The organism is Candidatus Poriferisodalis sp. (assembly GCF_965204125.1).
Taxonomy (GTDB): domain Bacteria; phylum Actinomycetota; class Acidimicrobiia; order Acidimicrobiales; family Poriferisodalaceae; genus Poriferisodalis.
This window is the reverse complement of sequence record NZ_OZ241968.1, coordinates 574024-631694: the sequence shown is the minus strand read 5'-3', so window position 1 is coordinate 631694 and position 57671 is coordinate 574024. Positions and strand designations below refer to the sequence as shown.

Annotated in this window: 54 protein-coding genes, 1 pseudogene and 1 riboswitch (1 of these 56 running past the window's edge); of the genes and pseudogenes, 22 read left to right on the top strand and 33 right to left on the bottom strand. The window is 68.2% G+C overall.

From position 1 onward, the window contains the following. Window positions 1-3004 carry the 5' portion of a pyruvate carboxylase gene (locus ACOGXD_RS03120; protein ID WP_419916468.1) on the bottom strand. Its footprint begins 419 nt before the window's first position, so only the first 3004 of its 3423 coding nucleotides appear in the window; its start codon is at window positions 3002-3004; the stop codon falls past the left edge of the window. A 103-nt stretch (window positions 3005-3107) separates the two neighbouring features. Between ACOGXD_RS03120 and ACOGXD_RS03115 the strand changes: the two genes are divergently transcribed. Both ACOGXD_RS03115 and ACOGXD_RS03110 read left to right on the top strand, forming a co-directional pair. Continuing rightward, window positions 3108-4280, top strand: a complete 1173-nt coding sequence (locus ACOGXD_RS03115; protein ID WP_419916467.1) for an aminotransferase class V-fold PLP-dependent enzyme — start codon at window positions 3108-3110, stop codon at window positions 4278-4280. 123 nt (window positions 4281-4403) lie between these two features. Next, window positions 4404-5138 (top strand): EthD domain-containing protein, encoded by a 735-nt coding sequence (locus ACOGXD_RS03110; protein ID WP_419916466.1) that lies wholly within the window; start codon window positions 4404-4406, stop codon window positions 5136-5138. 19 nt (window positions 5139-5157) lie between these two features. Here ACOGXD_RS03110 and ACOGXD_RS03105 read toward each other — a convergent pair whose 3' ends face one another. The 3 genes from ACOGXD_RS03105 to ACOGXD_RS03095 form a co-directional block, all read right to left on the bottom strand. Continuing rightward, entirely contained in the window at window positions 5158-5658 is a 501-nt protein-coding gene (locus tag ACOGXD_RS03105; RefSeq protein WP_419916465.1) for an SRPBCC family protein, read from the bottom strand. Window positions 5659-5752: 94 nt separating this feature from the next. Beyond that, window positions 5753-6604 (bottom strand): SCO6745 family protein, encoded by an 852-nt coding sequence (locus tag ACOGXD_RS03100; RefSeq protein WP_419916464.1) that lies wholly within the window; start codon window positions 6602-6604, stop codon window positions 5753-5755. Between the two features lie 18 nt (window positions 6605-6622). Beyond that, window positions 6623-7051 (bottom strand): globin, encoded by a 429-nt coding sequence (locus ACOGXD_RS03095; protein WP_419917346.1) that lies wholly within the window; start codon window positions 7049-7051, stop codon window positions 6623-6625. Window positions 7052-7288: 237 nt separating this feature from the next. Here ACOGXD_RS03095 and ACOGXD_RS03090 point away from each other — a divergent pair, with 237 nt between their 5' ends. The 4 genes from ACOGXD_RS03090 (at window position 7289) to ACOGXD_RS03075 (ending at window position 9558) form a co-directional block, all read left to right on the top strand. Beyond that, window positions 7289-7840: a glycine/sarcosine/betaine reductase selenoprotein B family protein gene (locus ACOGXD_RS03090; protein ID WP_419916463.1), complete on the top strand. Its 552-nt coding sequence runs from the start codon at window positions 7289-7291 to the stop codon at window positions 7838-7840. A gap of 3 nt (window positions 7841-7843) precedes the next feature. Then, complete coding sequence (locus ACOGXD_RS03085) at window positions 7844-8239, top strand: hypothetical protein (protein WP_419916462.1); 396 nt, start codon at window positions 7844-7846, stop codon at window positions 8237-8239. A 72-nt stretch (window positions 8240-8311) separates the two neighbouring features. Then, window positions 8312-9295: an alpha/beta fold hydrolase gene (locus ACOGXD_RS03080; protein ID WP_419916461.1), complete on the top strand. Its 984-nt coding sequence runs from the start codon at window positions 8312-8314 to the stop codon at window positions 9293-9295. A 65-nt stretch (window positions 9296-9360) separates the two neighbouring features. Next, window positions 9361-9558: a cold-shock protein gene (locus ACOGXD_RS03075; protein WP_323671260.1), complete on the top strand. Its 198-nt coding sequence runs from the start codon at window positions 9361-9363 to the stop codon at window positions 9556-9558. A gap of 6 nt (window positions 9559-9564) precedes the next feature. Here ACOGXD_RS03075 and ACOGXD_RS03070 read toward each other — a convergent pair whose 3' ends face one another. The 7 genes from ACOGXD_RS03070 to ACOGXD_RS03040 form a co-directional block, all read right to left on the bottom strand. Next, on the bottom strand, window positions 9565-9891 hold the full coding sequence (locus ACOGXD_RS03070; protein ID WP_419916460.1) for a DUF3467 domain-containing protein: 327 nt from the start codon (window positions 9889-9891) through the stop codon (window positions 9565-9567). Between the two features lie 69 nt (window positions 9892-9960). Further along, on the bottom strand, window positions 9961-10917 hold the full coding sequence (locus ACOGXD_RS03065) for an ABC transporter permease (protein WP_419916459.1): 957 nt from the start codon (window positions 10915-10917) through the stop codon (window positions 9961-9963). Then, on the bottom strand, window positions 10910-12148 hold the full coding sequence (locus ACOGXD_RS03060) for an ABC transporter permease (protein WP_419916458.1): 1239 nt from the start codon (window positions 12146-12148) through the stop codon (window positions 10910-10912). The genes ACOGXD_RS03065 and ACOGXD_RS03060 overlap by 8 nt, the downstream gene beginning before the upstream one ends. Further along, a complete protein-coding gene (locus tag ACOGXD_RS03055; RefSeq protein WP_419916457.1) occupies window positions 12145-13707 on the bottom strand; it encodes an ABC transporter ATP-binding protein in 1563 nt (520 codons plus the stop codon). The genes ACOGXD_RS03060 and ACOGXD_RS03055 overlap by 4 nt, the downstream gene beginning before the upstream one ends. 28 nt (window positions 13708-13735) lie before the next feature. After that, entirely contained in the window at window positions 13736-14830 is a 1095-nt protein-coding gene (locus ACOGXD_RS03050; RefSeq protein ID WP_419916456.1) for a BMP family ABC transporter substrate-binding protein, read from the bottom strand. Between the two features lie 109 nt (window positions 14831-14939). Beyond that, window positions 14940-16223 (bottom strand): acyl-CoA dehydrogenase family protein, encoded by a 1284-nt coding sequence (locus tag ACOGXD_RS03045; protein ID WP_419916455.1) that lies wholly within the window; start codon window positions 16221-16223, stop codon window positions 14940-14942. Between the two features lie 25 nt (window positions 16224-16248). After that, on the bottom strand, window positions 16249-18192 hold the full coding sequence (locus tag ACOGXD_RS03040; RefSeq protein WP_419916454.1) for a primary-amine oxidase: 1944 nt from the start codon (window positions 18190-18192) through the stop codon (window positions 16249-16251). A 123-nt stretch (window positions 18193-18315) separates the two neighbouring features. Here ACOGXD_RS03040 and ACOGXD_RS03035 point away from each other — a divergent pair, with 123 nt between their 5' ends. Continuing rightward, window positions 18316-20139, top strand: coding sequence for an alpha-amylase family glycosyl hydrolase (locus tag ACOGXD_RS03035; protein ID WP_419916453.1), 1824 nt, complete (start codon window positions 18316-18318; stop codon window positions 20137-20139). A 44-nt stretch (window positions 20140-20183) separates the two neighbouring features. On the opposite strand, the gene ACOGXD_RS03030 is transcribed toward ACOGXD_RS03035, so the two are convergent. Then, window positions 20184-21404: a glycosyl transferase gene (locus ACOGXD_RS03030; protein WP_419916452.1), complete on the bottom strand. Its 1221-nt coding sequence runs from the start codon at window positions 21402-21404 to the stop codon at window positions 20184-20186. An 85-nt stretch (window positions 21405-21489) separates the two neighbouring features. Between ACOGXD_RS03030 and guaB the strand changes: the two genes are divergently transcribed. Continuing rightward, window positions 21490-23001 carry an IMP dehydrogenase gene (gene guaB, locus ACOGXD_RS03025; protein ID WP_419916451.1) on the top strand — a complete coding sequence of 504 codons (1512 nt, stop codon included), beginning with the start codon at window positions 21490-21492 and terminating at the stop codon, window positions 22999-23001. A 17-nt stretch (window positions 23002-23018) separates the two neighbouring features. Here guaB and ACOGXD_RS03020 read toward each other — a convergent pair. Together ACOGXD_RS03020 and ACOGXD_RS03015 are read right to left on the bottom strand one after the other, a co-directional pair. Further along, window positions 23019-25148 (bottom strand): annotated as a pseudogene (locus ACOGXD_RS03020) (DEAD/DEAH box helicase); the annotation flags it as partial. Window positions 25149-25167: 19 nt separating this feature from the next. Beyond that, window positions 25168-26151, bottom strand: a complete 984-nt coding sequence (locus tag ACOGXD_RS03015; RefSeq protein WP_419916450.1) for an NAD(P)-dependent oxidoreductase — start codon at window positions 26149-26151, stop codon at window positions 25168-25170. 77 nt (window positions 26152-26228) lie between these two features. Here ACOGXD_RS03015 and ACOGXD_RS03010 point away from each other — a divergent pair, with 77 nt between their 5' ends. After that, the gene (locus ACOGXD_RS03010) at window positions 26229-27560 is read left to right on the top strand and encodes a cytochrome P450 (RefSeq protein ID WP_419916449.1); all 1332 of its coding nucleotides are present in this window, start codon (window positions 26229-26231) and stop codon (window positions 27558-27560) included. A 78-nt stretch (window positions 27561-27638) separates the two neighbouring features. Then, a complete protein-coding gene (locus ACOGXD_RS03005; RefSeq protein ID WP_419916448.1) occupies window positions 27639-28481 on the top strand; it encodes an SMP-30/gluconolactonase/LRE family protein in 843 nt (280 codons plus the stop codon). Here ACOGXD_RS03005 and ACOGXD_RS03000 read toward each other — a convergent pair. From ACOGXD_RS03000 to nthB, 6 genes are read right to left on the bottom strand one after another with little or no spacing between them, the layout of a single operon-like run. Next, window positions 28478-29503 (bottom strand): acyl-CoA dehydrogenase family protein, encoded by a 1026-nt coding sequence (locus ACOGXD_RS03000; protein ID WP_419916447.1) that lies wholly within the window; start codon window positions 29501-29503, stop codon window positions 28478-28480. The two genes, ACOGXD_RS03005 and ACOGXD_RS03000, sit on opposite strands and share 4 nt — an antisense overlap. Before the next feature lie 47 nt (window positions 29504-29550). Then, window positions 29551-30045 (bottom strand): MaoC family dehydratase, encoded by a 495-nt coding sequence (locus ACOGXD_RS02995; RefSeq protein WP_419916446.1) that lies wholly within the window; start codon window positions 30043-30045, stop codon window positions 29551-29553. Then, window positions 30045-31202, bottom strand: a complete 1158-nt coding sequence (locus tag ACOGXD_RS02990; RefSeq protein ID WP_419916445.1) for a hypothetical protein — start codon at window positions 31200-31202, stop codon at window positions 30045-30047. The genes ACOGXD_RS02995 and ACOGXD_RS02990 overlap by 1 nt, the downstream gene beginning before the upstream one ends. Before the next feature lie 7 nt (window positions 31203-31209). Then, entirely contained in the window at window positions 31210-31749 is a 540-nt protein-coding gene (locus ACOGXD_RS02985) for a UGSC family (seleno)protein (protein WP_419855567.1), read from the bottom strand. 52 nt (window positions 31750-31801) lie between these two features. Then, entirely contained in the window at window positions 31802-32446 is a 645-nt protein-coding gene (gene nthA / locus ACOGXD_RS02980) for a nitrile hydratase subunit alpha (protein WP_419916444.1), read from the bottom strand. A 33-nt stretch (window positions 32447-32479) separates the two neighbouring features. Beyond that, on the bottom strand, window positions 32480-33193 hold the full coding sequence (gene nthB / locus ACOGXD_RS02975) for a nitrile hydratase subunit beta (RefSeq protein ID WP_419916443.1): 714 nt from the start codon (window positions 33191-33193) through the stop codon (window positions 32480-32482). Between the two features lie 225 nt (window positions 33194-33418). Between nthB and ACOGXD_RS02970 the strand changes: the two genes are divergently transcribed. After that, entirely contained in the window at window positions 33419-34069 is a 651-nt protein-coding gene (locus ACOGXD_RS02970) for a 5' nucleotidase, NT5C type (RefSeq protein ID WP_419916442.1), read from the top strand. A 9-nt stretch (window positions 34070-34078) separates the two neighbouring features. Beyond that, on the top strand, window positions 34079-34897 hold the full coding sequence (locus ACOGXD_RS02965) for an NUDIX hydrolase (protein ID WP_419916441.1): 819 nt from the start codon (window positions 34079-34081) through the stop codon (window positions 34895-34897). 6 nt (window positions 34898-34903) lie between these two features. Here the strand turns inward: ACOGXD_RS02965 and ACOGXD_RS02960 are convergent, their stop codons facing one another. The 3 genes from ACOGXD_RS02960 to ACOGXD_RS02950 are packed head-to-tail and all read right to left on the bottom strand — an operon-like array spanning window position 34904 to window position 37823. Next, window positions 34904-35425 carry a hypothetical protein gene (locus ACOGXD_RS02960; RefSeq protein WP_419916440.1) on the bottom strand — a complete coding sequence of 174 codons (522 nt, stop codon included), beginning with the start codon at window positions 35423-35425 and terminating at the stop codon, window positions 34904-34906. 8 nt (window positions 35426-35433) lie between these two features. Then, complete coding sequence (locus ACOGXD_RS02955) at window positions 35434-36585, bottom strand: hypothetical protein (RefSeq protein WP_419916439.1); 1152 nt, start codon at window positions 36583-36585, stop codon at window positions 35434-35436. Between the two features lie 59 nt (window positions 36586-36644). Beyond that, window positions 36645-37823 (bottom strand): hypothetical protein, encoded by a 1179-nt coding sequence (locus ACOGXD_RS02950; protein WP_419916438.1) that lies wholly within the window; start codon window positions 37821-37823, stop codon window positions 36645-36647. Window positions 37824-37855: 32 nt separating this feature from the next. Between ACOGXD_RS02950 and cysS the strand changes: the two genes are divergently transcribed. The 10 genes from cysS (at window position 37856) to ACOGXD_RS02900 (ending at window position 47077) form a co-directional block, all read left to right on the top strand. Next, window positions 37856-39058: a cysteine--tRNA ligase gene (gene cysS, locus ACOGXD_RS02945; RefSeq protein ID WP_419917345.1), complete on the top strand. Its 1203-nt coding sequence runs from the start codon at window positions 37856-37858 to the stop codon at window positions 39056-39058. Between the two features lie 30 nt (window positions 39059-39088). Next, window positions 39089-39859 (top strand): ParA family protein, encoded by a 771-nt coding sequence (locus tag ACOGXD_RS02940; protein ID WP_419916437.1) that lies wholly within the window; start codon window positions 39089-39091, stop codon window positions 39857-39859. A 46-nt stretch (window positions 39860-39905) separates the two neighbouring features. Continuing rightward, complete coding sequence (locus tag ACOGXD_RS02935) at window positions 39906-40202, top strand: hypothetical protein (protein WP_419916436.1); 297 nt, start codon at window positions 39906-39908, stop codon at window positions 40200-40202. A gap of 45 nt (window positions 40203-40247) precedes the next feature. Then, complete coding sequence (locus ACOGXD_RS02930; RefSeq protein ID WP_419916435.1) at window positions 40248-41105, top strand: RecB family exonuclease; 858 nt, start codon at window positions 40248-40250, stop codon at window positions 41103-41105. Window positions 41106-41199: 94 nt separating this feature from the next. Further along, complete coding sequence (locus ACOGXD_RS02925; protein ID WP_419916434.1) at window positions 41200-42003, top strand: enoyl-CoA hydratase/isomerase family protein; 804 nt, start codon at window positions 41200-41202, stop codon at window positions 42001-42003. Window positions 42004-42075: 72 nt separating this feature from the next. Further along, window positions 42076-42960, top strand: coding sequence for a bifunctional DNA-formamidopyrimidine glycosylase/DNA-(apurinic or apyrimidinic site) lyase (gene mutM, locus ACOGXD_RS02920; RefSeq protein WP_419916433.1), 885 nt, complete (start codon window positions 42076-42078; stop codon window positions 42958-42960). 58 nt (window positions 42961-43018) lie between these two features. Then, window positions 43019-43612, top strand: a complete 594-nt coding sequence (locus tag ACOGXD_RS02915) for an NfeD family protein (protein ID WP_419916432.1) — start codon at window positions 43019-43021, stop codon at window positions 43610-43612. Further along, window positions 43612-44565, top strand: a complete 954-nt coding sequence (locus ACOGXD_RS02910; protein ID WP_419916431.1) for an SPFH domain-containing protein — start codon at window positions 43612-43614, stop codon at window positions 44563-44565. The genes ACOGXD_RS02915 and ACOGXD_RS02910 overlap by 1 nt, the downstream gene beginning before the upstream one ends. Before the next feature lie 81 nt (window positions 44566-44646). Continuing rightward, window positions 44647-45567, top strand: a complete 921-nt coding sequence (locus ACOGXD_RS02905) for a P1 family peptidase (RefSeq protein ID WP_419916430.1) — start codon at window positions 44647-44649, stop codon at window positions 45565-45567. A gap of 307 nt (window positions 45568-45874) precedes the next feature. Continuing rightward, entirely contained in the window at window positions 45875-47077 is a 1203-nt protein-coding gene (locus ACOGXD_RS02900; protein ID WP_419916429.1) for an acyl-CoA dehydrogenase family protein, read from the top strand. Between the two features lie 31 nt (window positions 47078-47108). On the opposite strand, the gene ACOGXD_RS02895 is transcribed toward ACOGXD_RS02900, so the two are convergent. The 10 genes from ACOGXD_RS02895 to ACOGXD_RS02850 all read right to left on the bottom strand — a co-directional run bounded on the left by ACOGXD_RS02895 (window position 47109) and on the right by ACOGXD_RS02850 (window position 57472). Next, on the bottom strand, window positions 47109-47903 hold the full coding sequence (locus ACOGXD_RS02895; protein WP_419912085.1) for an enoyl-CoA hydratase/isomerase family protein: 795 nt from the start codon (window positions 47901-47903) through the stop codon (window positions 47109-47111). A gap of 43 nt (window positions 47904-47946) precedes the next feature. Next, window positions 47947-49104, bottom strand: a complete 1158-nt coding sequence (locus ACOGXD_RS02890) for a pyridoxal phosphate-dependent aminotransferase (RefSeq protein WP_419916428.1) — start codon at window positions 49102-49104, stop codon at window positions 47947-47949. Window positions 49105-49227: 123 nt separating this feature from the next. Then, window positions 49228-50421, bottom strand: a complete 1194-nt coding sequence (locus ACOGXD_RS02885) for an ABC transporter permease (RefSeq protein WP_419916427.1) — start codon at window positions 50419-50421, stop codon at window positions 49228-49230. After that, on the bottom strand, window positions 50418-51119 hold the full coding sequence (locus ACOGXD_RS02880) for an ABC transporter ATP-binding protein (RefSeq protein WP_419916426.1): 702 nt from the start codon (window positions 51117-51119) through the stop codon (window positions 50418-50420). The genes ACOGXD_RS02885 and ACOGXD_RS02880 overlap by 4 nt, the downstream gene beginning before the upstream one ends. Before the next feature lie 14 nt (window positions 51120-51133). After that, entirely contained in the window at window positions 51134-53230 is a 2097-nt protein-coding gene (locus ACOGXD_RS02875; protein WP_419916425.1) for a peptidoglycan-binding protein, read from the bottom strand. Continuing rightward, window positions 53227-53973, bottom strand: coding sequence for a hypothetical protein (locus ACOGXD_RS02870; RefSeq protein WP_419916424.1), 747 nt, complete (start codon window positions 53971-53973; stop codon window positions 53227-53229). The genes ACOGXD_RS02875 and ACOGXD_RS02870 overlap by 4 nt, the downstream gene beginning before the upstream one ends. A 102-nt stretch (window positions 53974-54075) precedes the next feature. Next, window positions 54076-54660, bottom strand: a complete 585-nt coding sequence (gene cobO, locus ACOGXD_RS02865; RefSeq protein WP_419916423.1) for a cob(I)yrinic acid a,c-diamide adenosyltransferase — start codon at window positions 54658-54660, stop codon at window positions 54076-54078. Next, the gene (locus ACOGXD_RS02860) at window positions 54660-55478 is read right to left on the bottom strand and encodes an ABC transporter ATP-binding protein (RefSeq protein WP_419916422.1); all 819 of its coding nucleotides are present in this window, start codon (window positions 55476-55478) and stop codon (window positions 54660-54662) included. The genes cobO and ACOGXD_RS02860 overlap by 1 nt, the downstream gene beginning before the upstream one ends. Then, entirely contained in the window at window positions 55478-56563 is a 1086-nt protein-coding gene (locus tag ACOGXD_RS02855) for a FecCD family ABC transporter permease (RefSeq protein WP_419916421.1), read from the bottom strand. Before ACOGXD_RS02855 ends, ACOGXD_RS02860 begins: the two co-directional genes overlap by 1 nt. A gap of 12 nt (window positions 56564-56575) precedes the next feature. Then, entirely contained in the window at window positions 56576-57472 is an 897-nt protein-coding gene (locus ACOGXD_RS02850; RefSeq protein ID WP_419916420.1) for an ABC transporter substrate-binding protein, read from the bottom strand. A gap of 52 nt (window positions 57473-57524) precedes the next feature. Further along, window positions 57525-57669: riboswitch (adenosylcobalamin (AdoCbl) riboswitch) on the bottom strand. Between the last annotated feature and the right edge of the window lie 2 nt (window positions 57670-57671).

Below are 57671 nucleotides of genomic sequence, written 5' to 3'. Positions count from 1 at the left end.
CGAGCACCACGGCGGTGTCGTCGTCGTGAGGGTCCAGCCCGTACCAGAACAGCAGCGACGGCAGCACCGACAGGTCGCCGTAGCGGTGGGTGTTCTCGTCCTGGGCCGCCGAAGGAGTGGGGAAGAGCAGCCGATTCAGCGTGGAGGCGCGATCGGCCGCTAAGCCCGCCATGTCGTCGTCGGTGAGGTCCTTGGTCTTGGGCGCCCAGTCGCGGCCCTCGGTGGCGTGGGTCCGGAACGGTTCGGGAAAGCCGCCCGGCGGGGTGCCGAGTTCGCCGTGCAGGAAGCCGATGACGCTGTCGGGCAGGTCGGCCCCCGCGGGATCGCCGGCCAGCTCGGTGGGCGAGACGCCCGAGGCCACGAGGTGCAAGGCGAGGTCGCCGACGACTTTCGACGACGGCGTCACCTTGATGGGGCGGCCGAGCAGGTCGTTGCACGCCGCATACAAGCGCTCGACCTCCTCGAAACGGTGCCCGAGGCCCAGCGCCTTTGCCTGCGCCCGCAGGTTCGAGAGCTGTCCGCCGGGAATCTCGTGGCGGTAGACGGTGCCCGTGGGCGACGGCAGGCCGGCCTCGAATGGCGCGTACACGTGCCGTACTGCTTCCCAGTAAGGCTCCATGTCGCCGATCGCGTCGAGGCTGAGCCCGGTGGCCCGGTCGGTGTCGTCGGTCATCGCCACGATCGAGGCGATCGATGGCTGGGACGTCATACCCGACAGCGGCGGGGCAGCACCGTCGATGGCATCCACCCCCGCGCCGATCGCCGCGAGGTAGGTCGCAAGCTGCCCTCCGCCGGTGTCGTGGGTGTGCAGGTGCACTGGCTGGGCGAATCGATCCCGCAGTGCACTGACGAGCGCCTCCGCGGCCGGCGGGCGCAGCAGGCCCGCCATGTCCTTGATGCACAGGATGTGGACCCCGGCGGCGTCGAGCTGCTCGGCGACCCCGAGGTAGTAGTCGAGGGTGTAGAGATCTTCGTCGGGGCTGCTCAGGTTGCCCGAGTAGCAGATGGTTCCCTCTGCCACTGCGCCGGCCTCGATGACGGCTTCGATGGCGGGCCGCATCTGGTCGATGGAGTTGAACGCGTCGAACACCCGGAAGATGTCCATCCCGCACTCGGCCGCCTCGGCCACGAACTCGTGGGCGACCGTGTCGGGATAGGGCGAGTAGCCCACCGTGTTGCGCCCCCGCAGCAGCATCTGGGTGCAGATGTTGGGTGCTGCCGCACGAATGCGCCGCAGCCGTTCCCACGGGTCCTCGTGCAGGAACCGCAGCGCCACATCGAAGGTGGCGCCGCCCCAGCACTCCATGCTGAGCAGCTGCGGCATGAAGTGGGCCATCTGGCGGGCGCCGGCCACCAGATCGATGGTGCGCAGCCGGGTGGCCAGGATGGATTGGTGGGCATCGCGCAGCGCGGTGTCGGTGACGGCCACCGTGTCGGCCGCCCGCAGGTCGGCTGCGAAGCCCGCAGGCCCGAGCTCGTCGAGTCGCTGCTTGGAACCGTCCGGCGGCGTGCGCGGCGTCGGTGCGAGCTTGGTGGCGGGATCGACATGGGTCGGAGCCGGTCCGTGGGGCCGGTGGACAGTCACGTCGGCCAGGTAGCGCAGCAGCCGTGTGGCCCGGTCGGCGCCCACCGACGCCGCGGTGAGTTCAGGCCGATCGTCGATGAAGGTGGTGGTGACAGGTTCGGACTGGAACTGGGCGTCGGCCAGGATCGCTTGCAGGTACGGCTGGTTGGTCGACACGCCCCGCACCCGGTACTCGGCCAGGGTGCGCTGCATGCGCCGGACCACAGTGTCGAAGTCAGGCCCGCGGCAGGTGATCTTCTCGATCATCGAGTCGAAGTGCGGGGTGATCTCCACGCCCTGGTACACGCAGCCGTCCAGACGCACGCCGGCGCCGCTGGCGGGTCGGTAGGCCACGATGCGCCCGGTGTCGGGTCGGAAGTCGTTGGCCGGGTTCTCGGCGGTCACGCGGCACTGCATCGCGAAGCCGCGCACGCTGATGCGGTCCTGGGACAGCCCCAGATCGTTGAGCGTGGCACCCGCGGCGATGCGCAGCTGCGACTCGACGAGGTCGATGTCGGTGACTTCTTCGGTCACCGTGTGCTCCACCTGGATGCGGGGGTTCATCTCGATGAAGACATGCCGACCGCTGGGCTCCACCAAGAACTCCACCGTGCCCGCGTTGACATAGCCGATGGCCTTCGCGAAGCGGACGGCATCGGCGAGCAGTTGCTGCCGCACCGCTGGGTCGAGGTCGCGGGCGGGCGCCATCTCGACCACTTTCTGGAAGCGCCGCTGCACCGAGCAGTCCCGCTCGTAGAGGTGCACGACGTTGCCGCCGGCGTCGGCCAGCACCTGGGCCTCGATGTGGCGCACGTCGGTCATCGCCTCTTCGAGGAAGACCGTGCCGTCGCCGAAGGCGCTGTGGGCTTCCCGGCGAGCGGCCTCGACCGCCTCGGCCAAGTTCTCGGGGCGCGCCACGCGGCGCATGCCGCGCCCGCCGCCGCCTGACGCGGCCTTCACGAACAGCGGGAAGCCGATCGTTGTCGCCGCACCCGCGATGTCGGAATCAGCAGCGTCATCGTCGACGGGCGGCGACTGTCGCAGCACCGGCAAACCGGCTGCCTCGGCCGCCTCACGTGCCCGCATTTTGTTGCCGGTCAGGCGCAGCGCCCCGGCGCTGGGCCCCACGAAGGTGATGCCGGCCGCTGCGCACGCATCGGCGAGATCTGGGCTCTCGGACAGGAATCCGTAACCCGGGTAGATGGCGTCGGCGCCGACTTCCGCCGCTTTGGCCACGATGGCCTCGTGGTCGAGGTACGCCCGGACCGGCCGGCCCTCGGTGCCGATGACGTACGCCTCGTCGGCCTTGATCCGGTGCAACGCCCCGCTGCGTTCCTCCTCGACGGGAAGGATCGCCACAGTCCGGATGCCGAGCTGGGTTGCCGCCCGGAAGGCGCGAATGGCGATCTCACCCCGGTTCGCTACAAGCAGCTTCTTCATGACATCTCCCATGGACGTCTCCCGCGTCCGGTCAACATGTTCGCGCCTGATTCCGGTCCGACTTCACTTCGCTGCGGCGAGCCGCTGCCGTAGCGTGCTCTGCGTGACTGCATGGCTGTTGGACCCAGAAGTACTGCATCTCAATCACGGCTCGTTCGGCGCAACCCCTGCGGGAGTGCTTGACGCGCAGCAGGCCATCCGCACCCGCATCGAGGCCAACCCGACCCGGTTCTTCCTCGAGGGCGAGTACCAGGAGCGGCTGGACTACACGCGGCAGGCGGTGGCGGAGTTCGTCGGTGCCGACCCGGCAGGACTCGTGTTCGTCACGAACGCCACGGCGGGTGTGAACTCGGTGCTGCGCTCGCTGGAGCCGAGCCTGTCGGCGGGCGACGAGATTCTGGTGACCGATCACGAGTACAACGCGTGCGCCAACGCAGCGGCCGTGTCGGCGTCGCGTGTCGGCGCCGTGGTGACCACCGCAGCAGTGCCGTTCCCGCTCGACGACCGCAGCGAGGTAGTCGACGCCGTGCTCAGTGCGGTCACCGACCGCACGCGCATCCTGCTCATCGACGCCGTGACCTCGGCGACGGGCCTCGTGATGCCGGTGGACGAGCTCGTGGCGCGGCTGGAGCCCGATGTGCGGGTGCTCGTCGATGCGGCACACGCCCCCGGCATGATCGACTTCGATGTGACGGAGTTGGGCGCTTCGTACGTCACCGCGAACTGCCACAAGTGGATGTGCTCAGCCAAGGGCGCCGCATTCCTGTGGGTGCGGCCCGACCGGCGAGACGGCGTGCACCACGCGGTTGTCAGCCACGGGTACAACGGCGGCTGGCCGTCGGAAGGCGGGCATCTGCATGCCCAGTTCGACTGGACCGGCACCCATGATCCGACGGCTTGGATGACCATCGCCGATGCCTTGGCCGCTGTCGAGGCCATGCATCCCGACGGCTGGCCGGGTGTGAAGGGTGCAATCCGCGAACTGTGCCTAGCGGGCCGCGGCAAGCTCATCGAGGCCCTCGGCATGGACGCTCCCGCGCCCGACGACATGATCGGCGCCATTGCCAGCGTGCCGCTGCCGCCGGCCGGCAACTCGGGCTCGGCGATCTTCGACCCGCTCATGGCAGCGCTGCGCGACCGCCACCGCATCGAGGTGCCGGTGTTCACCTGGCCGGCGCCGCCCGACCGCGTCCTGCGCATCTCGGCGCACCTCTACAACCAGCCCGACGACTACGACCTGCTCGCCAAAGCGCTTACCACGGAACTGGCCGAATAGGGGCTGCCAGATCGGTCGATGGCGTCGCCGTGGCGCCGCAGCGCTGCGGCGGCTGGGGCCAGGTGGCAGGATCGCGGCAGGCAGGGCGGCACTCGCCCGACGACCGCAGCCCAGGAGGCACCGATGTCATCGGCCATCGCAGCAACACCCGGCGCCAAAATGATCTTCCTCATCAAGCGTCGGCCGGAAGCCACCCGCGACGAGCTGGTCGCGAACTGGTTCAAGAATCACATGCCCGACGTGATCGCCGGTCAGGAGCGCGCCGCCGCGGAGGGCAAGGTCCACGCCACGAAGTACATCGCGACGCTGTTCGATCAGCGGCCGGGCAAGAACGTGCCGTGGGACGGCATGGCGCAGCTCTGGTTCGACCGGGCGATCCCGAATCCGCCCGAGCCGCACGGCACGGTGCCCCGAGACACGTTTCAGGAGAAGGCTCAGCCGTACGTCGGGTGGGCAACCACCGAGTACGTGGTGATCGACGGCGAACTGCCGGTCGTGCCGAACACCCTCAACGAGCCATTCCCGGCGACGCGGTCGGGCTTCTTCAAGGTGTCGTTCCTGGTGCCCGCCCGGGACGGGATCGACTACGACGCGGCGTTCCGCCATTGGCTGGATGCGCATGCGCCCAACGTGCGAGGCGTCATGGGCGAGATCGGCGGCCTGCGCTACGTGGTGAACCACAGCCAGGACCCCGCCAATGAGTCCTACCTGGGCATGGCGGAGCTGTACTTTCGCGATCCGCAGGGCTGGGACGACTACCGGGCCACCATCACCGAAGACGGCTTCAGCGAATTCGTCGACTTCGACCGCTTGGTGAACATGCACGCAACCGCGCAGATGATCGGCATCCCCGGCTGATCGGCTGCCTCCAGGGGCGTCAAGCCTCTGCAGCCGCCTTCATCGCTGCGAGCGTGGCGCGGATGCCGGCGCGGGCATTGCCGGCCCGGTAGTCGAGTTCTTTCTGCCCGAACTCCACCATGCGGGGCGACAGCTGGCGCAGCGTCCAGGTCTCGGTCAATGTCGTGCCGGAGCCATTGGGCGCCAGCTGGTAGCGCCACAGGACGATGTTGTGTTCGAGCCCGCCGGTGACGAACGCGAAGTCCTCGTTGTCGACGCGGCGGATGATCTCAACGGGGGCCTTCCACTCCTCGCCGTCGAGCCGGTTGATGCCGACGAACATGTCGCCGACCTGCCCGGTGCCGGGCACACCGTCAGGACCCTTGCGCCAGTACCCGCCCGTATTCTCGTTGCTCCACTCGCCGTAGCGGTCCAGCGCCGTCACCATCTCCCACACCTGCTCCGGCGGGGCGTCGATGTCGATCGACTCGCTATGGGACATCACCGGGTCGTCAACATGCCCGGGAAGCTGCTCACTCATGGACCGCAGCCTTGCAGATCCGTTCACTCGCGTGCGGTGTCGAACTGGCGGGGTTTGCCGCGGCGCCGAGCGCCACGAGCCGGCTGTTTCCTGCTCAGTCGTTGTTGGCGGGGTAGAGCTCTCGCCAGTCGATCTGGTCGTCTTTTGGCAGCCCGGCGTTGATCGGCGCCATGTCTGCCAGCAGGGCGTCGGCAGCATCGTCGCCGATCGCTGCCCAGTGGACGTCGTCGAGCCGGTCGGTCATGGCCTCGACCTCGGCACGACCGGCGGAGCCTGCAGCAGTGGCCTGCCCGTCGGCATCCACCCAGCCGCGGCTGCGGAGGCGCTCGTAGGCGTCCGCCGCCTCTGTCTCGGTCCAGCCGGCTTCTTCTTGAATCCACTCACGGGGTGCCTCGTCGACGGCGACCTGGGAGACCACCGATTCGCAGCCGTCCAGACCGGCGGCCGTCAGAGCGATCAGGTGGCATCCGCTGCGGTATTCCCGCAGCAGGGTGCAGCCGTGCCACAGCGCGAGATGGGGCTCCTCGGGCCAGTCCAGCGATGCCCAGCCCGCGAACAGCAATCTTCCGACGGGGTCGGCGGCCTCGCAGACAGCTCGCACCGTCTCGGCGCTGCGGCGAACCGAATCGCTGTCGATGAACTCACCCAGCTCGCGTCTCAACGCGGCATCCATGCCCTCGTAGCGCGCGTCCAGCACCTGGGCCGGCGTCGAGTACGTCCAGGCATCGGGGATCGCCCGCCGAACCCGCGCAGGTGCGTAGTAGAAGAACAGCGATTCCACGACGCTCGCCGGCACGGGCCCCAAGGGCGCTGAACGAGTCGCGAAGTAGTTCATCCAGAAGCCGCGCAGTCCAGCGGCTGCTCCCGCCTCGCGCGCCTCGGGCGCCCAGTAGCAGAGCTGGTGATACCGCTCCACCCATTCCCACATCAGTCGCGCACGCCGCATGGCCATCTCCGCGTCCTGCTAGCCGGGTTGGTTGATGAGGTGGGTGGCGGCATTGTCGAAGTGGGCGAACATGGCCTGAGCGATGTCGGGATCGAGTGGGGATCCGTCCGGCAGCTGCGCCGTTTCGAGCGAGGCAACCATGTGTCGCATCCAGGCATTGCGTTCGGCCGGCCCGATGGCGAAGGGCATGTGACGCATGCGCAAGCGTGGGTGGCCGCGTTCCGCGCTGTAGTCGGCGGGCCCGCCCCAGTACTGGGCCAGGAAGCCCGCCAGACGGTGCCGAGAGGGTCCCATGTCGGCGGGATACATCGGCCGGAGCAGTTCGTCCTGCTCGACTGCGTCGTAGAAGCGATCCACCAGATCGTCGAAGAACAGCTGTCCGCCGACTGCGGCGAACACCGTCGGCGGCTGCTCGACGGCCTCGGCCAGGCTGCCGCCCAGCGTCAGGCCGCCCGCACCCCACGCGGAAGTGTCCTCGGCTGCAGCCCGCTCTTCCGGCCCGATGGACCCGGCGCCTGTCACAGCGTTCAGGCTAAGAGGCAGAGCCGGCAGGCGTAGCCCCGGGCCAGAGCGGCACCGGGCATGCGGCAGGGCGGGGCGCGTACAGTCATGGTGCGCCGGCCCGCTCGGTCGGTGCTCAGCGGTGGGCCTCGTTCGGGCCCGGAGGCAGGCACGGGAGACACGATGGCGTTGACAGAGCGGACCCAGCGGGGAACCAACGGGCGGAAGCCGGACGGGCGGCGTGCGCACCGGTCGTACCTGAGCTACATCGACAAGTCGCGCGAGTACTACGCAGCGTACGGCTACCCGCAGCCGTACCAGTGGTCGTACAACCACGAAGTGCCGTTCGCGCCGCTGCCGAAGCCGCTGTCGGAGTGCACCATCGGGCTGGTCACCACCTCGTTCTTCGAGAAAGGCCGCGAGCCCGCGGGAGTGCCGACGGCCCGGCCCAAGCAGCCCTACGCGGCCCGCTGTGACGATGCCCTCGCCGGCCTGTACAACAGCGATCTCTTCTGGGACAAGGACAACACCCACACCGACGATCTCGACACCTACCTGCCCATCAACCGGCTGCGCGAGTTCGAGGCCGAGGGGCGCATCGGTGCTCTGTCCGAGCGCTTCTATGGAATCCCCACCGACTACAGCCATCGCCGGACACAGCGCAACGACTCGCCCCGCATCGAGGAGTGGATGCGCGAAGACGGCGTGGATGTTGCCTTGCTGGTGCCCCTCTGACCGGTGTGCCACCAGACGATCGGTCTGATCGCTCGACATCTGGAAGAAGCCGGCATTCCCACCGTGGTGGCCGGCAGCGCCCGCGACATCGTGGAGGAATGCGGCGTCGCCCGCTTCGTGTTCACCGACTTCCCCTTGGGGAATCCGACGGGCAAGCCTGGCGACGTCGGCATGCAACGCGCCATCGTGGGCACCGCGCTCGAGCTGCTGGAGTGTGCGTGGCTGCCGCGCACGACCGTGCAGACGCCCTACGTCTGGGATGCCGAGGACAACGACGGCTGGCGTGACCACTTCATGCGCGTCGACGACTCGAACCGGGATGCTCTGGCCGCGGCCGGCGAGGCACGCCGGCGCGATCAAGCCGCCGCCAAGGCTGACGGCCGCGCCCGGACCACCTGAGCAAGCCGGGCACCGGCGTCGGGGCCAGCCGGCGCTGCCGCGCTCGGCGCCCGAACGAACGAAAGGCCGCACATGACAGACCAACTGCGCAAGCCACTGTTCGACCCCGCGGATGCCGACGCGCCTGACTTCGTGCCGTCAGAGCCGGCCGGCGCCGATGTCTATTCGCACCCCTCCGAGCACGGCGAGCGCATCACCGACACGCTCGTCCCCGACGTCATGATCGAGGCGTCGGGAGGCGTGACGGTCGCCGCTGATGTCTACGGCGACGCCGGGCCGCTGGTGCTGCTGCAGCACGGCGGCGGCCAGACGCGCCATGCCTGGAAGGGAGCGGGCCAAGCCCTCGCTGACGGCGGCTACCGGGCGGTGTGTCTCGACGCCAGGGGTCATGGCGACTCGGACTGGGCACCCGACGGCGATTACACGACTGAAGCATCGGTGGCCGACCTGGTGGCGATCGTGGAGCACTTCGGCGAGCGGCCGGTGCTGGTGGGCGCTTCGATGGGCGGGGGAACCTCGCTGACCGCGGTCGGCGAGGGTTCCGTGGACGCACTTGCGCTTGTGCTCGTCGACACGGCGCCGCAGATCGAAGCGGCCGGCGTGCGCAAGATCCGGGAGTTCATGGCCCAAGGTGCTGATGGGTTCGCGTCGCTCGAAGAGGTGGCCGAGGCCATTGCCAACTACCAGCCGCACCGCAAGCGGCCCAGGAATCTGGACGGGCTCGCCAAGAATGTGCGCCTCTGGCCCGACGGCCGTTACCGCTGGCACTGGGATCCCGCCTTCATGCACCGCCCGCGCAGCTTCGCCGAACGCATCCCGCGCCAGCAGGCCGCTGCGGAGAACCTGACACTGCCGACCCTGCTGGTCCGGGGCGGCATGAGCGACGTGCTGTCAGAGGAAGGCGCCCAGTCGTTCCTCGAGACGGTGCCGCATGCGCACTACGCAAACGTGGGCGGCGCTGCGCACATGGTGGCCGGCGACCGCAACGACATCTTCGTCGAGGCAACGCTCAAGTTCTTGGCCGAATTTGTACCTAGTGCGCGCGAGCGGGCCTGATCGCGGCCATTCGGCCCTACCCTTGCGGCCTGTGGCCGGCCCGGCCGAGCTTCGAGAGGCACAACATGCGTGGAACAGTCAAGTTCTTCAACAACGAGAAGGGCTTCGGCTTTATCTCCCGTGAAGGAGCCGATGACGTCTTTGTCCATTTCTCCAACATCGTCGGTGAGAACTACCGGACGCTGGAGGCAGGGCAGGAGGTCGAGTTCGATATCGGACCCGGCCGCAAGGGCGACGAAGCCCAGAACGTCAAGCCCGTCTGAGGACGTTCACCCCTCGGCGTCGTCGCCGGACTCGCCCAAGGACTCGAGGCTGGGCGGCGCAAGGTTTGAGGCGAACTTGGACATGTTGTCGGTCAGGGCGCTGATGAGCTGCTCCACGAACTGCGGCGACATGTTGACCCGCTGTACCACGACGCCCCGCCGGGGCGACTGCTTGCCGCTGAAGTCCAGCCGGATGAAGTCGAGTGTGAACTCATAGGGCGAGTGGCGCACCACGGCAAAGTTCGACCATACGCCTGCTTCGAGTTCCGGCGGCAGCCGGATCTGCAGTTTCGTGCCGTCGGGCAGAGCTTCATGGGTGTTGCCGTCTGTCACCTGCCGAAACCTACTTGGCAGTCGCGTCAGGCCACTTCACGGTGCTCGCACTGGTCCGAATGTGTGCCCTCAGCGCTCCTCGCGGCGGTAGGGGAGAGTCAGTGCTGCGGGTGCGGGACTCGGCCGGTGCCGGGCCCGGAAGCTGATCGCGATCAGCACCACGACGGTCAGCAGGAACGGCAGGATGCCGAGCAGCGCCGGCGAGATCGTGTTGATCTCCAACCCGAAGATCGACAGATCGAACGTCTGGACTCGGGGCTGCAAGGCCAGCGTGAAGCCGAACAGCAGTGAGCCGGCGGCCAGACGTCCGGGTCGCCACGCTCCGAAGATGACCAGTGCCACGGCGATCCAGCCGCGGCCGGCGATGAGGCCTTCGGTCCAGCCGGCGGCCATGTAGAGCGACAGGAAGGCGCCGGCAGCGCCTGCGAAGGCGCCTCCGATCAGCACAGCCCCGGAGCGCAGGAGGGTCACCGAGTGGCCCACTGAGTCTGTCGTGGAGGCAGATTCGCCGACCGCTCGCAACGCGAGACCCAGCCGGGTGCGATTCAGGACGAACCAGGCCGCGATGCCCAGGAAACCCGCCAGGTAGACCACCGGCGGCTGGTTGAACAGGATCGGGCCGACCCAGCGGATGTCAGCGAGTCCGGCGATGCCGAGATCGGTGAATACAGCATCGGCTCGCTCGCGGACCGCATCCTGCCCGATGAAGGCGGCGAACCCGAGCCCGCCGATGGTGATCGCCAGGCCGGACACCACCTGACCGGCACCCATGACCACGCTCACCACTGCGTGAACGCCTGCGACCGCCATGCCGACGAGCGCCGCGAATGCGAACCCGATCCAGGGCCGGTCGGTGGCGAGCGCCATCATGAAGCCGCTCACGGCGCCCATCGCCATCATTCCCTCGACACCGAGGTTCAGCACGCCGGAGCGCTCGGCGATGAGTTCGCCCAGGCCGGCCAGATACACGAGCGTGGCGAACTGAACGGTCGCCACGAGCAGCCCGACGACGGCCGCTTCAGACACCCGATGCCTCCGGATTCGAAGAGCCATCCGACAGGGGGCTTCCGTCCGGTGCCGGTCCGGACGGCGGTGGGGATTCCTCAGAGGGGTGGCCGACCGGCCGTACCCAGCGGACGCGGTAGTTGAGCAGCACGGCCGCCACCAGCGCTCCGATGAGGATCATGGCCTGCAGGATCGTGGCGATGGAACTGGTGACACCGAGCGTCTGGATGGACTGGCCTCCCACCTGCACCGCGCCAAACACGAATGCAACCGCCGCCACGCCGGACGGTCGCATCAGGGCGAGCGCGGCCACGATGATCCCGGCGAAGCCATATCCGTTGGACAAGCCAGGATCGAGCCTCGTCGCCGTTCCGGTGAGCTCGATGGCGCCGGCCAGCCCGGCCAGCCCACCCGACAGCAGCAGGGCAGCGAGCACTTTGCGTTGCAGCGAGATGCCGGCATAGCGAGCTGTGGCCGGCGACGAACCCGCCATCCGCAGCTCGTATCCCCAGGCCGTGCGTGAAACCGCCAGCCAGAACGCGACCAGCAGCGCGACGGCGAACAGTGCGCCGACATGGGCGCGACCGAACAGCCCCGGCAGCGACGCTTGGTCGGGCAACGGCTCGATGAGCGCGAAGCCCTGTGACTCGGGGTCTTTCCACGGCCCGGTCTCGAGCCACTCCACCACCCGGATCGAGACCTCGACGAGCATCAACGTCGTGATGATCTCGCTGACGCCGAGGTATGCCCGTGCGAGTGCCGGTCCCGCCATGAGAATGACGCCGCCCACTGCACCTGCGATCAGCATCATCACGATGAGGAGGGGCCCCGGCAGGTCGCCGGCAGACATGGCAAAGCCCGCTGCAACGGTTGCGCCCGCCATCATCTGGCCCTCGGCCCCGATGTTCCACAGGCCCATGGAGCCGGCCACGGCAACGGCCAGGCCGGCCAGCGCCAGCGGCGTGGCTCGCAGCAGTGTCCGCGAGATCGAATTGATGCCGCCCAGCGACGAGTCGACCATCCGGCCGTACACCTGGGCTGGGTCGTTGCCGGCAGCGAGCAGCAGGAGTGCCCCCGCGATCAGCGCCACGACGATGCCGATGACGAAGGCGACAGCCTGGGCGGCAGGCACGACATCGGCACGTCGCTGCAGCACGGGCCGCACGAGGCCGCGATGCCAGCGGGCCCGGCCACGCGACACGGTGTGCAGCGGGGCGTGCGTCGGTTCCGGTGCCGCGTCCGGATCGCTCACGAGGTGCCGCCTGAAGCCGTGGCGGTGCTCCCGGCCATCGCAGCGCCCACTTCAGTCCGGGTGACCCGCGTCGGATCCATGAGCGCGGCAACCCGGCCCTCGTACATCACGATCAGCCGATCCGACAGGGCGAGCAGCTCGTCGAGGTCTTCGGAGATGAGCAGCACGCCCACCCCCGCCGCTCGCTGGGCCACGATCTGCTCCTGGATGGCAGCGATGCCCGCCACGTCGAGGCCGCGGGTGGGCTGAGCCGCCACGAGCACCTTGGGCTCGCCGGTCAGTTCGCGGCCGAGCAGCAGGCGCTGGAGGTTGCCCCCCGACAGGGCGCTCACGGGTTCGTGAATGCGTCCCACCTGTACGCCGAAGCGCTCGATGAGCTGCCTGCAGAAGTCCTCGCACCGGCGCAGGTCGAGCATCAACCGGCGCCGCATCGAGCGGTACGACCGCACGACGGCGTTGTCAACCACCGACATCGTGGGGGCCAGCCCCATGCCGAGCCGATCCTCAGGCACGTACGCAAGTCCGGCACGCGAACGACCCCGCGGCGACGCTCCGGTGATGTCGACTCCTTCAAGCAGCATCGTGCCGGCGGTGGTCGGGCGCAGGCCGGCGATGGATTCGGCCAGCTCCCGCTGCCCATTGCCCGACACGCCTGCGACACCGACGATCTCACCGGCGCGTACGTCGATGTCCACTGAGTGCAGCGCTGGCAGCCCGCGGTCGCTCAGCGCCGCAACGCCCGCCAACTCCAGCACGACGTCGCCGCTGGTCCTCTCGGCGGGCCGCTGGATCAGGGTTGCCGCCTCGCCCACCATCATCTCCGCGAGATCGGAGCGGTCGATGCCCGCGAGGCTCCGCGGCTGCGCCACGGTCACCCCGTTGCGCAGCACGGTCGCCTCGTCGCACACCGAGAGCACCTCGTCCAGCTTGTGGCTGATGTAGATGACTGAGCGGCCTCGATCGGCCATGGAGCGCAGCGTCAGGCCCAGATCGGCTGCCTCGGCAGGAGTCAGCACCGCTGTCGGTTCGTCCAGCACCAGCACGTCGGCGTCGCGCCATAGCGCCTTCAGAATCTCGACGCGCTGGCGCTCGCCGACCGACAGCTGCCACACCGGCCGGGACGGGTCGGTCTGGAGCGAGTAGGTGGCCGCCAGGTGGGCGACCCGCTCGATGATCTGACCCATGTCGAGATAGCGGGGCGCGGAGCCGAGCACCACATTCTCAAAGACGGTAAGCGTGGGCACCAGGCGGAATTCCTGGTGGACCATGCCGATTCCTGCGGCGATCGCATCGGCCGGGGAATGGAATTGGCGCTGCTGGCCGTGCACCCAGATCTCGCCGGCATCGGGGAGGTACACGCCGCCGAGCACGTTCACCAGCGAGGTCTTGCCGGCACCGTTCTCGCCGAGCAGCGCGTGGATGGTGCCCGCCCGGACGGTGAGGTTCGCGCCGTCACACGCGACGACGCCGGGAAACTCCTTGCGGATGCCGCGCAGGTCGACGACGACGCGACCGTCGTCGGAGCCGGGGGGCACCGCGGCGCCCCCCGGCTCCGACATCGGTTTCAGTTCGGTTCGGCCAGTCGGATCAGGGGCTGGCGTCACCCACGACGCCTTCGACGAACCAGTCCATGCCGAGCATCGGCCCGTCTTCCATGGTCTCGCCTGCGGCGACACGCTCGGTGCCGTCCTGATCGTTGATCGGGCCAGTGAAGACGTCCCACTCGCCTTCACGGAGCTGCTCGGCGACGTCGCTGATCTGGCTGGCGACATCGCCCGGCACGTCATCGGCCAGGGGCGCCAGGTCGACGATGCCGTCGTCCATGCCGCCCCAGTACGCACCCGGTGCGTAGGTGCCTGCAGCGACCGCCTCGATGATCTCGGCGTAGCGCGGGCCCCAGTTCCACACGGGAGCGGTGATGAATGCGTCAGGTGCGAAATCTCGCATGTCGGAGTTGTAGGCAACCCAGCGGGCACCGGCGTCCTGTGCGGCCACGCCTGCAGCCGTCGAGTCCTGGTGCATGGCGATGACGTCGGCACCGGCTTCGAGCAAGGCCTTGGCCGAGTCGCCCTCAACCGCCGGGTCGAACCAGGTGAAGGTCCAGATGACGTGGACCTCGGCCGACGGGTTGGTCTCACGCACGCCGAGGGTGAAGGCGTTGATGCCTCGGATCACCTCGGGGATCGGGAATGCGGCCACATAGCCCAGTTGCCCGGTCTCGGTCATCGCGCCGGCCGCCATGCCGGACAGGTAGCGGGGCTGGTACATGCGGCCGAAGAAGTTGCCGAAGTTGGTGTCGTTCATCTTGAAGCCCGAGGCGTGCTCGAACACGACATCGGGATACTCGTCGGCGAGCTCGAGCATCGGGTCCATGTAGCCGAACGATGTGCCGAAGATGACGTTCGCACCTTCGTTCTCGATGAAGTCGACAGCGACTGCCTTGAAGTCCTCGGCGTTCTCCGGAACGCTCTCGACGAACAGCGTTGTGGCGCCCGTCTGGTCTTCCGCGTACTGGCGACCTTGGTCGTGTGCCCAGTTCCAGCCGGCGTCGCCGACCGGGCCTACCAGCACGAATGCCGCCGTGACGTCCTCGGGGTCGCTGCTGTCGCCGCCGCACGCTGCCCCCAGCAGCGCCACGCCGGCCAACGCAATGGCAAGTCGTGTCAGAGTCCTCGAACGCATGATCTCCCTCTCCGTTCGCGCCCGCGAGGCAGCCTCGGGGCGGTCGTCATCGAGCCTAATCTTGCCCATCTGGGCCCGCAGCCACCGTCCGCAGGCACTCCGAGCTGGTTCAGAAGGGGTTGAGTTCGAGGCCGAGAAGGTGGCGGCCGAGCTGGTGGGTCACGCGGTCTTGGTGCACATTGATGTGCACCGGCATGGCCCGGAAGTCGCGGTAGCGGCGGTCGAACGCGCCGCCTTCTCGCAGCGCGGTGCCGCCCTGGGTGCGGTGCAGCAAGGACATGGCCTCGTCGAGCTGCTCCACGGCCATGGTCGTCACGGCCATCTGCCGCAGGTAGTCGGCTTCGTCGGGCACGACACCGGCGGCGATGCGGCGGTCGACGTCATTGCACGCTGCTTCGGTTGCCGCGGCGGCGGCTGCCAGCAGTGATGCCGCCCGACCGAAGTTGACCTGCACGGTGGGCCGATCGACCATCTTGCCGCCGATGATCACCCGCCGGCCGCCGGCCGCGTCGGCAGCCTCGGCCAGCGCCCTGCGCACGAGGCCCACTGCCATGAACGAGAGCCACAGGTCTGAGATGCCCACCCAGTCCTCACGGTAACGGTGATGCACCACCGGCACCGTGCGCAGCGACTCCGCACGGTTGGCGCCGAACCAGGCCACGCAGTCGCTGAGTTTCACCGGCACGTCGGTGTAGTGGACATCGTCGGTGGCCGATGCCCGCAGCCCGGCGCCGTCCCACGACGGGTCGATCTTCATGCCTTCGGTGGTGGTGGGCAGGATGGTGAAGCGGATGTCCATGGGCCTCACCGGCTTGCCGTCGTCGCCGGTGATGGCGAAGGCCACCCCGCAATAGTCGGCGTAGCGGGCGCCGGTGCCCCAGCGGCCGGTGCCGTTCAGGATGGCCTGGTCGCCCTCCACCCGGCCGTAGACCGAGCTGCGGGCACCGCCGGGGAACGACACCCACTGGCCGTTGGTCACGACGTGGGTGAGAAAATCCTGCTGGTCGGGGCCCACCGAGCCGACGAACAGGTGGAACACGCACAGGTGGTTCCACAGGCACCACGCCAGGCTCGGGCAGCGGGCTGCCACCGCTTCGAGTTCGCGGCCCATGTGCAGCATGGTCTCCTCGACGCCGCCGATGTTGCGTGTGGCCGACATGCGCATGAAGTCGGTGCCGCGGATGGCCTCGATGACCTCCGACGAGACGGACCGGGTCCGGTCTGCGGTCTCGGCTTGCGCCTCGATCGCATCCAGGAACGGTGCTATCCGCAGGCCCTCGGCTGGCGCCGGGGAAAAGTGCTCGACGAGTTCGAGGCCCGTCAGCCCGAGATCGTCGGGTTCGCCTGCTGCGGACGTCGGAGTGGGCTCGTCGGCTTCGGGTGCTCCCGCCATCCGGCCACAGTAGGCCGCTACTGCGCTAGCTGCAGTGGCCGTTGGATGACGGCGGCACATCCAGCATCGGGTTGCGGTCGAAGAAGCCGTCGGGCACCAGCCCGAAGCCGACGTACTCGGTGGGCATTACCGGGAAGTCCTCGGGCCGCGCATCGTGTGTGATCCCGAACGTGTGCCACACCGTGATGTCGGTGTCGACCACCGGTCGGTCGCCCGCCGTGTAGCGCTCCAGCCCGTCGCCCGCATTGCGCTGGGTGGGGAACCGTCCGGCGCCGTAGCGCTCGTCGGGCCGGGTCGGCGACACCCACAGGTTGTGCCGGGCGAACGTGGCACGCTCCGAGTGCGGACTGTCGTTTGCGGCGAACATGGTGGCCGTAGGCGGCGGCAACAGCCGGAAGGCGGTCGGATGCCCGAGGCGGTTGATGTGATCCGCGCTCTGGATGCGCCAGTATCGGCTCGATGCCGAGTTGGCGTTGCGCCGGGCTGCCAGCTCGCTCTCGAGCACGGTTTCCCGCGCGGCGAACGCGGTGCCATACGGGTTGTCCGGGCCCGGCGGCAGTGCCTCGGTGTTGACCTCCACCACGCTGTTGGCATTGCCGTCGATGGCCATGTCCAGCCGCACGCAGAAGATGTGCTGGTGGATCGGGGCCGACACATGCGGTGCCACCTGGCGGGCGAACGTCAGGTCGTCGCCCTCGCGATGTGACCGCGTGGTGAGGATGCCGGTCAGCTTCACCTCGTAGCGGATCGTGCCGTCGAGGTAGAAGTACCAGAAGAACCCGTACTCGTAGTTGCCGATCGTGTGGATGGCGCTCACCACCAGGCGGCGCGAGCGGCGCACCTCGGTGGTGTCCGCGTTCCAGTCGAAGTGCTTCCAGCCGATGCCGAAGTCCTCCTCGTGGATGCAGATGGCGTTCGGTGTGGTCACCACCGAGCCGTCGTCGAACACCTGCGTCGAGTCGAGGTAGACGATCTCGCCCAGGCAGTCGCAGCCGAGCTGCAACGAGTTGTTCATCAGGCCGAGGCCGAACTCGCCCGAGTCGAGCGCGTGCTTGAACGTTTGCGATGGCCGGGTGTCGCCGTAGGGCACCACCATCTCGGCCAGCGACGCCCGGTCGATGATGGGCCGCACGCGGCCCCCGTCGTTGTATGCAATGCGGTGCAGCACCAAGCCCTCGGTGTCGTCCATGACGACGCGCATCGACCACTTCTGCCAGCACAGCTCGTTGTCTTCGAGCGTGAAGCTGGTGCCTTCGGGTTGGGTGATCTCGATCGGGCGCAGATCGGTGCGCATGGGCCCGAAGTCCTCGGTGACCGAGTCGACGTCGTAGTTGCCGCGCTCGGAGGCCACCGGCCATTGGTCGAAATCGGTGACTTGCAGCACTTCGAGCGTGTCGACGTCGATATGCACCATCAAGCCGTCGAGCGGGTACGCATAGCCGTTGTCGGCGGGGTTCGGACGCCAGAAGGCGATGCAGCGCTGCACGCGCCGGCCGACCTCGAAGTCGAAGTCGTAGTCGCCGGTGGGCCAGGGGTCGATCTGCACTTGCGAGGTATCGGTGATGCCGCGCTTGGCCAGCGCAGCGGCGAACCCCGGGTCCTTCCGGCAGGCGTCCATCACGGCGAACAGCTCCGCCATGCCCACCCGAGGCACCACGCCGGGATGATGCGTCCACGAGTCGACCTCGCCGCGGGTCACCGACACCACAGCGGTGTGCACCTCGCCGTGCTCGCGCACGACGATCTCGAAGCGGCGGTCAGTGGCGGTGCCGGGCGTCCATGCTGCCACTTCGGCCTTGGGCGGCTCGGCGATGCAGAAGCCGTGAAAGCGCGCGTCCGCGCCGATGCGCCCGCTGCGACGCAATACCTCGATGGCGGCGTGGGCCTCCGCTTCGGTCATCATCGACAGCGGATGAACCGAGGGCGTGTCCGCTCCCTCGACCGGTGTTTCCAGCAATGTGTCGGCCATGGCTTCACGCTACGCGGTGCACCGCGCATACGCGGTCGGCGCGATGAATGTCACTAATCTCGCTCAGTACGGTTTCGCACCCGATTGGCCCAGAATTGGCCTGATGACTGGGGTCCGTACGTCGTGACCGAGGGTGATCTCCGCAGCCGCGTCCGGCGCCACCTTGAGTTCATCTACCCGGCGATGCGTACCGATCGACTCGTTGACGACGTGCTGTCCACGCTCGGGCTCGACGGCACTGAGGGCGCTGCAGCGGGCGGCCCGCGATGGGATGAGCACGACGTGGCGGTGATCACCTACGCCGACTCGATTACCGAAGCGGGCAAGGTGCCGATGCAGACGATGCACGATCTGCTCGACGACCTGACCGGCGACGTCGTGTCGGTCGTGCATGTGCTGCCGTTCTACCCGGCGAGCTCGGACGGGGGCTTCGCCATCACCGACCACCGTGCCGTGGACCCACGGCTGGGCGCCTGGGACGACATCAGCGATCTCAGCGAGACCTACACGGTCATGGCCGACCTGGTCGTGAACCATGTCAGCGCCGATCACCCGTGGATGTCCCAGTTCTGCAGCGGGGAAGACCCCGGCAGCCGCTACCTGCTCACCGCCGAGCCGGAGGACGACCTGTCGAGCGTGGTGCGTCCCCGCACCACGCCGCTGCTGCGCGAAATCGAGACCCCTGACGGCCCCCGGCTGCTGTGGTGCACCTTCAGCTTCGACCAGATCGATCTGGACTTCGCTGAACCTGAGGTCCTGCTTGATTTGCTGCGCACGGTGGCCCGCCTCGTGGATGCGGGCGTGAGGTGGTTTCGGCTCGACGCCATCGCCTATCTCTGGAAGGAGCTCGGCACCTCGTGTGTGAATCTGCCGCAGACCCACGAGTTCGTGAAGCTGCTGCGGACGCTGCTGGACGCACGCTGTCCCGACTCGGTCATCATCACCGAGACCAATGTGCCGCACGACCAGAACGTGGCGTATTGGGGCGAGGGCGACGAAGCCCACCTCGTCTACAACTTCAGCCTGCCGCCGCTGGTGGCTCACACGATGCTGTCGGGCTCGTCGGTGGCGATGCAGCAGTGGCTGGGCAAGCTCGAGACGCCGCCCGCCGGTACGTCGTTCTTCAATTTCATCGCCAGCCACGACGGCATCGGGCTGCGCCCGGTGGAGGGGCTGCTGAGCGTCGCCGAGATCAACCGCCTCATCGCCGCGGCACACAGCGCAGGCGGCACCCACTCGGAGTTCGACACGCCTGCGGGACCCAAGGCCTACGAGCTGAACGTTTCGCTGTGGGATCTCTTCGCCGGCGATGGAGACCCGCTGGGCGTCGCGCAATTCCTCGCCGCGCACACGATCATGCTGAGCCTCGCCGGCGTTCCCGCCCTCTACGTGCACGCACTATTGGGCACCCCCAGCTACTGGACGCCGATCAGCGAGCCGCCGCGCATCGTCACCGAGCACGGCCTGCCCCCGGTGGAGCAGAACAAGCGCACGATCAACCGGCGCAAGGTCACCTTGGACGAGGCGGTCGACTTGCTCGGCGCGCAGGACGGGATCCGGCGCAGAACCCTGGTGGAGCTCGTGCACCGCATGCTCATCCGTCGTGCGCAACCGGCCTTTCACCCCGACAGCCCACAGGTGTCGCTGGACCTGGGGCCGCAGGCACTGGGGGTGATGCGCGGCGACGCACAGAGCGGCCAGACGGTGGTGTCGGTGACCAATGTCGGCCACACCCATCTCACGGTGGATCTCGAGGTGCTGTCTTCGCTCTGCCCGCCAGGCAGCGCAGGCAGGCAGTTCGGCGAGGCCGGCTGCACAGATCTGCTGGACGGTGCACTGCACGGTCCGTCGGACCGTGTGGATCTGGCGGCCGGACAGACGATGTGGCTGTGCCTGGAATCCGAGCGGCGGGAGCCCGCGCACGCACACCGGCCGACGAACCTGTAGCTCTTCGCCATCGAGCCGCCCGGCAGGGCTCGCCGCTGCGAGGCTCAGGCGTTGTCGAGCTCGACTGCGTCGTAGAGCTGGCCGAGCACATCGGGCACAGCGCTCTGCACGCGTGACCAGTTCGGGATGAACGGTGTGCCCATCGGGTCGTTCAGGAACTCGTCGCCGGCTTCCATGATCGCCGAGGCGAACAGCTCCACGGCCGTCTCCTCAGCGTGCAGGTCGAAGTCGAAGCCGTTGAACGTTGCGTCGTTGCGGTAGTGGCTGACGAGGTCGAGAGCGTTGCGGTAGTAGACGGCCTTCACGGTGCGGAAGATCTCGGTTCCCAGCGTGGTGCCGTCGATGGCCAGCTTGCGGTAGATGGCCTTGGCGATGTCGCGGCTCATCTTGTGCAGGCCGGCGTTGGCGTCATCGAGCGAGAGGTCTTGGTGCTTGTGGTCGTAGCGCCCGCACAGGTCGACCTGGCAGATCCGGCGCCCCTGGTAGATGCGGTACACCTCCGACAGCACGCCGATCTCGAGGCCCCAGTCGCTGGGAATGCGGATGCTGCGGGTCATGTCCAGCTTCATCGCGAACTCGCCGGCCAGCGGGTAGCGGAAGGCGCCCAGGTAGCGCAGGTAGTCGTGCTCGCCGATGGTGGCCCGCAGCGCCCGCAGCAGCGGTGTCACCAGCAGGCGCACGACGCGCCCGTTCAGCCGCGCCGAGGCGCCCTCGCCGGCCCGGTAGTAGTAGCCCTTCGAGAAGGAGTACCCGAAGGTGGGATGCAGGATCGGGTACAGCAGTCGTGCCAGCAGGCCGCGGTCGTAGGTGAGGATGTCGGCATCGTGCAGGGCGACGTTCTCGCAGCGTCCCGAGGCCAAGAAGTAGCCCAGGCAGTACCAGACGTTGCGGCCCTTGCCCGGCTCGGTCGGTGCGAGCACCCTGTCGGCGAGCACCTCGTCGATCTTGCGCAGCCGCGGGCCGTCGTTCCACAGCAGGCGGGTGCGCTGGGGCAGCCGGGCGAAGAACTGCCTGGCGTCTGCGAACTGGGCCTCGTCGGCCCGGTCAATGCCCACGATGATCTCGTCGATGTAGGCGACCTTGGCGATCTCATCGACGATGTTCCCGAGGGCGGGCCCCTGCAGCTCGCTGTACAGCGCTGGGATGATGAGCGCGATCGGCCTGCGGCGCGAGTAGTCGAACAGCTCGCCTTCGAGGCTCTCGACGGACCGCTCGCCAAGGCGATGGAGCGTCGCGATCGACTCGTGCTGCTGGAAATCGGCCACGATGACTCGCTTGGCTCGCTTGCTGGTGGTGAACCTACCCTGCCGGGTTCACCGGCTCGTTTCGGGTCGCGCGGTAGGGTGCGCCATGGCCCAATCTCAACCCCCTGAGCGGGGCCGATTCCCCTCGCTGGACAGCAAATTCACGACCGACGGGCTCACCTTCGACGACGTGCTGCTGGTGCCCGACGCATCCGACGTGCTGCCCGATGCGGTCGACACGTCGTCGCGGTTCACACGGGGCATCACGCTCGCCGTCCCGCTGGTGAGCGCAGCCATGGACACCGTCACCGAGGCGAGGCTGGCCATCGCCATGGCCCGCCACGGGGGCATCGGCGTGATCCACCGCAACCTGTCGGTCGCCGATCAGGCCGCCGAGGTCGACAAGGTGAAGCGCTCGGAGTCGGGGATGATCAACGAGCCCTTCACGCTCGGCCCCGACAATCTGGTGTCCGAAGCCGAGGACCTCATGGCCCGCTTCAAGATCAGCGGGGTGCCGATAACCGATCCGACGGGCCGGCTGGTCGGGATCCTGACGAACCGCGACCTGCGCTTCGAGACCGACTGGAGCCGGCCGATCCACGAGGTGATGACCTCGGAAGGGCTGGTGACGGCGAGCGCCCCGACCACCTTGGAAGAGGCTCAAGTGGTGCTGGCCCGCCACCGCATCGAGAAGCTGCCGATCGTCGACGACGACTTCCGGCTCGTCGGCCTGATCACGGTGAAGGACATCCAGAAGCGCATCCAGTTCCCGAACGCCTCCAAGGACGAGCACGGCCGGCTGCTGGTCGCCGCCGCAGTCGGCACCGGTCCCGACACCATGGAGCGCGCCGCGGCGCTGGTGGAGCGCGACGTGGATGCCATCGTGGTTGACACAGCACACGGCCACAGCCGCGACGTCATCGAGACCGTGGCAAAGATCAAGGCCAATCACCCTGCCGAGGTGGTGGCGGGCAATGTGGCCACCGCCGATGCGGCTCGTGCGCTCATCGACGCCGGAGCCGATGCGATCAAGGTCGGCATCGGTCCGGGCTCGATCTGCACGACCCGGGTGGTGGCCGGGGTGGGGGTGCCGCAGATCTCGGCTGTGTTCGACTGCGCCTCGGAGGCCGCAGCGGCCGGGGTGCCGGTGATCGCAGACGGCGGCATGCAGTTCTCGGGCGATCTTGCCAAGGCGATCGCCGCGGGGGCGCACAGCGCCATGGTGGGCGGCCTGCTGGCGGGCACCGACGAGTCGCCCGGCGAGGTGGTGCTGTACCAGGGCGAGCGCTTCAAGGAGTACCGCGGCATGGGCTCGGTGGGCGCCATGAAAGGGCGCAGCTACTCCAAGGATCGCTATTTCCAGGACGGGCGCGAGGTGGAAGAGCTGGTGCCCGAGGGCATCGAGGGACGGGTTGCCTACAAAGGCCCGCTGGCCGGTGTGCTGCACCAGCTTGTCGGCGGGCTGCGCCAGGCGATGGGCTACTGCGGCGCCACCAGCATCGACGACATGCGGCTGCGCACCCGGTTCGTGCGCGTCACTGCAGCCGCTCTGCGTGAGAGCCACCCCCACGACATCATGATCACCAAAGAGGCGCCCAACTACCGGGCGCCGACCTGATCAGCTCCCTCTTCCTTGCTGAGCTGCTCCAGCCGTTCCCATTCGTCGATGAGGCTGCTGTCGGTGTTGCGCACGAGGTCGCCGAGCCATCGCGTCAGCTCCACGATGTCGTCGGTGCGGCGATCTTCGGGCACGTTGCGCACGAGCGCCTTGTAGGCATCGCTGAGGTAGCGCAGCAGCACTCCCTCCGAGCCCTTGATGCCGTAGTGGTTGACGTACTCGCGGAACGTCATGGCCCGCTCTCGCAGGTCGCGTGCCACTGACTTGGGGCGGATGTTGTCATTGCGCAGCCAGGGGTGGTGGGTCGACCAGGCGTTGAAGCTGTCATAGAGCCAGTCGCGCAGCGGCTTGGGCCACTCGACTTCTTCGAGGCGCTCCATGCGCTCCTCGTACTCCACGCCCTCGGCCTTCATCTCGGCCAGCAGGTCGGTGCGAGCAAGGTCTCGCTGCCGTTCCAGCACCACGGTCGGGTTCTCGAGCGTTGCCTCCAGCACGCTGAGCACGTCGAGCGGGTAGGTCGGCTCGTCGGGGTCGAGAAACTCGATGGCGTCGAGTGCGAACGGCGACAGCGGCTGGGTCAGGTCGAACTCGGCCTGCAGGTCCACGTTGACCCGCACGAGGCGGTCGAGCTCATCGGGTTCCGCGAGCTGTTCCACCACCTGCGTCTCGGTCAAGGATCGGTAAATTGCGATGGCGCGGCGGATGTGGGTGCGGTTGGCGGCCCGGGTCTCGTGGTTGTCGGTGAGCAGCCGGCGCATCGCTGCGCAGCCGTCGCCGGGCCGATCCAGCACGTTCATCAGCATCGAGTGCGACACGTCGAACTGCGAGCGCAGCAGCTCGGGTTCGCCTGACGCCAGGCGTTCGAACGTGTCGCCGTTCCACGGCGCGTAGCCCCGCTTGGGCGGGGACGGTCGGCGCACCTTGCGGAGCTTCGCCGGGTCGTCGCCGAACTTCTCGCGGGCCTTCTCGAGCGCCATCGCGTACTCCACCTCATGCTCGGGCGCTTGGCACCACACGAAACCCTCGTGGTCGAAGCCACGGCGCCCCGCCCGGCCGGCGATCTGCTGGAAATCTCGCACTGACAGCACCCGGGTGTCGCGGCCGTCGTACTTGCAGAGCTGGGTGAACACCACCGTGCGGATGGGCACGTTCACGCCGACGCCGAGCGTGTCGGTGCCGCAGATGAGCTTGAGCAGGCCCGCCCCGGCCAGCCGCTCCACCAGCAGCCGGTACTTGGGCAGCATCCCGGCGTGATGGACGCCGACGCCCGCCTTGACGAAGCGCTGAATGTCACGGCCGAACGGCGAGTCGAACCGGAAGTCGACGATCTCCGCGGCCACCTGCGCCTTCTCGTCCTTGGTGAGCACGTTGAGGCTCGTGAGCGCCTGTGCCCGCTCGGTGGCGGCCCTCTGGGTGAAGTGGACGATGTAGGCGGGCACCCGCCGCAGCTCCAGCAGCTCTTCGAGCGACTGGTGCAGCGTGGTCTCGCGGTAGGTGAAGGTGAGCGGCACCGGCCGTTCCGCTCCCGTCACGGTGGCGACTTCGCGGCCCGAGCGCCGCTGCAGGTCCTCGGCGAAGCGCTGGGTGGGGCCGAGCGTGGCGCTCATCAGGATCATCTGTGTGCCGGTCAGCTCGAGCAGCGGCACCTGCCACGCCCAGCCCCGGTCGCGGTCGGAATAGAAGTGGAACTCGTCCATGACGACGCTGTCGACCGGGGCGTCAGCGCCTGAGCGCAATGCGAGGTTCGCCAGGATCTCCTGCGTGCAGCACACCACCGGCGCATCGGGGTTGACAGCGCCGTCGCCGGTCACCATGCCGACGATGGCAGCCCCCAGCTCGTCGCAGAGCGCGAAGAACTTCTCCGACACGAGCGCTTTGACCGGCGCGGTGTAGTAGCTGCGCTGGCCCCGCGCCACCGCCTCGAAATGCGCAGCGAGGCCCACCAGCGACTTTCCCGAACCGGTCGGAGTGGTGATGATGACGTGGTTGCCGCCGAAGATCTCCAAGATGGCGTCTTCTTGGGCGGGGTAGAGCTCCAGGCCGATGTCGGCCGTGTAGTCCAGGAAGCCCTCGAGCAGCGAGTCGGCATCCGGCTCGCGAGGCAGGAAAGCCGTCAGCCGCCCCGCCGCCGATCGCTCAACTGCCATCGTCATCGGAGGTTACGAGTCAGGCGTTGCGGCCGGGCCAAGCTTGGGGGTTGAGCATGTTGGGTGGCTGGTTGCCGTCGAGTGCGGTCATGACCTCCGACACTGCGTGGGTGAAGATGCGGCGGCGGCCGGCGACCGTGGCGGAGGCCACGTGCGGGGTCACCACCACGTCAGGGCGACCCAGCAGCGGGTGGCCTGGCGGCAGCGGCTCCGGCTCGGTCACGTCCAAACCGGCGCCTCGCACCTTGCCTGCATCGAGCGCCGCCAGCAAGGCGTCCTGGTCGACAAGTCCGCCGCGAGATGTGTTGACCAGGTACACGCCGTCGCGCATCGCAGCGAGGAGTTCGGCGTTCACCAGATGATGCGTGGCGTCGCTGAGCGGCGCGTGCACCGACACGACATGCGCGTCAGCCACTGCGTCATTGGGCGTCGCCGCCCGCTGCGCCCCTAGTTCCGCAAATCGCTCGTCGCCCGCATAAGGGTCATACGCCACGATCTCCATGCCGACGGCCGACATCACCCGGGCCACGTAGCCGCCGATGCGTCCGAGCCCCACTAATGCGAGCGTCGAGCCGGCCAGTTCGAGATGCCCGTGGCGCGCCCAGTAGTCGCCCTCGGCGGCTTCGAGCCGGACGGCCGATTCCTTGAGACCCTTCGTGATGGCGAAGATGAGCGCGACGGCCTGCTCGGCGGTGGAGACCGTCGGGCCGTCGGGCGTGTTGCAGGCGGCAATGCCGAACGCTGTGGCGTCGTCGAGGTCGAGATTGTCGAACCCGATGCCGGCCCGGGCGATCACCTTCAGCAGCGGAGCACGCTCATACACGGTGCGGTCGTAGCGGATGGCGGCGCCCACGATGGCGCCGTGCGCCCGTTCGATGCCTTCGAGGGGATCATCGCCGCGCACGTCGGCGATCTCGGCCCGTCCGTCCAGCAGCTCGCGCTGCAGCCGGCCGGCTGGCCGATCGAACCACACGACGGGCAGTGCTGCGGACTGTTCGGTCATCGCGTCAGTATTGCTTCGCCGTCCGAGGTGCACCCGGTCCACCTCGCCCGGCACCGGCACCGAGCGCGTCGCTACCGTTGACGACGACGTCCACCGGCGGGCAGGAGTACGGGTTGATGCAGGTCGACGAGGCGGTCATCCACGACACCGAGCGGTATGCCGCCGAGGGCTACCCGTGGGCCGAATGGGATCTGCTGCGCGACGAGGCGCCTGTCTACTGGTATGTGCGCGACAACATCGTCCCGTTCTGGGCCATCACCCGCTACGAGGACGTGAAGTGGATCTCGGGCCAGAACAAGACGTTCATCAACGGCGGCGGTCGCCTGCGCCTCGCCGACGCCGACCGGGATGCCCGCTTCTGGACGAAGTACCGCCAGCGTGCCATCGAGATCGGCTGGGATCCCGACGAGCCGCCGGACTTCATCTTCAAGGACCGTCCCGACCACTGGGACCTGCGCCGGCTGGTGGTGCCGGAGTTCACGCCGAAGGCGATGCGCAGCAGATCCGAGTCGCTTGAGCTGCACGCTCAGCGCTTCGCGGACGAGTTCATCGCCAAGGTGGCCGACGAGGGCACGGCCGACGTGGTGGAAGACCTGGCGGTGAAGCTGCCGCTGGCCGCCATCTGCGAGATGGTGGGCGTATCGGCCGACGACTGGGAACAGGTGCACGCCTGGACATCGGTGCTGTTCGACGATCCCGATCTGGAGAGGTTCTGCCGGCCCGGCGAGCCCCGCGACGAAATGCGGGCGCGCATGATCCGCGAGTTCGACACGTGGATCGGCGAGCTGATCCGCGAGCGCCGGCGTGACGGCACCGACGGCCGCGACTTGGTGAGCATCCTGCTGCGGTCGGAGATCAAATCAGGCCCGCTGACGCCGCAGCAGCTCGTGGGCTACCTGCGCTTGATGATCGCTGCGGGCAACGAGACAACTCGCAACGCCGCGAGCGGCGGGGTGATCGCCCTGCTCGAGCACCGTGATCAGCTCGAACTGCTCAACGAGCGCATCGACGACCCCGATGCCGTGGAATCGGCCGTGGAGGAGATCCTGCGCTGGACCTCGCCGGTCATTCAGTTCGCGCGCACCTGCACCAAAGACACCGAGCTGCGAGGCCAAACGATCAAGGCCGGGGAGCACGTGGGGGTGTGGTACCCCTCGGCCAACCGCGACGAGCGCCAGTTCCCCGAGCCCTACCGCTTCGACATCGGGCGCACGCCCAACGACCACCTCGCCTTCGGCCACGGCGCCCACTTCTGCCTCGGAGTGCACCTGGCCCGCTGGGAGCTGCGCGCGTTCTTCCGTGTGGTGGCGCCCTTGCTCGACGGGCTGCAGCTCGACGGCGAGCAGTCGCGCATCGGCCACCTGCACGTCGGTCCCATCAAGCACCAGATGGTGGCACCCCGCGCGTGATCCACCCGCAGCGTCGGGTATCTGGACACGACTGGTGCCCTCAAAGGCGATCTGCGTGCAGGACTAGCGTCGGCGGCCATGACGACGACTGATGTGGTGGTGACGGGGCTGCGATTCGGGGAGGGGCCCCGCTGGCGCGGCGACCGGCTCTGGTACAGCGACTTCTACCGACACGGCATCTACACCGTGACTCCCGACGGCAACGAAGAGCTGATTCACACGGTGCCCACCCAGCCGTCGGGGTTGGGCTGGCTGCCCAACGGGGATCTGCTGTTTGTCTCGATGCTCGACCGGCAGCTTCGCCGACTCGACGCCGACGGCAACGAGTCGCTGCACGCCGACCTGTCGGGCATCGCCGGCGGGCCGTGCAACGACATGGTGGTTGCCGCCGACGGCACGGCGTACGTCGGCAACTTCGGGTTCGACGACAGTGCAGGGGAGACGTTCGCCCAGGCGACCTTGGCGATCGTGAGCCCGGACGGCACGGCGCGGCCCGGGCCCGACGGCTTCGACTTCCCCAACGGCACCGTCATCGACCCCAGCGGGCGCCACATGGTGGTGGCGGAGAGCTACGGACGCCGGATGACCGCGTTCGACATCGACCCCGACGGCTCGCTGAGCGGCCGGCGGACGTTCGCCGATCTGGGCGAGCGGGTGCCCGACGGCATCTGCCTGGACGAAGCTGGCGGTATCTGGGTTGCCGACCCCCTCAACGCGAGCTGCTTCCGCGTGGTCGACGGCGGCGAGGTCACGGATGTCATCGAGCTGGAGCTGAACTGCTTCGCCTGCATGCTCGGCGACGACGATCGCCGCACCCTCTACATGGTCACCGCGCCCACCTCGCGCCCACCCGACGACGCCCCCGCCCTCGGCCGCATCGAGACCGTCCGGGTCGACATTCCCGGAGCCGGCCTGCCCTAACGCTCGGGGTCGGCGGCGGTGAGGCGGCGCAAGTGGCCTGCCCGGATCTCGGCGGTCTGGCCCTGGACGAGCAGAAACAGCGCTTCTCGGGCGAGTCGCTGGGCATGATGGGCGAGCGTGATCGCTCGGCCGCCGACCGATGAGACAAGCGCGCTGGTTGCCCGGATGCCCACATGTCCGACCTGCGCGCGGCGTTCGGGCATCTCGTCGACCTCGGCCGCGTAGAGCGCGCTGCGAGCCGCGTCCAGCTCGGCATCCAGTGGCGAGGGCCCGAAAAGCTTGAGTGCGCGGGACGCCACGCCCAGCATGAGGGCACCGTTGGTTCGCAGGCCTTGGCGGTAGAACGACAGCCAGTCGCTGTAGTCGATGATCTCCACCACTTCGTCGTCACCGACGACGTGACCGTCGAAGTGCAGCTCCACCGTCACCGACGAGTCCACTGCGGCGAGCCGCAGCCGGCGGGACGTCAGCGTGGGCGCCTCGGCGGCCGGAATCAGCATCCACACCAGCCGGTCGGCCTCGTGAGCGGCAACCAGCACTGCGTCGATGTGACCCCAACCGGTGACGAACGGCGCGACGCCACGCAGTACCCAGCCGGCGCCGGAACGCTCGGCGAACAGGCACGGCTCGGGACGCAGCACATGTGCGAACGCCACACCGCTGCGGCGCTCGCCGGTGGCAAGCGCGCGGGCCCACTGTTCATGCAGCGGTGACCCGGCCGGCATCCGAGCGGCATTGGCCGAGCCGCCCCCGTGCTGCGCCCACACGAACGCAGTCGTGAGGCAGCCGCCGGCCAGCGCTTCGAGAATTGACAGCCGCTCAAGCTCGTCGAATCCGCAGCCGCCCACGTCGGTCGGCGTCCACAGCCCATACAAGCCGGCGTCACGGAACAGGTCCAAATTGCGCTCGGGAACCTCGCCCGCTGTGTCCACGTCCAAGGCGCGCTCGAACAGCACCTCATCTGCCAACTGCTGCGCGTCTCGCTGCAGTGCGATGGGATCGGGCGGGGGACCGGGGCTCACGGCGGTCAAGGATGCACGCGCGGTGATGTCGCCGCGCCCCAAGGCGTTCAGGCGCCGGTGTCGGGCTCCGCCGGTTGGCGCCACATGAGGGCGTTGCGGCGCATGATGGCGACCAGCGTGTCGTCCTGGTTGTAGGCGCGGTGCTCGAACAGGATGATGCCCTGGTCGGGTTTGCTCTTCGATCCGCGGGCCGAGACCACTTCGCTCTCCACCCGCAGCGTGTCGCCGTGGAAGACGGGTGCAGGGAAATCCATCCGCTCAAAACCGAGGTTCGCCACGGTGGTGCCGTGGGTGGTCTCGTGGACCGATATGCCGACTACGACAGCGGCCGTGAACATCGAGTTCACGAGCGGCTTGCCGAACTGGGTCTCGGTGCGGGCGTACTCGAAGTCGAGATGCAGGGCCGCCGGGTTCATGGTCATGGTGGTGAAAATGACGTTGTCGGCCTCGGTGATCGTGCGGCGCAGCCGGTGGTGGATCACCAGACCCGGTGTCAGCTCTTCGAACCACCGTCCGCCGTGCGGGCGGGGTGCATCGCTCATCAGGCTGCTCCTCCTGCAACTTCGGCAGTGTCTGATTGGCCGACTCCAAGGGTGTCGGCGGCGTCTGATTGGCCGATGCCGAGAGCATCGGCCCAAGGCACCTCGCACGCTTGGTCGAGATCGATCTCGGCGTGGACCACCGGGTTCTGGTGCGGGCCGGCGCACCATGAGGGCATCACCATCGTGTACAGACCCGAGCCGCCCGCCTGGAATACCACGATCCTGCTGGGGTCTTTCAGGATCGGGACCAGCTCATCGGGCGGGCCGTCCCGGTCGAGGTAGAAGGCCGACCCGACATAGGCGAGCGTGGCCGCGGTATTGGTTGCGCGGGCAGCCAACTCGGCCTGAATGTCTTCGCGGGTCAGCCCGGCGCGAGCCAACACCGTCGTGTGATCGGGATTCATGATCACGGTGACGGCACCGTGTCGCAGGTGGGCGTTGTTGCTGCCCGGGTTGGCCATGACGGCAGCAATCACGTTCAGCAGCCGGCTGGCCGATTCGGGATCGTCGGCATCGCCGGTGAAGATCGTCGAATGCGGCGCCTCGGCACCGACCACCACCACGGCGCTGTCATCTTCGGCGTAGCCGTAGGCGGTGTGCAGCGGCGCGAACGGGCTGTTCTCGGTGTCCTCGGCGAGGCAGTAGGTGAACTTGCCGGGATGGCCGTGCAGCGCCATGTCCGACACGCCGGGCCGGGCTCCGCCGATGTTCATCATCGCCAGCCGCAGCGCCCGGCCGATCGAAGCGTTGGCACGATGGCCGGGCCCGAGCGCCCCGAATCCCGACGCCACGCCGCCGCACTGGTGCCGTGCCGGCCCGCACACCACGATGAGCGGCGCGGTGCAGTGGGTGGTGCTCTGCATCTCGGTGAGGTCGAACTCGGGCCGGCACACCGCCCGCACGGCGGCCACCACGACGGGAATGTGGTCGGGCAGGCAGCCGGCCATCACCGCAGCGGTGGCCACCTTCTCCACGCTCGCCACGCCGTGCGCGGGTCCCATGACGCCCAGTTCGAGATCGGGGTCGAGCCCGGTGGCGAGCGCCATCATCGCCACCCGCTCCGGCGTGGGGATCACGACCGGCAGGCCGTCGGTGAGCCCGAGCGCGTGAAGCTGCTCGAGCGCGTCGGCCTCGCTGCGGGCCTCCAGCAGTGTCACGGCTGGTCTAGTTGGCAGCGGCGCCGGTCAGGATCGCGATGATCTGCGGCGCGATGTCGGCGGCAACCTTGGCCATGTTGTCCTCGCCGCTGCCCGCTACCGGGTGCGGCAGGCGGACACGGGGAACGGTCGGCATGCCGGTGGCGTTGGCCACGAAGTCGCCCTGGGGCCAGAACGCGTCGGTGACGAGCGCAATGGACGGGATGCCCGCTCGGGCAGTGGTGATGCTGTCACGCACGGTGCCAGATGTGCAGCTGCCTCAATGGCCGTACGCGGCGATCACCGCACCGCATTCGGCGCTGATGTCGCTGAGCATCCCTTTGCCGACGACCGACGAAGCGTCGCCCTTGTCGTAGCGGTTGAACGACGCCGACGGCAGCCGTTCGGCCAGCGCCTTCTCGACGTGGTCGAGGAAGCGGACGCTGTCGGGGAAGCCATTGGCGACCAGGCCGATCGTGATCGGCTGATCGAGTGGTGTGCTGAGCGTGTAGGGCTCAGGCGCAGTCTTGGCCTCGCCTCTTGGATCGTGGAAGGTGAGGGTGCTCATGGGTCCAGTCTGACACCCGCGCCGCAGCCACGCGTGCTGTGCGCTCGTACGCCTACTCGCTGCCGGGATCGGCAGCGCGGTCCACGCCGATCATCGAATCCCTCGTCACCAGCTCGGCCAAGCGTTCGACGGGCCATCCCTCCGTGCCCGCGGGCCGCTCGGGCAGCACCAGGAACCGGGTCTCGGAGCTGGAGTCCCAGACGCGCACCTCGGTGCTCGGGTCGAGCTCCAGGCCCATCTCGGCCAGCACCGTCCGAGGTTCGCGCACCACGCGAGCCCGGTACTCGGGGCTCTTGTACCAGTTCGGCGGCAGCCCGAGCAGCGCCCACGGGTAGCACGAGCACAGGGTGCAGACGACCACGTTGTGGACGCCGGGCTCGTTGGCCTTTACCTCGATGTGCTCGATCTCGGCGCCGCGGATGTCCATGCCGGCCAAGACGGCATCGGCGTCGATCAGCAGCTGCTGTCGCAAGCCAGGATCAAGCCACGCCTGGGCCACCAATCTGGCGCCGATCATCGGGCTGATGTCGTGCTCGAACCGCTCGATGATGGCGTCGATCCGTCCCCGGTCGGCGATACCGCGTTCCACCAGCAGGTCTTCCAGCGCCTCGACGCGGATTTCCGGCGATGATGCAAGGTGACGGTTGCGGTGGTCGTGATCGCCGTGGCTGCTGCCGCCGGCATGGTCGTCGTGCATCGGTTCCTCCCTGGTCAGCCTGCTGCCATCGCGTCAGCCGCCCTCGGCTGCCGTCAGGTAGCACTCGTACAGGTCGACGTGGACAGTCGCATTCGGGTCTGCCTCGTTGCCCCACAGCGTCTGGGCGTCGTAGCCCACGCAATAGACGTGCTGTGGCCGCTCGCCCATGTCGTGCGCCGTGCTGTCGGGCAGCACTTCCGCCGGATGCAGCTTGGTGATCGTGCCCTGTTTACCCGCCACGTAGTCGGGCAGTCGTGTATGGCCGGGCTGCACTGATGCTGGAGCGACGACGCGCTCGCCGATGCTGAATCGGGGCGGATCTGCCAACTCTCGCCTGACGGTTCGATGCCGTGGTTCCGGCGTGGGCCGGTCTGGGGGCATCGCGGCCGGATCGCGGGCAGCGACGGGTGCGGCGCGCTGGACCGGCGAGGCTCCGGCAGCTTCTTCGGGGGTCACGTTGGCTCGCCGAGCGACGGCACTGCTGACTTCGTCTGGACCGATCAACCCGTATTCGCCGAGCAGCACCTCGAAGCCTGCGAGCCAGCGTCCGTAGTAGCCGTTGTCGAAGTAGTCGGATGCGTCCAAGCGCTCGAGGACGTAGCGGAACTCGCCCGGTCGTCGAGCCGTCGAAGCTGTCACCGCGCCCAGCAGACCGAACACACGCCGTTCCCAGTCGGCGTGAAACGGCGGCTCATCAGGGTCGTGAGGCACCGGTCCATACCCGGAGGCGCCCCCGAGATCGTGCACGCTTCGCGCCGCGGGCGCGGATTCGTCTGCATCTGGCGGCATGGCCGACCAGCATTGCACCTGGAGGCTGAGCCCGGGCCTCAGCGGCCCGTGAGCGAAGCGAACATCAGCGGCAAATGCGGCGCGAAGCCGTGGCCAGAGCGGCCCGTGAGCGCAGCCAATAGGAGCGGAAGGCAACAGGTGACGCAACCGGGCCGATCAGGCGCTGGTTGTTAGGTTGCTGCAATGCCTGCGTTCGTGCTTGCAGTGGACCTCGACGGCGTGTGCGGGATGCACACCGAGGCCTTCCGTCGCGTGGTGGCCGCCGAGCGCGGAGTTCCGGAGGACTCGTTGCCGCTGGTGCGTGGTTGGAACTTCACCGAGTGGGGCCTCGCCGACGGCGAGTTCGAAGAGCTCCATCGCATCGCCGTCATCGACTACCGCATGTTCCGTGAGATGAAGCCGATGGAGGGGTGCTCTGAAGCGCTGTGGCGGCTGTCTGACGCCGGCGTATGGATACGGATCGTCACCCACCGCCTGTACGTGAGCTGGGGCCACCGTGTCACCGTGAGCGACACGGTCGAGTGGCTCGACCGCGAGCGCATCCCGTACCGCGATATCTGCTTCGTGGCCGACAAGGCGATGGTGAACGCCGACGCCTACATCGAAGACGCTCCCCACAACGTGATCGACATCCGTGCCGCGGGCGGGTACGCGATCACCTTCGACCAGCCCTACAACGCCCAGGTGGAAGGACCACGGGCACACAACTGGGCCGAAGCCGAAGAGATGGTGGTGGAGCTGCTGGCGAAGCACAGCGGCTACGTCTCGCGCCCGCTGCCCGGCATGGACGCTGGCTCCGATCGCTTGGAGTTGCGAACCCGGGATACCGCGTAGGCCGGGCGCATGAGTGATTCCCCCACAACACCGCCGGCACCCATCGACGCGGCGACGGTCGTGGTGCTGCGCGACGGCACGCCTGCGGCTGCGCCAGGTCACGGTTTCGACGCCGCGGAAAGCGACGCAGGCGCGCACATCGAGGTGCTCATGCTGCGGCGCAACTCGCGTGGCTTCTTCGGCGGCATGTGGGTGTTTCCCGGTGGCCGAGTGGACCCGCCCGATCGTGACACGCCCGGCTATGTGGTGGCCCCGTGCGACCCACGCAGCGCCGGCGCAGATGACCTGCATGACGGCGACCGGCGCGGCTTTCGCACGGCAGCAGTTCGGGAAGCTCACGAAGAGGCCGGTATCGACTTGTCGGGTGCCGAGCTGACCCATTTCGCACACTGGCTGCCGCCGCCGATTCGCCCCAAGCGATTCTCGACGCATTTCTTCGTGTGCGAGGCACCAGCCGACCTCGATGCGGTACGCGTCGACGGAAGCGAGATCCTCGACCATGCCTGGGTGTCACCTGCGGCGGCGTTGGAGCGTCGAGCAGCGGGCGAGATCGAGTTCGTCACGCCCACGTTCGCGACGCTCACCTGGCTGTCAGGTTTCACACGCTCTGCCGATGTGTTGGCCTCGATCGACGGCCATACGTGCTTCCACACCCAGATCATCCCCTCGCCGGAAACCGACCCCGGCCACATTGCCGTGTATGTCGGTGACGCTGCCTTTCCTGACGGTGACCTCGATGCCCCCGGCCCGCGCCGCCGCTGCATCATGGTCCGCTCAGGCTGGCGCTGGGAAGAACACGACGGCACCCACACCGCCGACGTCGGTTGAGCCGTATCAGCTAGCGAGGCGCAGCTGTTGGGCCTTGGGGACGAGGCGGGCGATCTGCTGTTCTTGGGGCGGGCCGTCGGGACCGCCGCCAGGACGGGCCGCCCGGAAGTCGATAGCGGCTGCCACCGGGTCGGCACCGAAGGCCACCATGGTCAGGATCCCGATCACGGCCGTGCGCGCCATGCCTGCTCCGCAGTGCACGAGCACGCTGTCGCCGCGATCCAGCGCTGAAACGACAACCTCCACGAGTTCGAGCACCGGCGCATCCGTCGTGACACCGCCGTCAGGCGTAGGCAGCCACAACGCACGGGGGCTGCTGGCCGCGTCACTGTGAGAATCGAGCCACTCGCCGTAGTCGGGATAGCGCAGCTCGATCTCGTGGCGAGTCAGCATGCACGCCACGACCGAAGCATTCACACGATCCAGCGCGCCTCCCGGATCGGGACCGACTGCTGAGAAGTTGGTCACGAACAGGCGACCGGCCACCTCAGCAGCCCGAAGCGGGATCTCGTCGATGCGGTGCAGCACGGCGCGAGCTACGAGTCGTCCTTGCGGAACCGCGCGAAACGCCGCTTCGGCTCCTCGGGCGGTTCCGGCAGCGGCGGCCAGGCCGCCGACAGCTCCTGCTGCCCGGTACGGCGCACCTCGTCGAGCTCGTCGCGGGTGTAGGGCTCCGGGCGGGGATCGAGTGCCCGGTAACGAGCTTCGGCACTCGCGAAGTTCTCGTCGGTGATCAGGTCGTCGATCAGCGTGCACGGTTCCCAGTCGGCTCGCGGCCCCAGATAGACGTAGCCGTCGGTCACCTCGCGCAGTCGCAGCGAGGTATCGGCACCGTCGAGCGAGCCACGCACCCCCGTCATCGCGACACTGCCGAGCGTCGAGGCTGCCAAGTCCAAGCCGAAGCGGATGTCGGTACCGCCACGACCCTCGGGCGAGCGTGAGATCAGTTCCTCGACCCGTTCGGTGGCGGCGGTGTCGGCCACGGTGCCGTGGAACACGACTCGTCGGCAGCCGTCGCTCATCCAGCGCCACAGGAGGTTGCCCGCCGAGGTTGTCGGCGAGCCGTCCACCCATTCCACGAGGCCGGTGGTGGTGGCGGCGACGTTCATGTACACGAGGGCACGCTGTCCCTGGCGGAGTACCTCGGCGGTGAGCACGCTGGCGGCGTGAAACGCGGACATGTCCCGGTAGTGCCCGCCGAGCGACCAGTTCCGCAGTCCCAGCTCGGCGGCAGAGCGACCGTCCAGCAGATCGGGGTCTTCCACGTAGGTGGGCAGGCCGAGCGCGATCACGCGGATAGGCCGTCGGTCGTCATCGCGACGGCGCTCCGCGGTGTTGTGCTTCCAGACCGCGTGCAGCACATCGGCGTATTCCTGGTATCCGAACCCGGCACCGAGCAGATCGACGAACAGGTCGGCGCAGGCTCGGCTGTCCCACTCGGGAGCGTCGATCAGGGCATCAAGCTCGGCTTGACGGCGTGAGTTGGTGAACTCCCAAGCGAGATTCTCCACACCGTTGTCGGCCAGCTCGGCGAGCGTGCCCGCCAGGAATCCCAAGTGCTGTCGGACCCCGACCTGGTCGCCGAGCAGCACGATCTGGTGGCGCCCGCAGAGGTCGCCCAGATACTCCTCAGGCGACAGGAGCGCGGGCGTGGGCCGCTCGTCGTCGGTGGGGTCTTCGGGCGGCACCGCCATGAGTCTGCCCGCTGGCGGCCCGGAATCTGACAGCGAGCTGACCCGGAGCCCAGCTAGAGCACCTGTGTCCAGGCCAGTTCCGCTGCCGCTGCAGATTCGGACACGGCCGCTGCGAAGTCGCCAGGGGTTGATTTCTCGTCTCGCAGCGCCGGATCGAGGGCATACCGCCGGGCGTGTTCTACGTACACCGCAGGCACCGGCTCGGGCAGCGGGGTCGGCGCCCGGCGCTCGTAGTCGGGTTCGAGGTAGATCCAGCCGGTGGCGAGGCTGCCGAGCGGCGCGCGATCGAGGCTCGTCGTGCAGCCGAGCCGGGCTGCGGGCCCCTGATCCACGTCGAAGGCGAGCGGCACGGCCAGGTCGTCGTGCATGGCAAACGCCGCGTCGAGCACGCCGTCGGCAACCAGCGCGTAGTCGCACAGCTCGCCGTCGGCCGGCAGCGGCTCGTGGATCAGCACGGTGACGGCACGGTCGGCCACCACCTCGTACACACGGTTGGCCGCACCCACCACGTGACCGCCGACGATCTCGGCATCGATCGCATCCCACACCCGGTGCGGCAGCCGCCTTGCCCGGGTCAGCGCGTGAGCTGTGCGGGCGAGCACGAGCGCGCGATGACCCGGCTCGACGACCTCGGCGAGCAGCACGTCGCACATGTGCGCCGACACCGGGCCGCGGCTGCGCAAGTGCGGCCACGCGTACGAGGTGCGCAGGTCGGCCGTGTCGGTGACGGCATCGAGGTCGAGGTCGTAGTCGAGCGCCAGGACACGCATGGGCGGCCCGCCACTCGCGAAGCGACGGTTCACCTCCCAGACCGCGCTCAGCACGTTGAGGTATTCGCGGTAGGCGAAGTTGTGGCGTATGCCCCAGCGGAGCAATGCGTCTCGCGCTAGCTGCTCGTCGAATGTCGCGCCGGTGACCACCGCGTCAAGCCGGGCCTGGTCATCGACGCAGGCGTACTCCATGGCCACGATGCCCACGCCCGACCGGTACGCCGCTGCCACGAGATCCTGCAGGAACAGCCCGGCGCGGCGTGTGGGGGTGTGGTGGCCCACGAAGACCACTTGGTGACGCTCAAAGAGATTGCACACGTACGTCAGCGGGTCTGAGCCGTGGGTTTTCAGCCATTCGGCCAGCTCGTCGATGACCGCAGGTTGCAGCGGCGGCAGCTCACGGCGATGCCGGTAGAGGGCGATCCGCTCGAGCAGCGCACGGTCGCTTCCACGCCTGTCCACCCGCTCCGACAGTACCGTGTCGGGCCGTGGGAATGCGCATCTACGACACCGCGCAGCGCTCCATCGTCGAGATGGAACTCGACGATCACGTCGGCATGTACGTGTGCGGCATCACGCCCTACGACGCCACCCATCTGGGGCACGCCGCGACGTATCTGGCCTATGACCTGCTGATCCGCCGGCTCGAAGACATGGGTCACACCGTCACGCTGGTGCGCAACTACACCGATGTCGATGACAGCATCCTGCCCAAGGCGGCCGAGCTGGGCGAGCACTACCTGTCGCTGGCCGAGCGGGAGATTGACCGCTTCGAAGCTGACATGGCTGCACTTCGAACACGGCCTGCGGCGCACGAGCCACGGGCCACCCGGTCCATCGACGCCATGATCGCCATGATTTCGAAGCTGCTTGAGGCTGGGCATGCCTACGTATCAGCCGACCGGGTCTTCTTTGACGTCACCACGTTCCCTGAATTCGGGAAGCTGTCCGGCTACAGCGCCGACCGCATGACCGAGCTGGCCACCGAGCGCGGCGGCACCCCCGACGACCCCCGCCAGCGCAACCCGCTCGACTTCGTGCTGTGGCAAGCCAGCGCCGACGGCGAGCCGTCGTGGCCCTCACCATTCGGCCCGGGACGGCCTGGCTGGCACATCGAGTGCTCGGCCATGGGCTACGCGGCGCTCGGCGAGACCATCGACATACATGGCGGGGGTGGCGACCTGGTGTTCCCGCACCACGAGTGCGAGATCGCCCAGAGCGAGGCTGTGCACGGTGCTCCGCTGGCCCGCTACTGGGTGCACGCAGGGCTCGTCTCCTACCAGGGGCACAAGATGTCGAAGTCGCTCGGCAACCTGGTCTTCATCTCCGATCTGCGTGCCCGCGTCGACCCCAGGGCCATCCGGCTGGCGCTCATGGCGCACCACTACCGCACGGAATGGGAGTGGTTCGATTCGGAGGGCTTCGCCGCTCAACGCGAGCTGGACACGCTGGCGTCAGCCGCCGCCGGTGCCTCGCCCGCGGCCGGATCGGGCGAGGGGTCATCTGGCCTGCTCGCCGAGGTGCAGGCTGTGCTGGATGACGACCTCAATGCGCCGATGGCCCGCACTGCGCTGCTCGACGCCGCCGCTGCCGTCGAGCGCGGGGCCGCCGGCGGCGCGCTGCGAGGCGAGCTGGTGGCAGCGGCAGCCCTCTGCGGTATCGATTTGTCGTCACCGCCGGCGACCGCAGCGCCGTGACGCGGCGCGCAGGCTCGTAAGGCACTCGCCATGACGACGCTGGCCGTGGTCAACCAGAAGGGCGGCGTGGGCAAGACCACGGTCGCACTCGGCATCGCCGAAGCAGCGTGCGCTTCGGGGCTGAGCGTGCTCGTCGTGGATCTCGACCCGCAGTCCAATGCGTCGGCTGGCCTCGGAGTGTGGAACGGGTCGCCGAACGTCGACGACGCACTCGCCGATCCGACCCCGGGAGCTGTGCTCTCGGCGATCACCGACGCTCGCTGGCCGCCCGACGGGCCGTGTCCGCAACTCGTCCCGGGCAGCTATGCGCTGGCGAGTCGGGAACCGCAGATGGCCGCTGACCTGGTGGGTGCGCAGGATCGTCTGCGCATCGCGCTCGCCGGCGCGAACCACGATCTCGTGCTCATCGACTGCCCGCCGTCGTTGGGCCTGCTGTGCATCAATGGGCTGTTCGCAGCCGACCGTGCCCTGGTGGTGACCGAACCGGCCGCCTGGGCTGCCGATGGCGTCGACCTCATGCGGTCCACCGTCAGCCGAGTCGCGCAGCGCCAGGGCACGCCCACCATTGCCGGGGTCGTGCTGAACCGTGTAGGACGCACGCGTGACAACGCCTATTGGTCCCAGCAGCTCGCTGAGCGCTTCGGCGCAGAGTTGTTGCCACCCGTCCCGCAGAGGGCCGCCATAGCGGAGGCCTCCGGGCAGTCGCAGCCGTTGCGGGCGCTCGGTCGCCGGCCTGGTGCGCCCGAGGCAGTGCTGGCCTTCGACGAGCTGTGGGCCGACTTGCAGGGCCGATTGGCCTGACAGGTCGGCGGTACGCTCGGATTGCTCGCCGCTGCAGGGTTTGACTATGGCCAACTACGACCCGAACCGACCACGGCCGAGCGTCGACGGCACGGCCGCGCTTCCGGGCGACTTGCCCGCGGCTGAGCCCGCCGAGACACCAGCTGCCCCAACCGTCCCAGGTGCTCCGGTCGCTGACACCGATGCCGATCCGGCACCCGCGCCTGCATCGCACCTCCTGCCGCGCCAGGCCGAGCCGGTCGATCGCCGCCTGCTTGCAGCGTTCGGCGGTGCAGTCGCCGTCGGATGGCTGATCGCGGCAGTCGTGGCGTGGTGGCTGTGGCGGCGCTGGCGACGTCGCTAGAAAACCATCCACGCCCCCGATGACCGGATGGGCCACGCTGTGAGGGTGGAACCCCGCACCGGCAGCGTCGCTGCCGACGATGCGCCCAAGGTTGAGCTTCCGCGGAGCCTGAGTCCTTCGGGCGCATCGACGTTCCGGCAATGCGCGAGGCGTTGGAAGTTCCGCTATGTCGACAAGCTGCCGGATCCTCCCGGCGAGCCGGCGCTGCGGGGCACATTCGTGCATCACGTGCTGGAGGAGCTGCTCGCGGTCGCGCCCGCTCAGCGAACGCTCGAGCGAGCTCGTGCCATCTGCCGGGATCTGTGGCCGCAGCTTGCGGAGAACCCCGATTTTGTGGCGCTGGAACTGCCTGAAGCCCAAGAACGGGCCTTCCGATGGAACGCATGGACCGACATCGAGGGCTATTTCCAACTGGTGGATCCCGCCGAGGTTGACGTGGTGGACCGCGAGCGCGATGTCCACACATCGCTGGATGGCGTGCCGTTCCGGGGCATCGTGGACCTGGTCGACCGGGTGTCGGAGGGTGTGCGCGTCACCGACTACAAGACCGGCCGCCCGCCCTCGCAACGCTTCGTCGACAGCCGCCTGTCGCAGGTCTGGCTGTATGCAGCTGCGCTGGAGTCGGTCGGTGATGATGTGAGCGAAGTGCGGCTGCTGTATCTGGGCGAGACGGGTGCTGGCCGCGACGACCGCCGGCCCACCGAGATCGCCCGTCCATTCGATGCCGACGCTGTCACGGCGGCGGTCAACGAACATTGCGACACGTGGGGTCGGATCGCTGAGGCCGCTGCAACGGGATGCTTCGAACCGACCACCGGACCGTTGTGCAGCTGGTGTCCCTACCGCGACGACTGCCCCGAAGGCCAACTCGAGCACCAGCGGAGGACCGGCATCGCTGCGTGAGCGATGCCGCATTGAGCACTGATCGCTGCGTGAGCAATGCTGCGCGCTCAGCGGCCATGCTGTAGCCCGATCCTGCGAACTTGGGAGCATCCAGATGGACTACGAGCAGATCACCGTGACCGACCGCGACGACGTGCGGGTGCTGACGCTGAACCGGCCGGAGAAGCTCAACGCGTGGACGCCGCGCATGCAGTCGGAGCTGACGCACGCGGTACGGGCCGGCAACGACGATCCGTCGATCGGGGCGTTCGTCATTACCGGTGCGGGTCGCGGCTTCTGCGCCGGCGCCGACATTGCCGAGGTCTTCGCGGCCCGTATCGACGCGGCCGACGAAGCAGGCAGCAGCGTGGGCGAAGCGGCCGCCCACGACGACTCCGCCGCAGACGACTGGGTGGAGCTCGTGCGCAGCTCCAAGCCCATGGTGGCGGCCATCAACGGCGCCTCGATCGGCGTCGGCCTCACCATGATCCTGTCGATGGACTTTCTCATTGCCCACAGCGACGCCAAGCTGTCGTGCCGCTTCGTGAAGATGGGCGTCACGCCGGAGCTGGCCTCGTCGCACATCCTCATTCAGCGCTGCGGTTGGGGAGCGGCGTCCGACCTTGCGCTGTCCGGCCGGATCGTCATGGGCGCCGAAGCAGGCGAGATGGGCCTCGTCGATGAGGTCACCGACGGCGACGTGCTTGAGGCGGCGCTGGCGCGGGCGAGCAGCTATGCGGAGAACCCGCCCACCATGCTGCAGCTCACGAAGCAGTTGCTGTCCGCCAACGGATCCGACACCGATCTGGGTGCGGTGCAACGCCGCGAGCTGGAGGCGCTGAACATCGCTCGTGCATCGGGCGATCACCGTGAGGCCGTTGCCGCATTCTTGGAGAAGCGCCCGCCGAAGTTCCGCTAGGCCGCATTTGCGCAAGCCGGATTCGGCCGCAGCGGCTTCGCTCCGTGCCTCCTGGTAGCAAGCGATCCGTCGATGCCTGAGCTGCCGGAGGTAGAAGTGGTCCGGCGTCAGTTGGCCGGGCTGCTGGTCGGACGTCGCATCACCGAGGCTTGGGCTCACCCGTCGCACAAGTTCGCGTCCGCGGTGGATGCGGTGGGCAGCGAGATCGAGGTACTGCGCCGGCGCGGCAAGTATCTGATCGCAGAGCTGGACTGCGATCGCGAGCTGATCGTGCACCTCGGCATGACCGGCCGGCTGTGCTTCGCCGGGGCGGCCGACGCTGGCGCAGCGCGCGGCGCCGTGCCGCCTCCTCGCCCAACTGACGGACCAGCGGCGGAAATCATGACTCCGAGCGCGGTCGGCGCCGCCGACCCGTATGTGCGTGCGTGGTGGCGCCTTGACAACGGCGAGACGCTCTGCTGCCACGACGTGCGCCGGTTCGGCCGCATCGCCGTCTGCGACCGGGGCGACTACCGGGGCCTGCCGACGCTTGCCGCCATGGGTCCCGAGCCGCTGGAGGAGGGCTTCGACGCAGCCGCGTTCTGGCGGGCGAGCAGGCGGTCTAGCCAGCGCATCAAGACCCAGTTGCTGAACCAGCGGCTGATTGCGGGCATCGGCAACATCTACGCCGACGAGGCGCTGTTCCTGGCGCGCATCAACCCGTCGGCCCGGGCCATCTCGAAACCGCGAGCCGAACGGCTGCTGGCGGCGCTGCGAGATGTATTGGTCGCCAGCATCGAACGGGGCGGCAGCACCCTGCGCGACTACTACAGCCTCGAAGGCGCGGGCGACAATCAGAAGTACTTCGTCTGCTACGGCCGCGCAGGCGAGCCGTGCGTGCGCTGCGGCACCGAACTGCGCCGCCGTGTGCTCGACCAGCGCTCCAGCACCTGGTGCCCCCTCTGCCAGAGGCGCTAACACCCTCGCTGGGGCGGGGCATACTGGCAGCGAGTCCATCGCGCGATCGGGGGTCGGTGTGGACAACGAACTGTGGCGGTGGGTGTGGGTCGCCGTGACCATGGTGATGGGCATCGGCGAGATCTTCACTGCCGGCTTCTTCCTCCTGCCGTTCGCGCTCGGCGCCGCGCTCGCAGCGGCAGCGGCGTGGCTGGACCTGCACGGTGCCGTCCAATGGCTGCTGTTCTTTGGTGGCACCGCGGTTTCGATGCTGGTGCTGCGCCGATTCATGGGCCGCCAGGACCGCCCCGACGACCTGCCGGTGGGGGCTAATCGCTACATCGGCATGGAGGCCCGGGTCATCGAAGACATCGATCTCGTCGCCAATACCGGACGGGTGCGCGTCGAGTCGGACGAGTGGCGGGCTGTTGCCGAGAGCGGGCCGGTTGCCGAGGGCTCGTTGGTGCGCGTCACGGCACTGCACGGCACCAAGCTCGACGTCGAAGTCCTCGAACCACCACCGCCCGACTACGTGCGTCGCGACGCCGCCAGCGCGGCGGCCTCCGAGGCGATCGCAGCAGACGACGCAGACGAAGATGCAGCAACCGAGTCCGAGACGGACGTCGGTCAGAGCCAGCAAGCAGCCGAGCCTGAACCATCGAGGAGCGATTGATGGACAGCATCAGCCCCGGAGTGATCCTCCTGGCAATCATCGCACTCGCGATCTTCGTGATCGCGGCGAAGGGCCTGCGCATCGTGCGCCCCTTCGAGCAAGGCCTCATCGAGTTCCTGGGCAAGTACCGCATGACGGTCGAACCGGGCCTGCGCTTCGTGATCCCGTTCGTGCAGCGCATCTTGAAGGTGGACATGCGTGAGCAGGTCGTGGACGTGCCGCCCCAGGAGGTCATCACCAAGGACAACGTGGCGGTGACCGTCGACGCCGTCATCTATTACGAGCCGACCGATCCGGTGAAGCTGAAGTACGCGGTGGGCAACTTCATCATTGCCGTGACCAAGCTGGCGCAGACCAACCTCCGCAACGTGATCGGCGACCTGCAGCTCGACGATGCGCTGGTGTCACGCGAGGTCATCAACTCCAAGCTGCGGCAGATCCTCGACGACGCCACCGACAAGTGGGGCACCCGCGTGGTGCGTGTCGAGATCCAGCGGATCGAGCCGCCCTCCGATGTGACCACTGCCATGCACCGCCAGATGAAGGCCGAACGCGACCGGCGCGCTGCGGTCACCGAGGCCGAGGGCGAGAAGCGTGCGGCGATCCTCCAGGCAGAGGGCGTGAAGCAGTCGCAGATCCTGCGGGCCGAGGGCGAAGCTGAGGCAATCAAGCGGGTGGCTGACGCCGACAAGTACCAGAAGCTCACGGTGGCCGAGGGCGAGGGCCAGGCCATCGAGCGAGTGTTCTTGGCGATCCACAACGGCGATCCCACCGACGACCTGATCGCCATCAAGTACCTCGAAGCGCTGCAGGGCGTGGCGAATGGCCAGGCCACCAAGATCTTCCTGCCGCTCGACACCAGCGGCGTGCTCGGCGCAGTGGCCGCGATGGGCGAGATGTTCCGCGAGCGCACGGCCGACGCCGCTTCCCCGATCGGGGCCGCCGAGGAGTAGCCCGCCGTTGCTCCCGGCGGCCAGGCTCCGCCTCCGAACCGGCGCGGCCGGCGAGCGGTCCAACGCGTAGGGTGCGCGGCCATGGCGTTGGGATTGCCGTCTGTGCTGGTCGGCTCATGGACCGACGACGACGCAGCCACCGGCGTGACCGTGGTGCTCCCGCCGCCAGGCACTCTGGGTGCCATGGCCGTGCGCGGCGGTGCACCGGGGACTCGCGAGGCCGCTGCGCTCAGTTCGACGGGCGCTGGCGTCGAGTGCCACGGAGTCGTGCTGTGCGGCAACAGCGTCTTCGGACTCTCTGCGGCAGACGGCGTTGTTCGCTGGTGCGCCAGCCAGGGCCGCGGGCTCGACATTCGCGACAGCATCGTGCCGGTCGTGGGCGCGGCAGTCGTGTACGACATCCAGTCCCCGGACAGCGAGCGTCCGACAGCGGCGGCGGGATGGGCTGCCTGCGAGGCCGCCAGCGCGGACGAGCCTGCCACCGGACGGGTCGGCGTCGGGCGGGGCTGCACGATCGGCAAGGTCGCTGGTCGGGACTTCGCCGTGCCCGGCTGGCTGGGCGCTGCTGTGGAGCGTTCGGGCGACGTGGTCGTCGGCGCGCTGGTGGCGGTGAATGCCCTGGGCGATGTCATCGACACTGACGGGACCGTGCTGGCCGGCTGCACGGCGCCGCCGGGGGCCGAGCGCTATCCGCATGACCCGGTTGAGGCGATACCCGGGTTCACTGGGCGCGGCACCGAAGAGCCCGAGTCACCCGAGCGTGGCAACACGACGATCGGCTGCCTGGTCACCAACGCCCGGCTCACCAAGCCAGAGGCCTGCCGAGCGGTCGATCTCGCGCACACCGGGATCGCCCGGGCAATCGAACCGCCGCACACGAACTTCGACGGCGACGCGCTGTTCCTGCTCGCCACAGGCGAGGTCGACACCCAGCCCGACCTGGTGGCGATGCTGGGGGCTGCTGCCGTCGCCCGAGCGATCCGATCGGAAATCGTTTCCTAATCCGGTTGCAGTTGTGGCAATCTGGACGCACCAGAGAAAGGGGGTGGTCCAAGCAATGCCGAAACGCAACAGGACTCTGGAGGTGGCCGGGCGCTGAGGCGACCCGCTTCCGAGAAGGGGACGTCTCCATCAGGTGGCGACTCCAACCCGGACCACCGAACCCCACAAGATCCGCGTGCTGGTCCTCACGCGGCCGCTGCCCCGCCAACCGGCGGAGGCGCGAACACGATCTTCGGGTAGCAGCAGGCCCCTGCTCGGTTGAGCGGGGGCCTGTTCGCATCTCGGGGCACCCAACTAGGGTCCGCACATGGACTTCGACTGGCCGGACGATGACGATCCTCGCCGCGTCGCCGTGCGCGACTGGCTCGACGATCACGACGGCAATCCGAGCCAAGAGGCGCTGGCACACGCCGGATACGTGGCACCGCACTGGCCGAAGCCCTACGGCCTCGACGCCGACCCCATTACCCAGCTGCTGATCGACGAGGAGCTGGCCGCCGCCGGCGTGAAGCGCCTGGCGGGCGGCATCGGACTGGGCTGGGCGGGTCCGACGATCATCTACGGCGGCACCGACGCTCAGAAGGAGCGCTACCTGTGGCCGATCCTCACCGGCGAGGAGGTGTGGTGCCAGCTGTTCTCCGAGCCCGACAGCGGCTCAGACCTGGCGAACCTGGCCACACGAGCGGTGCGAGACGGCGAGCGGTACATCGTGAACGGCTCGAAGATCTGGTCGTCAGGAGCGCACCGCAGCAAGTTCGGCATCCTCATCGCCCGCACTGATCCCGACGTGCCCAAGCACCGCGGCGTGTCGTACTTCATCTGCCCGATGGACACACCCGGCTTGGAGTTGCGCCCGATCATCGACATGACCACGGCCTACTCCTTCAACCAGACGTTCTTCACCGACATGGAACTGCCGGTAGAGAACCGGATCGGCGACGAGAACGACGGCTGGCGGCTCGCCAAGATCACGCTGGGCAATGAGCGGGTGTCGCTGTCGGGCGAGGGAGCGTTGTGGGGCAGCGGCCCCAGTGCAGCCGACCTGCTCGAGGTGGTGCGGTCTGCCGGGGGCGTGTCAGATCCCGTGATGCGCGACCGGGCCGCACGCCTGCACATCGAAGGCGAGGTGCTGCGGCTCATCCGGCTGCGGACGCTGAGCGCCCGCCTGCACGGCCGCCAGCCCGGCCCCGAGGCCAGCGTGCGCAAGGCGCTCGCTGACGATCACGGCCAGCACGTCATGACGCTGGCCAAGGATCTGGCCGGAACCCATGGACTGCTGGCGAACACCGGACCGCTGGGCACATCGCCGGAGTTCCCCAAGACCCAGGCCGTAGTGGAGGGCTGGAACGGCTGGCACGGTGGCTACCTGTTCAGCCCGGCTCTCACGATCGGCGGCGGCACCTCGGAGGTGCAGCGAAACATCATCGCCGAGCGGGTGCTGGGCCTGCCTCACGACGTCGACGTGGAGTCCGGCAAGTCCTGGTCAGAGGCCCGAGCCTCCCTCGCCTGATCCTCGCTGATCAGATCGGGATCGGCCTTGGTTAGCGGCCGGTGAACGTTGGCGGGCGCTTCTCGAGGAATGCCTGGACGGCTTCCTTGGTGTCCTCGGTGGTGAAGTTGAGCGACTGAGCCATGCCCTCGCCTTCGAGCGCAGTGGCGAAGTCGGCCGAGGCGTTGAGGGTGAGCAGGCGCTTGGTCATCGCAACGGCGATGGGCGGCCCGGCCGCGAGGCGATCGGCCCAGTCGTCGACGAATGCGTCGAGCTCGCCGTGGGGCACCACCTTGTTGACGATGCCGAAGTCCTCGGCTTGCTTGGCATCAATGACGTCGGCGAAGAACGCCAGCTCCTTGGCGCGGTGCAGGCCGATGAGCCGAGGCAGGATCCAGGTGCCGCCGAAGTCGACTGACAGGCCACGACGGGCGAAGATCTCGCTGAAGCGAGCCTGGTCGGAGGCCACGATCAGGTCGCAGGCGAGGGCGAGGTTCATGCCAGCGCCTGCTGCCACCCCGTTCACCTTGGCGATGACTGGCACCATGATCGAGTACAGCGCCGACACGGTCTGGTGGATCACGTTCAGCCCCTGCAGCGCATGCCTGCGCGGGCCGTCGCCGCCATCGGCGGCCAGGTCGGCGCCGCTGCAGAAGGCATCGCCGGCACCCGTCATCACTACGCAGCGCACGGTGGGATCACCGCCGATCTCATTCCACGTCTCGCGCAGCTCGGTGAACATCTGGGGGCTCGCCGCGTTGAGGCGCTTGGGCCGGTTCATCGTGATGGTGACGACGCCGTTGTCCGCGGCGTCGATGATGAGCGTTTCCAGTTCTGCCGATTCCATGAGTGGCGACGCTAGTGGTGGGACGTGGGTTGCGCCCGAGGGCTCAACCTCGATGCTTGGCCCACGCGGTGAGGCGTTCGACGGTCTGGATCATGTCGTCGTTGCTGCCTGCGAACGAGAACCGGATGTAGCGATGTCCCTCTGCGGGGTCGAAGTCGATGCCGGGCGTGGTGGCGATGCCGAGTTCCGCGAGCCAGGTCGCGGCCAGCTCAGCGCTGTCGTCGGTGAGGTGATCGACGTTGGCATAGATGTAGAACGCCCCGTCAGGCGGGGCGATGCGATCGATCCCTGCTGCGGGCAGGCCGTCGAGCAAGATCTGGCGGTTCGCCCGGTAGCGGGCGACGTTGGCTTCCAGCTCGTCGATGCTGTCGAAGGCGCCGAGTGCGGCGTGCTGGCTCACCGTGGCAGCGGCGATGGTGGCGTTCTGGGCGAGGCGCTCGACGGGTGAGACCAGATCGGGCGGCAGCACCAGCCAGCCCAACCGCCAACCGGTCATCGAGAAGTACTTGGAGAAGCTGTTCACCACGACCGCGCTCGGGCTGTGCGCCCCAGCGGTAGCGGCTTCGGTTCCGTAGGCGATGCCGTGGTAGATCTCGTCGGAGATCAGCCGCACGCCGGCGTCATGGCACCAGCGGGCTAGCCGGCCCAGTTCGTCTGCCATGAGCATGGTGCCGGTCGGGTTGGCGGGACTAGCCACGACCAGCCCATCGAGCGGGCCGGCGCTCGTGACCATGTCTGCGCTCAACCGGAAGCCCGACTCGGGCGTGACGGCAATCTCGACGACCTCGATGTCCAGTGCTTCGAGCGTGTTGCGGTAGCAGGGATAGCCGGGCGCAGTCACCGCCACCCGGTCGCCGGCCTCGAAGCACGCAAGGAACGCGAGCGTGAATGCTCCGCTGGCACCTTGGGTAACGACGATGCGACCGGCATCGGTGTCGTAGCGGTACCAGTCGGCGTAGTGCTGGACCAGCCTCGTGCGCAACGGTTCGATGCCCACGGCCGACGTGTAACCCAGCACGTCGCTGTCGATTGCCGCCTTGGCAGCAGCGCGCGCCCCGGCCGGCGCGGGAGTGGATGGCTGGCCGACCTCCATGTGCACCACATCGCCGCCGGCCGCTTCCCGGTCGGCGGCGGCCCGCATCATCTCCATCACAAAGAACGGCGCGATGTCCGCCCGCTCGGAGACCTTCAAGCCGCTCACGAAGCGCCGCCGTGCCGTTGCATGGCGTCAGAGGCTAAGAGGCTGGACCCCGGGCCCCGAGCGACCCGCGAGCGGCAGCGAGCCGGAGTCCCAAGAGCGGGGCGTCGTGGGGCTCGGCATCCCTCAGGCCGAGCGGAGCGCCTCCGTGGGAGATACTCGCGATGCCCTGATTGCCGGATACACGCCGGCGATCACGCCGATGGCGACCGCCGCAGCGAACCCGCCGATCAAGGCGACCGGTGGAATGATCACGCGCCATCCTTGGGCGAGCGAGTATCCGTAGGTCACCGCAACCCCCAAGAGCACACCTGCTGTGCCGCCCAGGGTCGCGAGCGTCAGCGCCTCGGTGAAGAACTGCCGGCGGATGTGTGCCCTCGTTGCGCCGATGGCGCGCCGCAGCCCGATCTCCCCGCGACGTTCGATGACCCCGATCACCATGACGTTTGCCACGCCGATGCCGCCCACCAACAGCGCCACCGTGCCTAAGCCCAAGAACAGCGAGGTGAAGGAGCTCTCCGCGGCTGACCTGGCTTCGAGCAGGTCCGACGGCCTGCTGATCTCGGCCTCTTCGGGATTCTCGGGATCGACCGTCGCGGCCAGCACGTCGCGGGTCGCGTCGATGTGGTCCTCGTGGACGCGCACGTACACCGTGGCCGGAGCCAGCTCGGTGTCGTAGTAGCGCCCGGCTGCCCGGTCGCCGATCAGCACAGCGCGATCGAGGTTGGCGGCGAGGGCGAATGGCTCCAGCACGCCTGCCACCTCGACCCAGCGGTCGCCGATGTACAGCCGCACCGGCTGGTCGAGGTTGCGGACTCCCAGGCGTTCGGCGGCGACCGCCCCGACCACCGCCACCGGATGATCGCGGGTGGCCTCCGTCAGGAATGAGCCGAGGGCGATCTCGCCGTTGAGGGCACCCAGGAGACCCGGATCGGTGCCGTACACGCTGATGCCCCCGGTGAGGTCTTCGGGCACGAGATCGTTGCGGTACACGCCGGCGTCGACTGCGTACACGGCCGACGTTGCCTCCACCGTGGGCACGCGGCTGACCGTCGCAACCGAGGTCTCGGGCAGAGCCGCATCGCCCGCACCGAAGCCCGAGCCTGCCTCAATGGTGAGCAGATTGGTGCCGAGCGCGCCGATCTGGTCGAGCAGCGCCGACTTCGACGAGTCCGACAGACCCAGGACAGCCACCAGCGATGCGATGCCGATGGCAATGCCCAGCGCCGACAACGCCGAGCGGAGCCGGCGCGCTGCCAACGATCCGAGACCGACGCGCGCTGTCTCGGATGGACGCAAGCGGCTCGGCGCCAAGTTCATTGCGGGACCGTCCCGGTGTCGCGCACAAGACGCCCGTCGAGAATCTGCAGCTGCCGGGGCATCGCAGCGGCGATTGCCTCGTTGTGGGTGATGACAACAATTGTCCGGCCTTCGTCGTGCAACGAGAACAGCAGCTCGATGATCGAATTCGACGAGGCGGAGTCGAGATTGCCGGTGGGCTCGTCGGCCAGGACGAACGCCGGCTCGCCGACGAGCGCCCGGGCGATGGCGACACGTTGCATCTCACCGCCGGACAGCTCGTCGGGTTTGTGCCATCTGCGCGCGCCGAGCCCGACACGCTCGAGCACAGCCTCGGCCGCCTTGCGCCGGTGCGGCCGGGTCGCGCCGGTGTACAGCAGACCGTTCGCCACATTGTCGATCACCGCTATCCCCGACAGGAGGAAGAAGCGCTGGAACACGAAACCGACGCGCCCACCACGGATTGCCGACAGTTGGTTGTCCGTCAGCAACGATGTGTCGGTGCCCTCGATCAGCACCGAACCGCTGGTGGGCTGATCGAGCGTGCCCATCACGTTGAGCATGGTCGACTTGCCGCTTCCCGATTGGCCGACGACAGCGACCATCTGGCCCCGGCCGATCTGCACCGAAACGTCGTCCAGCGCCTTGACGGGCGGCGATCCCGGGTAGATCTTCGAGACGCCACGCAGCTCGATGGCCGGGGGTTGAGGCTCGGACATAGCTCGCCGATCGCTCAACGGGGAACCACCACTCGCATGCCGGCCTCGAGTTCCGGGCTGAGCACTTCGACGTCGCCGTCGACGAACAGCCCCGTCTCCACGCCGATCAAGCGAGCGCTTCCGTCGTCGGCGAGAACCTCCACGGCGCTCCCACCCTCGACGAGGGCAATCAGCGCGGTAGCGGGCACGACCAAGGCATCTGCAATGAGGGTCTCGGTGATTTCCACCATTACCGACGCGCCGATCCATACCGCCGAGGCTGGGCTATGGAGCTGAATGGTTAACTCGACGACGTTCTCGCCCGTCGCGGGGTCGGCAACCGGGGACGGGTTGATGGCGACAACTGTGCCCTCGACATCGGTGCCGTCGGGCAACTCCACGTCGACGATGATCCCCTCGCTGACGAGATCCCGGTCGCCGAGGGGAAGGTTGGCGGCGACGCGCTGGGTGGTGGCCATGACACCGCCGGTCGGCGACTCGATCACCGTCAGCGACGCAAGCGTCGTACCGGCTGGCAGATCCTGGCCCACCTCGATGCCCGCCGACCAAGGCCCGATCTGCACCGGACCATCGACGAACAGCACATCGGCGGTGCCCACTGTCGCGTCGACGCGGTGTCCGACATCCTGCTGCCAACGCTGCACTGCCGCGGCCGTGGCCTCGTCGAAGACGCCGTCGGCGACCCGCTGTTCCCGATCGAGGTAGCCGAGCTCGACGAGGTTCTCCTGGAGCTGACGGACATCGTCGCCGGAGGTTTCCGGCTCCATGGTGCGATATGCGGGCATGTTGCCGTACAGGACGATGAGCGAGTGCTGACTCTGGCTGAGATCAGCCCAGTTGGCCTCAGCGGCGTTGAGCCCTGCTTCAGCACTCTGGACTGCCGCCGTGAGCGTCGCGAGCTCCGTCTCCGACGCGGGAGCCAACAGGTCGGCTAGGGCCTCTTCCGCAACCAAGATTGCTGCGTTCGCGGCGTCGATCTCTGCGTCTGAGGGGCCGGCGCGCAGGTCCGAAAGTGCTTCTGAGGCAGCGGCGAGATCGGCCCGTGCCTGGGCTCGCGTCGCCTCGGTGGGATTGTCGAGCAGGTCGAGCGTTTCCTGTGCGGCGAGCACCTGGGCTTCGGCATCGCCGATCTCTGCGTCCGACGGGCCGTCGGTGAGACCGTCGAGCGCCTCCTGAGCGGCGAGCACCTGTGCCTCTGCCTCATCGACCTCAGCTTCGGTCGGACCGGCGAGGAGTTCGTCGAGCGCCTCTTCGGCGGTCAGCAATACGGCGCGCAGTTCATCAATCTCGGCGTCGGTGCTGCAGCACTGCAGTTCTTCGCGGAGCCGTTCCCAGGCGATCGCCACCGCCGCTTCGGCCGATTCGATCTCGGCTTCCGATGGCTCAGCGAGCAATTCTGCGAGCGCTTCTTGCGCCGTCACCAAGTTGGCCTTCGCAGAGTCGATCTCGGCTCGTGTTGCTCCGGCAATCAACTGGGCGAGCTGCTCTTGGGCAGCGGCGAGGTCGGAGCGGGCCTGCGCGCGTGCGGCATCCGTGGGGTTGTCGAGATGCTCGAGTGCTTCCGCAGCAACGGCCACAGCGGCCTCGGCCGTGCGGATCTCAGACACGGTGGGCGCTGCGATCAGCTCGTCCCGCGCCTCGATGGCCGTGGCAACATCGGCTCGTGCCGCGGCCATGTCGGCATCCGAAGGCCCTGCTCGGGCGTTGCTCAGGTCGTCTTCAGCAACCATGAGCGAGTCCTGCGCCGATGCGACTTCGGCCAGCGCAGCGGCGGTTTCCGCCTCGGTCGGGGGATCCAGGATCAGGTAGATCGATTCGCCCCGGCCCACGACGGTGCCCTCGGCTGCGAGGTGAATCAGCGATCCGTCGCTGCGGGCGGCGAGTGTGACCGTGCCTTCGTAGTCGAGCGTTCCGTCGATCTCGAGGTATTCGGTGAGGTCGCGCTGTTCGATCAGCGTCGTGGTGAGGCTCGACTCGGCCGCGTCGGGGGAGGTGTCGTCTGGGTCATCGCGCAGGAGAACGAGCACGACGATGACGATCGCAGCGATGACGATGAGTGCCGCGGAGACAGCGGTAACTCGCGTCCGTCGGCCAGTGCGTGGCGTGCTCATTGTCCCGCCTGCGGCTGACCGCCACGCTGGCCCGGGGCGATTGACACCTGTTCGGCGCAGATGTCCATTGCGTTGCTCACATCGGGATCGTCGAAGTCCAAGTCGCCGAACGGGCGGGCTGCCCCGCCTCCTCCGCCGGGGCCGAATCCGCTCGTGTCCGGATCACCGACATCGACGCCGTTGTCTCGCAGGCACTGGGCGAATTCGAGCAGTCGGTCGGCCCGCTCGGCCTGGGCCTCCGCGAAGTCCTGACTGCCTCGGCCGAACGCGAGGCCTTCAAGTAGGCCCCCGCATGCTTCGCGCGCTGCCGGCAGATCCGGATCGCGGCCGATGCGCTGCAGATTCTCTGCCGATTGCGCGGCACCGCCGGCGCCCGGCCGCAGACCGAAGCTGATCGTGCCGTCAGCCTCGACGATCGGGTCGGGGAACTCCACGCCGTTGTCGCGCATGCACGCTGCGAACTCCAGCAGGCGCTCCTCGTCGCCGACGGCTTCGTCGGCGCCGTCCTGTTCTGCGTCAGTCGACGCCGTGTCGGTCGATGCAGGAGCTGTGGTTGCGCTTGGTGAAGCGGGCACCTCGGAAGGTCCGTCAGAGCCTGCAGCTGTGAGCGCTTCGGCGGCACTGGTCGACGTGCTCTCCAGCAGCGTTGGCAGGCCGTTCTGGTTGCCTCCTGAGCAAGCCATTGCCACCAGTGACATGACTGCCGCGACCGCGAGCAGCGATGGGCGGAAGAGTCTCAGCACGCGGGTTCGCCTCCGAGTAGCCGTAGTGGTGCGCACGCACGGTACGAAGCTGAGATGAGAAGAGTCTGAGAACGCAGCACACGGGCACGCGCCCACAGCGGCTCAGTAGTCGATGCCCTTCTTGGCCGCGATCCCCGAGTCGTAGGCGTGCTTGGCCTTGCGCATCTCGGTCACGGTGTCGGCCAGGTCCGTCATCCACTCCGGCGCGTCACGCCCGGTCAGCACCAAGGAGACATGCTCGGGCCGTTCCCTGAACGTGGCCTCCACGTCTGCGGCATCGATCCAGCCCCAGTTGAGCGGGTAGGTGATCTCGTCGAACACGACCAATCGGTGCTCGCCGGCTTCCACCAACGCCTTGCCGTGCCGCCACGCCTCGCGGGCCTCGGCTTCGTCTCGGGTGAGATCGTCGCTGTCCCAGGTGAAGCCTTCACCCAACGACCAGAAGTCGATGCCGAGGGGTTCAGCCATCAGCTGTTCGCCAGTCACCCAGTCGTCTGATTTCAGGAACTGCACGACTGCGACCGGCCAGCCGCGGGCGCGTGCCCTCATCGCTGTGCCGAATGCCGCCGACGACTTGCCCTTGCCGTCGCCAGTGTTCACCACAACGAGGCTGCGGGCGGTCCGCAAGCCACCAGGTCGCGGATCCTCGGTCGGCGGCGATTCGGCATCTGACGGTACGTCGTTCATCACGACTCCTTGCTGGTTGCGAGTGCTGCTAATTCGGCTGCTCCAAACTCGGGTGCGGGCGCGGAGGTGGGGACGATGACCGGTCCCTCCGGATCGTCGATGACGCGGACGTGTGCCCCGAAATGCTCGGCGATGTTCTCCACGGTAAGCACCTCAGCAGGCCGACCGCACTGCGCGATCCGGCCGCCGGCGAGCAGCGCGACGCGGTCGCCGTACCGAGCCGCGAGCGTCAGGTCGTGCAGCGTTGCGACGACGGTCAAGCCACGCTCGCGCCGCAGCGTCTCGACGAGTTCGAGCACATCTTGCTGGTGTCCGAGGTCGAGCGCCGTGGTGGGCTCGTCCAGCAGCACCACCTCGGTCTGCTGTGTCAGCGCCCGGGCCAGCACGGTGCGCTGGCGCTCGCCTCCAGAAAGAGACTGCACGGTGCGCTCGCTGAAGCCGCCGAGATCGAGCCGCTCCAGCACTTCTGCGGCGATCCTGCGATCGCCTGCGGTCTCGGCCGCGAAGACGCCGCGGTGCGGCGTGCGCCCCAGCAGCACGTAGTCGGCCACGAGCATTCCCGGCGGGATCACCGGGGTCTGCGGGACATAGGCGACGTGACGGGCCCGCGCTGACCGGCGGCGATCGCGCAGCCCGTTGATATCGATGCTTCCCCGGAACGGCACCAGCCCGAGCACAGCCCGCAACAGGGTGGTCTTGCCTGCGCCGTTGGGCCCGATGACGTTGACCCACTCGCCGGCTGCTACCTCCAGGTCGGCGCCGCGCAGCACAGGAGTGCTGTCGAGCGTGACAGCCAGCGACTGGATCCGCACCGCCATCACCAAACCTCCCGGCGCGACGTGCGGAGCACGAGCACGAAGAACGGTGCGCCCAGGAAGGCGGTGACGACACCGATCGGCAGCTCCGCCGGCGAGAGCACCGTGCGCGCCGCCAAGTCGGCGAACACCATGAATGCGCCCCCAAACAGCACCGACAGCGGCAGCACCACCCGGTTGCTGGCCCCAAACGCCAGCCGCACCGTGTGCGGCACGATGATGCCGACGAAGCCGATGAGCCCGCTGACCGAAACCGCCGCAGCCGCAGCGAGGGATGCCGCCAGCACTACGACCAAGCGCACCCGCCGCGGGTTCAGCCCGAGAGCGGCGGCTTCTTCGTCGCCCACTGCCAGCACGTCCAGCGCCCGGCGGTAGCGCATCACGACGGCGGCGGTGAGCACGAAGTAGGGGAGCATCAGCGCAGGCTCTGACCAGCCCGATGTCGCTATCCGGCCGAGGATCCAGGCGATGATCCTGCGAAATGCATCGCTGTTGGCCTGCAGCACGTAGGTCTGGCATGCCGTCAGGAAGCTGGCGACGGCAATGCCGGCGAGGATCAGCGACGCCGTCGAACGGCCGCCGAGATGACCCGCGGCGTACGACACCGTCACCGCCAAGAGTCCCCCGGCAAATGCAGCCAGGGGCACCGGGTCGAGTGCGCCGGCACCATCGCCCACATTGGCGGTGATGGCGATCGTGGCCCCGAGACCTGCACCCGCTGCGATGCCCAGCAGATACGGGTCTGCAAGCGGGTTGCGGAAGGCGGCCTGGTAGGTGGCACCGCTCATGGACAGCGCCGCACCCACGAGCAGCCCGAGCACGACGCGAGGCAAGCGGATTTCCCGGACGATCGCAGCGTGTGCATCGCTGAGCCCCGAGTCGAATGCCAAGCCCGGCAGCGCGTCCGCGAGCTCGAGCGCCACCCGATGTGCACCGATACCGACCGGCCCGATGGTGAGCCCCGCGATGACGGCGACGACGACTGCAGCGGCGCCGATGCCGAGCTGCCGCAGCCTCAGATCCGCAGCCTGCAGTGCCGCGTCGGCGCCGGCTGACGCGCCGGAGCCAGTCGAGCGGGCGTCGGTCACGGCAGCGTTCGATCAACTCGCAGCGCCGATGTCGACCAGCGCGTCGGAAATGGCAGCAATGAAGTCCACCAAGCGGGGTCCCCACCTGGACACGATGTCGTCGCTGAATTCGACGACCCGGCCCTCCTGAACCGCGGTGAGCTGATTCCAGCCCGGGCGCGCTGCCACGGTCTCGGCGTTCTGGCCGCAGCACAGCGTGTCGGCGAGGAAGATCAGGTCCGGGTCTGCGTCGACCAGGTATTCGTCGCTGAGCTGGGGATAACCGAAGTGACTGCCGTCGGCGTCGGCGGGATCGGCGACGTTGTCGAGCCCGAACAGCCCGTACACCTGTCCGATGAAGGTGCCGCTCGTGACGCTGTACAGCGTGTTGTCGAGCTCGTGGTAGTAGGTCAGTCCCGAGGCATCGGGCGCGGCGGCGATCAGGTCGGCGATGTCGGCCTGCATGTCGGCGGCGAGCTGAGCCGCCTCGTCGACTTGGCCGGTGACGTCGCCGAATTGGGCTATCTGGGCGTAGACGTCGTCGAACACGACCGGTGCGTCGTGGGCGAGCACGGTGATCCCCAGTGCCTCGAGTCCGGCGATGAGTTCGCCGTTGGTCTGCAGCACCACGAGGTCGGGCTCGTACGACGCGATCGCCTCGAGGTTCGGGTTCCAGCCGTCGAGGTCGGTCACGGGGGCCTCGGGCGGGTAGTAGGAGAACTGGTCGACGGCCACGACACGCTCGCCTGCACCGATGGCGAAGAGGATCTCCGTTCCGGTCGGTGAGATCGACACGATCCTGCCGAACTCGTGTTCTTCTGCCGGCTCGGCGTCGCTGCCCGTGCAAGCCGACGCCACAATGGCAAGCGTCAGCAGTGCCCACAGCAGTCGCAGTGGCAGGGCCGCTCGCCTTGTCGCAGTGCGGTTCATGGTGTTCTCCCTTCTGCTCGAGTTCAGGGCCGAGCAGCGGGAGCACCCACCGCACGAGCCGCTCCTTACCTCGAGGAATCGGTTCGCGTGATGGCGGCCGGGAGGCGACCGGACTCGTCCCCCGAAGGGGCATCACCGTTGCGGGACAGCGCCGGGATCTCACCGGCTTCGCTCACGACAACCGGCCGCGAGTCTATGA

Coding starts and splice junctions, on each gene's coding strand:
- ACOGXD_RS02905 (WP_419916430.1), top strand. CDS start 44,647: ATGGCGTTGGGATTGCCGTCTGTGCTGGTCGGCTCATGGACCGACGAC.
- ACOGXD_RS02935 (WP_419916436.1), top strand. CDS start 39,906: ATGGCCAACTACGACCCGAACCGACCACGGCCGAGCGTCGACGGCACG.
- ACOGXD_RS02965 (WP_419916441.1), top strand. CDS start 34,079: ATGAGTGATTCCCCCACAACACCGCCGGCACCCATCGACGCGGCGACG.
- ACOGXD_RS02880 (WP_419916426.1), bottom strand. CDS start 51,119: ATGTCCGAGCCTCAACCCCCGGCCATCGAGCTGCGTGGCGTCTCGAAG.
- cobO (WP_419916423.1), bottom strand. CDS start 54,660: ATGAACGACGTACCGTCAGATGCCGAATCGCCGCCGACCGAGGATCCG.
- ACOGXD_RS02940 (WP_419916437.1), top strand. CDS start 39,089: ATGACGACGCTGGCCGTGGTCAACCAGAAGGGCGGCGTGGGCAAGACC.
- ACOGXD_RS03015 (WP_419916450.1), bottom strand. CDS start 26,151: ATGACCGAACAGTCCGCAGCACTGCCCGTCGTGTGGTTCGATCGGCCA.
- nthA (WP_419916444.1), bottom strand. CDS start 32,446: ATGCACGACGACCATGCCGGCGGCAGCAGCCACGGCGATCACGACCAC.
- ACOGXD_RS03045 (WP_419916455.1), bottom strand. CDS start 16,223: ATGGCGGGAGCACCCGAAGCCGACGAGCCCACTCCGACGTCCGCAGCA.
- ACOGXD_RS03050 (WP_419916456.1), bottom strand. CDS start 14,830: ATGCGTTCGAGGACTCTGACACGACTTGCCATTGCGTTGGCCGGCGTG.
- cysS (WP_419917345.1), top strand. CDS start 37,856: ATGCGCATCTACGACACCGCGCAGCGCTCCATCGTCGAGATGGAACTC.
- ACOGXD_RS03075 (WP_323671260.1), top strand. CDS start 9,361: ATGCGTGGAACAGTCAAGTTCTTCAACAACGAGAAGGGCTTCGGCTTT.
- ACOGXD_RS03105 (WP_419916465.1), bottom strand. CDS start 5,658: ATGAGTGAGCAGCTTCCCGGGCATGTTGACGACCCGGTGATGTCCCAT.
- ACOGXD_RS03110 (WP_419916466.1), top strand. CDS start 4,404: ATGTCATCGGCCATCGCAGCAACACCCGGCGCCAAAATGATCTTCCTC.
- ACOGXD_RS02875 (WP_419916425.1), bottom strand. CDS start 53,230: ATGAGCACGCCACGCACTGGCCGACGGACGCGAGTTACCGCTGTCTCC.
- ACOGXD_RS03005 (WP_419916448.1), top strand. CDS start 27,639: ATGACGACGACTGATGTGGTGGTGACGGGGCTGCGATTCGGGGAGGGG.
- ACOGXD_RS02850 (WP_419916420.1), bottom strand. CDS start 57,472: ATGAACCGCACTGCGACAAGGCGAGCGGCCCTGCCACTGCGACTGCTG.
- ACOGXD_RS02970 (WP_419916442.1), top strand. CDS start 33,419: ATGCCTGCGTTCGTGCTTGCAGTGGACCTCGACGGCGTGTGCGGGATG.
- ACOGXD_RS03040 (WP_419916454.1), bottom strand. CDS start 18,192: ATGGCCGACACATTGCTGGAAACACCGGTCGAGGGAGCGGACACGCCC.
- ACOGXD_RS02860 (WP_419916422.1), bottom strand. CDS start 55,478: ATGGCGGTGCGGATCCAGTCGCTGGCTGTCACGCTCGACAGCACTCCT.
- mutM (WP_419916433.1), top strand. CDS start 42,076: ATGCCTGAGCTGCCGGAGGTAGAAGTGGTCCGGCGTCAGTTGGCCGGG.
- ACOGXD_RS02895 (WP_419912085.1), bottom strand. CDS start 47,903: ATGGAATCGGCAGAACTGGAAACGCTCATCATCGACGCCGCGGACAAC.
- ACOGXD_RS03055 (WP_419916457.1), bottom strand. CDS start 13,707: ATGTCGGAGCCGGGGGGCGCCGCGGTGCCCCCCGGCTCCGACGACGGT.
- ACOGXD_RS02925 (WP_419916434.1), top strand. CDS start 41,200: ATGGACTACGAGCAGATCACCGTGACCGACCGCGACGACGTGCGGGTG.
- ACOGXD_RS02910 (WP_419916431.1), top strand. CDS start 43,612: ATGGACAGCATCAGCCCCGGAGTGATCCTCCTGGCAATCATCGCACTC.
- ACOGXD_RS03080 (WP_419916461.1), top strand. CDS start 8,312: ATGACAGACCAACTGCGCAAGCCACTGTTCGACCCCGCGGATGCCGAC.
- guaB (WP_419916451.1), top strand. CDS start 21,490: ATGGCCCAATCTCAACCCCCTGAGCGGGGCCGATTCCCCTCGCTGGAC.
- ACOGXD_RS03090 (WP_419916463.1), top strand. CDS start 7,289: ATGGCGTTGACAGAGCGGACCCAGCGGGGAACCAACGGGCGGAAGCCG.
- ACOGXD_RS03100 (WP_419916464.1), bottom strand. CDS start 6,604: ATGCGGCGTGCGCGACTGATGTGGGAATGGGTGGAGCGGTATCACCAG.
- ACOGXD_RS02885 (WP_419916427.1), bottom strand. CDS start 50,421: ATGAACTTGGCGCCGAGCCGCTTGCGTCCATCCGAGACAGCGCGCGTC.
- ACOGXD_RS02995 (WP_419916446.1), bottom strand. CDS start 30,045: ATGAGCGATGCACCCCGCCCGCACGGCGGACGGTGGTTCGAAGAGCTG.
- ACOGXD_RS02900 (WP_419916429.1), top strand. CDS start 45,875: ATGGACTTCGACTGGCCGGACGATGACGATCCTCGCCGCGTCGCCGTG.